Here is a 57,671-nt window from a genome sequence, read left to right as displayed (position 1 = left end):
GGGCACTGACCACTACACTGAAAAATGCTATCGCCACTCAGAAACTGGCGCATGCTTACCTGTTCTGCGGACCGCGCGGAGTGGGTAAAACGACTTGTGCACGTATCTTTGCCAAGACCATTAACTGTATGAACCTTACGGCAGATGGCGAAGCCTGTAATGAATGTGAGTCGTGTGTCGCCTTCAACGAGCAACGGTCGTACAATATTCACGAGCTGGATGCGGCGTCCAATAACTCGGTAGACGATATCCGTCAGTTGGTGGAGCAAGTACGCATTCCGCCCCAGATTGGCAAATATAAAGTATATATCATTGACGAGGTACACATGTTGTCAGCTTCGGCATTCAATGCTTTTCTGAAAACACTTGAAGAGCCTCCCCGCCACGCCATATTTATTCTTGCAACAACGGAGAAACATAAGATTCTTCCTACCATCTTGTCGCGTTGTCAGATTTACGACTTTAACCGTATCAGCGTAGATGATACTGTGAACCATTTGACTTACGTAGCGTCTAAAGAAGGAATCACGGCGGAGCCTGAAGCCTTGAACGTGATTGCGCTCAAAGCGGATGGGGGTATGCGTGACGCTCTCTCTATCTTTGATCAGGTGGTTAGTTTCACCGGAGGAAATATCACCTACAAGAGTGTGATTGAGAATCTCAATGTATTGGATTACGAGTATTACTTCCGTTTGACAGACTGTTTTCTTGAGAATAAAGTGAGCGATGCCTTGTTGCTTTTCAACGATGTGCTCAACAAGGGATTCGACGGAAGTCACTTTATTACCGGACTTTCATCTCATTTCCGCGACTTGCTGGTTAGTAAAGATGCCGCCACGCTTCAGTTGCTTGAGGTAGGTGCCGGTATTCGTCAACGCTATCAGGAACAAGCGCAGAAGTGTGCGTTACCTTTCTTGTACCGGGCCATGAAGCTTTGCAATGATTGTGACATGAATTATCGTGCTAGCAAAAACAAGCGTTTGCTGGTGGAACTGACTTTGATACAAGTTGCGCAGCTTACCGTCGAGGGGGATGATGGTAGTGGTGGGCGTGGCCCTAAACAAGCTATAAAACCCATTTTCACGCAACCCGCCGCTGCTCAGCAGCCTCAGGTAGCACCTATTGCTTCACCATCTCAGAGTATGAATGCTGCTACACCTGTTGCTCCGCAGGCTGTGTCTCAACAGGCTGGCAGTTCCCCAGCTGTCAATGTACGTCCGGGTGGAGCAGTTTCTCCATCGGGTGCTATGCCCGATGCGGTACGGATGGCTCAATTTAAAGAGGAAAAGAAGATTCCTGTCATGAAAAAGTCCAGTCTTGGACTTTCCATCAAGCATCCGCAAAAGGAGGAAGAACAGCGGGGAGCGGGTGTTGTCCATACTGCTCATATGTCGACGCAGCAGATCGAAGAAGATTTTATTTTTAACGAACGGGATCTGAATTATTATTGGCAGGAGTATGCCGGACGTATGCCGATCGAACAAAAGGCGATAGCCATGCGTATGCAGAATATGCGTTTGTCATTGCTCAACGACACGACTTTTGAGGTGGTGGTAGATAATGAAATCATTGCGAAAGATTTCACGGCTCTGATTCCCGGTATACAAGCTTACTTGCGTGGTTCGCTGAAGAATCGTAAGGTGACAATGACTGTCCGCGTCAGTGAAGCAACCGAAAATGTACGTGCTGTCAGTCGTGTGGAAAAGTTTCAGATGATGGCTCAAAAGAATAATGCATTGTTACAGTTGAAGGAAGAATTTGGGTTGGAACTCTACTAAAAAAGATACTGCGTTACCTATTTTCAAAAAAGAGGATCGGCCATGCAACGTTTTGTGTTGTTGTAACGTCTAATAGCTATAATCAAAAAACATAATCGATATGAAAGCAATTTGTAATAAAGGGATTTGTGTATTTCTTTTTTTGTCGTTACTGATGTCGGCAACTATGGTAAATGCACAGAGAGTGATCACAGCAAGTGGTAAGTATATAACAAAGAATATCAAAGTGACCCGGTTTGATCAGATTTATTTGAAAGGAAGTCCCACGATTGAATATACGCAGTCCCCGGGAGCATCCAAAGTACAAATTGCAGGATCGGATAATTTGGTCGATTTGGTGGAGTGCCGTGTAGAAGGAAGTACGTTGATAGTGAATATGAAGTCACGTACCAATATTTCTTATGGTAAAGAGGGACGACTGAAAATCTTGGTTTCCAGTCCGATGCTGAAGAGCGCTTCTTTGCAAGGTTCTGGCGATATCCATTTAGGAAGTCTGAAAGTGGAAGGGCTGGATGTATCATTGACCGGTTCAGGTGATATTGTTGCGGAAAATATAACTTGCAACAGTGATTTTTCTGCCCTGTTGAAAGGTTCGGGTGACATTGACGTGAAGGGGCAGCTTCGTGCTAAAAGTGTGAATCTGAATTTGCAAGGCTCCGGTGACTTGAAAGTAGCAGGTGTTACCGGAAGCGAAATCAGTGCGATGCTTCAGGGATCGGGTGACTTGAAAGTTGGAAGTACTAATATCACATCGACTGTAATGGCAAAGTTGAGTGGCTCGGGTGATATGGATGTATTGGATATTCGTGCCAATAGCGTATCCGGACAGTTGGATGGCTCAGGAGACATGACTTTGTCGGGTTCTGCTTGTAATGCCACGTTGGTTTTGAACAGGTCGGGAGAACTCAGTGCGCGAAAACTGGATGCTGAAAATGTAACGGCTCATGTCAATGGATCAGGGGAAATCTCCTGTACAGCCACGAAGACACTTGAAACCAATATCCAAGGTAGTGGAGAAATTTCTTATAAAGGAAATCCGAGTATACGGTCGACAGGTAAGAATCATCTGAACAGACTCTAAAAAGTATTACATTCTGCCGACAGGCAAGACGGATAAAGCGTCTCCTAACAATAAACATCCATTGTTAGGGGGCGCTTCGTCTATTATCCCCTGTAGTAATCTTGTTTTCTATACGAAGTGATGGAGCCGGCCGGATATGATTTCTGTTATGTAAAAAAGGTGATAACCGTCTTACACTTTGCCGATCGACTGCCGGAAGAGGTGATTGCTACGTTGTCTGGCAGAGTATCTGTATCTACGTTGATGATTGTTAAGTAAACACCTAAATGTAGGTATCCTATTTGTGAATAGATACACTATTATACCTAATTTTTGGTATTGCCTCTGCTGCGGATATCTTATACTTTTGCGAGCTAATAGAAAGTAAGATGATTCGTAAAATTGCATATACATTTTTTTCTTTTCTAATTTGCTGCAATGTATCTCTTGCGTGGGGACAGACATTTGCATTCCGAGGTACTGTATTGGATGAACAGACTCATAAGGCATTGGATTATGCCACCATTCAGTTGTTTGTGGAAAAGCAATTTGCTTATGGAGGAATAACAGATGCAAACGGACATTTTGAACTTCTTCATATCCATCCTGGGACCTATCGGATTATCATATCTTATTTAGGATATGATTCTACCGAGAAAGAAATTAAGGTTGTGGGAAATACTTCTGATATATTTTATTTAAAGCCCTCGAAAATGGCGCTGAACGAAGTGGTAGTGACTGCTTCCGAATCAAAGCGTGCGACCAGTGCTTCCATAGTTGACCGTACCGCCATGAAACATCTTCAACCCAGCAGTTTCAGTGATTTGATGGAATTGGTACCCGGAGGAAAATCGGCTGATCCTCAGATGGGACAGGCTAATCTGATCCGTATACGTGAAACGGGTAAGACGGAAGATATCTCTTCATTGGGAGTCGGATTCTATATTGATGGTATCTTTCAGAATACGGATGCGAATCTGCAATATATGCCGAGTAGCACTTCTGCCGTAAATGCAACGAGTACGATGTCAAAAGGGGTGGACATGCGTACTATCCCGACTGATAATATTGAAAAGGTGGAGATCATTCGTGGTATTCCTTCGGTAGCTTACGGTAACGTGGCAAACGGTGCGGTGATTATTCAGCGTAAAACCAGTGAAAGTCCGTTATCCGCACGTTTCAAAGCCGATAAGACCAGTAAGCTGTTTTCTGTAGGCAAAGGATTCCGGTTGGATGGGAACGGACGTTATGTTTTGAATACCGATTTGAGTTATCTGGATTCAAAGATAGATCCCCGCAATAGTGTGAAAAACTATACCCGTCTCACAGCTTCCGCACGCCTGGATGGAAAGTGGTTATGGAATGAACGCAATATTCACTGGAACCTCAGTACCGATTATACCGGTTCGTTTGATGATGCAAAGAGGGATAAAGATGCGACAGTAAAGGAAGATTCCTATAAATCAGACTTTAGCAGCTTCAAAATGGCGGGAAAATGGAATCTGAAATTTTCGAATCATTCGTGGATTCGTGAGATTCATGCGGCAACCTCTGTTAGTTGGCAGTGGGAGAAGATGCGTGAAACAAAATCCGTCTCTCTGAATCGTCCGGCTGCCATTGCCACTCAGACAGAGACCGGAGAATCTGACGGTATCTATCTGCCTTATAATTATGTGGCACAGATGGAGATTGACGGTAAACCTTTATATGTCACGGTTTCCGCACGTACACATTTGGCTTTTCCACTGGGTGGACTGCAAAATAGGATGAATTTGGGAGTGGAATGGAACTACCAGAAGAATTTGGGGAAAGGCCAGGTATTTGATGTGACACGACCTATCAGTGAAGGTTTAAGTACGCGTCCGCGCCGTTTTAAAGATATACCGGGACTGCAACCTTTTGCTTTCTATGCCGAAGAGGTGTTGAGTCTTCCCGTAAAAAGGCATAAATTGGCTTTTACAGCCGGTATCCGTTTGCAGTCTTTATTGGGGCTGGACCGCAAATATGAGATGCAGGGTAAGATCTATCCAGACCTTCGTCTGGATCTGCAATGGAGTTTGCCTACATCCAACGGATGGAATATTGCCTTTTCGGGAGGTCTGGGCTGGATCAGCCGTATGCCGACTACCGCACAGCTGTATCCGGACTTCAAGTATGTGGATTTGATTCAATTGAATTATTATCATAACCATCCGGATTATCGCCGCATCAATATGATGACGTATAAATGGGATAATACTAATTATCAGTTGGAACCGGCACGTAACATGAAATGGGAAGTGCGGGCGGATATTGGTTACAAAGGAAACCGTTTGTCGGCGACTTATTTCCGCGAACGGATGAATAATGCTTTTGATGACCTCACATACTATAAATCATTGGCATATAAGTTATATGATCCGGCAAGTATCGATGGTTCGGCTTTGACAGCCCCTCCCGAACTTTCTCAGTTGACTTATGCCAATGAATACAACCTGGATGTGTATTCCACGCAAGGAAATGGAATGAAGGTGCATAAAGAAGGAGTGGAGTTTCAGTTCGCTTCCAGACGAATTGAATCGCTTAAGACTCGTGTCACAGTGTATGGAGCTTGGATAAAGACAGTTTATAGTTCGGATTCTCCCAAATACAAGGCCTCTTCTATATTGCTGGACAACAAACAGTTGAAATATGTGGGATTGTACCAGGGGGAGAACGGGACAGAAAGTCAGGCATTCAATACGAATTTTATGTTTGATACTTATATACAGCGTTTGGGACTTACTTTCTCCACATCGGCACAATGTACTTGGTATACCAACAGACGGAACTTATGGAATGATGGCGTTCCGGTCAGCTATATCGACCAATCCGGTGAAACACATCTATTTCGTGAAGAAGATAAAAACAATATTCAGTTACAGCATCTGGTAGAGAAATATTCGGCTACCTATTTTGAGCGTACCACCGTACCTTTTTATATGGATATCAATCTGAAGGCGAGTAAGCGGATCGGTAAATATCTGAACCTGGCTTTTTATGTAAACCGGCTTTTAGGTATTTATCCTGATTATACCCTACGGGGTGTGTTGCAGCGGAGAACCTCCGAGTCGCCTTATTTCGGTATGGAGATGAACCTGACTTTTTAGTAAATGAACAATAAAACAAAATAGAAATGAAAATGAAAAAGAATCAATTGACAATGGCAATCCTTTTTGCGATCATGCTGGGATTTACCGCATGTAGTGATGATGACAAAGTAAATATATCCACTGTAAGCATTACCACTACTGTAGATACCACTATCGAGGGCCTGCAGCTGACCGGTGGAACCTATACTTTTGAAAATATAAATACATCGGTTAAGACAGACGTTGCCTATCCGCTCCAAAGCATTGAATTGGCAGATGGATTGTATAATGTGACTTTTATAGGTAAAGGTACTTATTCACAAAATGGAACTTCCGTGGAGGTCGATGTACAGGGAGTACAGCAGAATGTGACTGTTTCCGGAGGATCATGCAAGTTGGAACTAACAGTTCATGTACTCAATACAGGCGAGCCCGGTTTTGTGATTGCCGAGATATTTATTCCCGGAACCTATAATGAAGCTGGAAAACAATATAATGGCGATCAGTATGTACGTATCTATAACAACTCGGATAAAGTTTTGTATGCCGATGGATTGATCTTTATGGAATCACAATTCCAAACTACCCAAAAATACCAGTCGGTAGATCCGGATATTATGAATGAAGCCATTGCAGTAGGTTCTGTTGTAGCGGTGCCGGGCAGTGGAACGGATCATCCGGTACAACCGGGAGAATCTTTTATTCTGTGTGACAATGCGATCAATCATAAAGAGGCTAATCCGAATTCAATAGATTTAAGTAAGGCCAATTTTGAGTGGTACATAGAGTCAAAACAAGATGTGGATAATCCGGCTGTTCCCAATCTGGATATTTATTATTGTTATTCCAAAACTATTTGGGTGTTGAATAAACAGGGAAATCGTGCTTATGCTATCGGCAGATTGCCCCAAGGCATGACAAAAGAAAAGTATATTTCAGACTATGCATACAATTATACGTATATCATGCAAAACGGGACAGCCAGCAAACCCCAAAGCAAATATAAGTTCCCCAATGAATGGATAATTGATGCCGTAAACGTGGGGGCTTCCAATGAATGGCAGTGGAATGTTACTTCTACCGGATTGGATATGGGACATACTTATGTCGGTGTGAACAATACTATTGCAGAAAACATCGGAAAATGCGTAATGCGTAAAGTAGCCTATAAGGATGGTGAGCGTGAAGTATTGCAGGATACAAATAATTCTACTGTTGATTTTACACCTGCAGCCACTCCGAGCCTATTTAACAAATAATTGAATCCATCTTATTGATATATAAATCTTTATTATTCATGATGCGAATCCGAATTATCATTACGTTGCTGATTGCTTTATTTGTGGAGAGTCGGCAGGAAGCCTTCGGGCAGACTGTCGACACACTCTCCCTGTCCGATAAGGTAATCCGTACCGCTTCATTTGCGACCGGATTTCGTGGTGAGGTATGGAGGAATCCGGCACTTTATTATTACTATACTCCGTATACATGGACAAGGTTGGACGTAAATGGAGCTTATCATGATAAAGGAAAAGCATCTTTGAAACAGGAAGGTGATAAGGATACCCATATCGGGGTGGATGTTCACTCTTTCGTCATTCTTTCGGGACGTGATCGTGTATTCGGTTCAGCAGGATACAGGAGTGAGAAACAGGAGAATGTGCTATGGAACGAAAATATAGACTGGAAACTGATTGCTCCTTACGTGACCGGTGATTCTATTGGAGGTTTTTTGAAAGGAGAAACTTACTATTTCAATGGAGGTTACGCCAGTGAGTCGGGTTCTTGGACATGGGGAATCACTGGTGGTTATAGGGCTTCCCATAATTATCGGGATAAAGATCCGCGTCCGCGTAATACAGCTTCCGATCTTTCTTTTGCTTTGGGAGCAGGATATCGTTTGGGAGCGTATCGTTTGGGAGTTTCTACAGATTTCCGGCTTTATCAGCAGAAAAGTGAGATTTCGTTCCTTGCGGATAAAGGCTCTACTTCAGTATACCATATGTTGGGATTGGGTATGGATTATGTGCGTTTTGCCGGAAATCAGACCGGAACGAAGCATCAAGGTACCGAGTGGGGAGGAAGTATAGGTATCCTGCCGGTTGATACGGAGAAAGGCATATCTGCCACTGTTTCGGTCGATCGCATGTCGATGGACAAGAAATTAAGCAATGCCAATAATCTTACTTTATTGAATTTGGCAACAACGGATTTGAAAGGGAATGTGACTTGGATGCGGAAACTTCAGCAGTCGGAGCACCTTGCAGTAAAGCTGGATGCAGGCTATACAGTCCGTAAAGGGACGGAGAATCTGTACGGTGAGGCAGGCGGAAGTTCTTATGGTGCATTAATCAGTACATCTCCGGGAATGAAAGTCACGAATTGTCAGATTGCTGCCAGCGGTTTATGGGAGAGGCTTTTGACCGATAAGTCAGTATGGGGAGGAGCAATCATTCCAAGTATAATTTTTCATCGGTCGGAAACAGATTACAGTGCTATATCCCGGTTTGTTCATCTGTCGGCTCTGGAGAGCTCTTTATGTGCCCGTTTGCAGTATCAGAGGAGGCTGTTACGATTGACTGCGGAGGCCAATGGCGGGTATTATGCCAATTTATCGGCCGAACATTCTTTACCGGGGCTGAATCTTGCGAAGTCGGTCTCTCAAGCTTTGTTGGCGAATATCGACTATTTGTCCGATAGCTATGGCATGGTAGGTATTCGTTTACAAGGGGATTATCCTATTATGAAACAATATAATCTGTCTTTGTCGGTTCAATGGCAGGCCGCATATTATAAAAAAAGTGGAACGACCCGGTCTGTCGCTTGTTCACTAGGCATCTTTTTCTAACAAATAAAAACAATTAAGCATATGAAAATTAAATTTATGGTCGCTGCAACCTTAATAGCAGCTTTGGTAACTACTACTTCTTGTGGAAACAGTAACAAACAGAGTCAGTCCGAAAAAACGGAGCTGGCAGCTCCGGCGGCATTAAGTGTCGATAACCTGTTGGCACATGCCGATTCATTGGCTAACCGGGAGGTGACTATAGAAGGTATCTGCACGCATACCTGTAAGCATGGAGCTACAAAAATCTTCCTGATGGGCAGTGATGATACCAAAACGATTCGTGTGGAAGCCGGACCGCTGGGTTCATTTGACACTAAATGTATCAATGCCATTGTTACAGTGACCGGGACATTGAAAGAACAGCGGGTAGATGAAGCCTATTTGCAAAACTGGGAGTCTAAATTGAAAGCGCAGACCGAAAAATCTCATGGCGAAACAGCTGCCGGATGTGATTCGGAAAAGAAAGCGCGTGGCGAAACAGCTAATACTCCTGAAGCCCGTATTGCAGACTTTCGTGCAAAAATAGCGGAAAGAAAAGCTGCCACCGGAAAAGATTACCTATCATTCTATTATATGGAAGCAAGTTCTTATGAAATCGCGGAATAAAGGTACTGTATTTCGCAAATGGAGCCGGATCATCCACCGTGATTTATCTTTCTTCTTTGCGGGAATGATTTTGATTTATGCTATTTCGGGTATCGTGATGAACCATAGGGATAGCATAAATCCTCATTATACAGTGACACGAACGGAATATAAGATAACAGAGGACCTGTCGGATAAAAGTAAAGTCAATGAGAAAGTGATTTTGGCTTTGCTGGAACCTTTGAACGAAGCCGGAAATTTCACTAAATATTATTATCCAAAGCCGGATCGGATTAAAGTTTTTCTGAAAGGTGGTTCGAGCCTGGTGGTTAATACCCGGACAAAGGATGCTGTTTACGAAGGAGTGAAGCGTCGTCCGCTGATTTCTTCCATGGTACAGCTTCATTTCAATCCGGGTAAATGGTGGACTTGGTTTGCCGATGCCTTTGCTGTCAGTCTGATTGTTATCACCGTCAGCGGTATGGTGATGATAAAAGGTCCTAAGGGGTTATGGGGTAGAGGAGGGATCGAGTTGGTGGGCGGTATCCTGATTCCTATTCTTTTCCTGATGTGTTTCTAGTAACAAACAAAAAATGATTTATAAAGCATGAGTGCAATTATAGAATGTAAGAACCTGACCCATTATTACGGTCAGCGCAAGATTTATGAGAACTTGAGCTTTGAAGTGCCTCAAGGACGTATCTTGGGACTGTTGGGTAAGAATGGTACAGGGAAAACGACGACCATTAATATATTGAGCGGTTATCTTCAGCCGCATTCGGGCGAATGTCGCATCTTTGGTGAGAACATTCAGACCATGGATCCTGCTTTACGCAGGAACATCGGTTTGCTGTTGGAGGGGCATGTCCAATATCAGTTTATGAATATCACACAGATAGAAAAGTTTTATGCTTCTTTTTATCCGGGACAATGGAAGAAAGAAGCTTATTATGACTTGATGAACAAATTGAAGGTAGCTCCGGGACAACGTATTTCGAGAATGTCGAACGGACAGCGTTCGCAAGTGGCATTAGGGCTGATTCTGGCACAAAATCCGGAGTTGTTAATTCTGGATGACTTCTCTTTAGGACTTGATCCGGGTTATCGTCGTCTTTTTGTAGATTATTTACGTGATTATGCCCGTTCCGAGAACAAGACGGTTTTTCTGACTTCCCATATTATTCAGGATATGGAGCGGCTGATTGATGATTGTATTATTATGGATTATGGTTCTATCCTTATCCAGCAACCTATTGAAACGTTGATGAAAGGGTTGAGAAAATATACTTGCACTGTCCCCGAAGGTTATCAGCCTCAATTGCCGGTGACTTGCTATCATCCGGCTGTTATTCGTCAGACTTTGGAAACATATTCTTTTTTGCCCCCTTCGGATGTCGAGGGGCTATTGAAGGAAAATCAAGTTCCCTTTACTGGTTTGCAGCACGAAAATGTAGGTCTGGAAGATGCCTTTATCGGTCTCACCGGAAAGTATTAATAATGTAAATAAATAGAGAAGAAATATGATACAAGCCATATTTTATAAAGAGTGGATAAAAACGCGCTGGTATTTGTTGCTGGCAACCCTTTTTATGATAGGAATCACAGGATATTCCATGCTTCGTATTGGTCGTACCATTGCCATACAGGGAATCGATCATTTATGGGTGGTAATGGTCCAGAAGGATGCTATATTTATCGATCTGTTACAATTTGTTCCTTTACTGACCGGTATATTGCTGGCAGCCGTACAGTTTTTCCCTGAGATGCAACGCAAGTGTTTGAAACTTACCTTACATTTACCTTATTCACAGAAGAAGATGGTCATGGCTATGTTAGCCTTTGGAGTACTTGCGCTGTTTACATGTTTTGCTACGAGTTTTATTATCATGGGAGTTTATTTGCCGCAACACTTTACAAGTGAGCTGGTACAGCGTATCTTACTCTCGGCTGCTCCGTGGTTTTTGGCCGGATTTGCCGGGTATCTGCTTGTTTCATGGATTTGCCTGGAACCTACATGGAAGCGGAGGGTCTTGAATCTGATTATTGCCGCATTGATTTTTCGTGTCTATTTCCTGGCTCCGGGAGCAGAGGCTTATAACAGTTTCTTGCCCTGCCTGACACTTTATACGCTGCTTATCGCTTCTCTTTCATGGATTTCTGTGGTACGGTTCAAAGCCGGTAAGCAAGACTAACCGAATGTTTATTACCAAAAAAATTAAACGAACATGATTCGATTCAGCAAAATGTTTTTTTATGTTACTGTGGCTGTGCTGCTTGTATGGCAGTTGCCTTGGTGCTATGCTTTTCTCACATTGAAGCCTGCCAAGACTCCTTTTACTATGTATAGTTCCGTGCTTGGTGATTTTGTCATTACGCAACTGGATGAGAATAAGCAGCTTCACCGTTATGATACGAAAGGCAATACATATACACAACAACAGGTCGACAGTCTGTTACCTTCTCTTTACGTACGTCAGCTTACGGCAGACGAACGTTTTCCCGATACTATTTGCGGTAGGGCAGTTAGTCCGAAAGACATCCAGTTGACTAACTTTACTTTCAAGAGTGTGCCGTCAGCTATCAATGCTCCCCAAACAGGACTTTATTTCCTGATGGAGTCCATGTCCAAGCGGGTGGATTTGAAAATGCCCGAAGATGCTTTTCGCTTTACCGATAAAGGTATCGAATTTATTCGTATGGAGACGAATCGTATAGATGGGGCGAAGAGTAAATTGTTTACGGAGATGCTGGTTCAGAAAGGGTTTGCTTTTCCCGCAAGCTATGCTTCGGGCAATCCGACTACCCGTAAAGACTATGATGAGGGGTATCTGGTTTTGGATGCCAACCATAAACTGTTTCATCTGAAGTGTACCAAGGGACGTCCGTATGTGAAACTGATTCAGCTGCCTGAAGGCGTTTTGCCGGAATATGTATTTATTACTGAGTTCCGCAGTCGCCGGACTTTGGGGTATATGGTAGACAGCCAGCATCATTTTTATGTGATCAACAGTGATGGAAGTTTGGTTAAATCAGCTCTTCCCGGTTTCGATCCCACCAAAGACGAGTTGACTATCTTTGGAAATATGTTCGATTGGACTGTAAAGTTATCAACGGATAAAGATGACTATTATTATGCTTTGGATGCTACTGACTATTCACTAATTAAAGAATACGCTTATAAAGATATGCGCCGCTCTGTTCCGGGATTATCCTTTACATCCCCTGATGACAAGTTTGTTATGCCTCGTTTTTAATTGTGGTCTGACAAGGTGCATTTTGTTTTAATGGTTTACAGTTTTCTGTAGAGGCGGGATTTTGATCCTGCTTCTGCAGATTTTTTATAATCCTGTGTCTTTGGCAGACAGGTCTTTCACTTACGTTGATCCTTAATTGCCTTATATAAACAAAGAGAGGAAATTCAATAATGAATTTCCTCTCTTTGTTGGGTGGCAGATGGGACTCGAACCCACGACATTCAGAACCACAATCTGACGCTCTAACCAACTGAACTACAGCCACCATGTTAGCATCTCTCTCAAATGCGATGCAAAGGTAGCGATTCTTTTTGAATCTGCAAACATTCTGCGAACTTTTTTCTTCAAAAAATGTATTCATTAATTCCGCGGTTATGCTTGCGGAAGAGTTCCCGGGTGTCATTAATAAAGATTTTCAGGTGGTTACGTTCTTCTGCCGATAAAGAGTCTGTCGGAATGCTTGCCGGGTATAAAACGTAATTTTTCTTTTTGGAGAGTGTGGGGCGTGCAGTCCATATCAGACTATACCCGCAATTGCTGACAGATGTGCCTATACTGTTTTTCGTTAATTCGAGTTTAAAGAGCAGTCCCCCGTCTGTTTTGCGGGCAGACATGTTCGAAATAAAATTACCTAAAGAGTAAAGCACCACATTTTGCTGTCCGCTGAGCGTATCGGTTCGCAACTCCATGGGCTGTACCACGTGTGGATGGGAGCCGATCACATGGGTGACTCCCCGGCTAAGCAACCAGTCGGCAAGAGATGTTTGTTCCTTGTTGGGCAGCGATTGGTATTCGATGCCCCAGTGCATACATGCAATCAATGCATCCGGGTTCAATGCTTTGGCAGTTTCGATGTCCCGGGCCATGATATCCTTATCGATATAATTGACGATGTTGGGGGCAGATACCTTGATGCCGTTAGTGCCATATGTATAATTGAGCAGGACAATGCGGAAGCCATTCTGTTCCAGCAAGAGCGGATACCGCGAGGCACGGGCCGTACTATCGGTGTAGGTGCCGGCATACGGAATTTGTAGGGAATCCAACATCAGGATGGTTCTTTCCAACCCTTTTTTGCCTCGGTCGAGGCAATGATTGTTGGCTGTTATCAATACGTTGAAGCCGGCATCTTTGATTGCGGTCAGATATTCGTCGGGAGCACTGAAGGCCGGATACCCCCGATAGGGCTTTCCACCGAGGGTTACCTCCAGATTTCCGATGGCGATGTCTGCTTTGCCGATTTCTTCTTTTATCAGTTTAAAGTAGTCTGTATAGTCGTACCCGGTTGCTGTCCGGGCTGCGTCTATCTGTGCCTGATGCTGCATCAGGTCGCCTGCAAAGAGGAGGGTGATCTTCTGTGCGGGTATTGTGTCGGCCGATGAGGTAGGGACAGGTTGCTCTTGCGCGTTGCTACTGCAAGATACAGAACAAAAAAAGAGAAAAAGAAGAATCAGATGTTTCATAAATTACCGATATTAAAGTTCTTTCTGGAGAATACGTTCCACCTCTTCGGCTGTAGGGTTCACGGCAAGAATGATTCCTTGGGCGTTCACGAGGAAAGTTCCGCCGGCAGCGTTCGGTATCCGGTATTTTGACCAGATCTGTTGAACGTCATTCAGCTCGATAAGGTTCAGCCAGGGATAACCGTCTTTCCGTATGGCTTCTCTCATACGGATATCGCTGTTCTGCTCGCGTGCGACGCCGATGACGGTGAATCCACGGTCTTTATATTTTTCGTAGATGGGAATCAATTGCTTGGAGGTCGTACGGCACGGACCACACCAGGAAGCCCATAGGTCGATCAGAGCCACTTTTCCCCGTATCTGTTCGGACAACTGAACCATGTTACCATTCAGGTCGGGAGCGGAGAAGTCGATGAAACGGTTTCCCGTCTTGGGTTGGTTATTGTCGATAAACATTTGCATTTCCCGGGTATAAGGATGTTCGGGATAGCGGGAGGCATACACTTTTTGAAATGCTTCCAGATAGGGTGTGACGTCTTCATCTTTCCGTGCGTTCTCCACCTTCATTTTCAGGATAAATAGTCCCACCAGCGAAGGGTGTTGCGAGGCTTGTTCCGTTTCCCAAATTACTTTTTTCCGAAAGAGTTGTTCCCTTTCCTTTATAAGTGCTTTTGCTTCTTTTGTGAATGCTTCGCCACTTTCTTCCAGGCGGTCTCTTTCTCTGAAAAGCTTGTTTCTTTCTTCGGGATTGTCTTTCACCTGATCGAATTTTTTCCAGAGTGCTTGCATGGCTTCACTTTCAAAACGTCCGTATTTTTCGAGCGTATCTCTTCGTGCGTTGAGTTCATCGAAACTGAACTTATCCTTCCCTTCCGCTTCAAATAGCCGGAGGGCCGTCGTCAGTGAGTTGAGGGTCTCTATGCGATAGGGTGGGCGTGCGTCTATGGCAGATATGGTGAAAGATACCGTTCCATTTTCTGCAAAGAAAGTGACCGGATACCAGCAACCGTTTAACAGGTCGTCCCAGCAAATAAGCTCGTAAGCCTTTTCGTGGTCGGTATAGAAGTCGTACTCAAAGACACCGTTGCGCACCGGTATCGAAATCCACGGGGTACCGCGTGTATTCTTGTTGCTTTCTATAAGTATCAGGCGACTGGTTTGTGGTCGGTTTGCCATTTTGCCGGCCAGGTGGCAGTGTACTTTCTTTTTGGGGACAGATGCGTCAAGGCAAATTCCCTCGATCCGGAAGTCTTCTTCATTGTTGCTTTCTACAAAGTCTATCGTCCGGTCCTGCGGATCGATAGGGGCAAATTGCAGAGTAAACGTCACATTGCCCGAAGCCGGCATGTATACCTGCTTGTCCAGTTCGAAACCTTGCGATCGGATGACAGGGTATTTCTTCCCGCTTTGCACCCCGTGTAGAGAGAGCTCCGAAGCCAGCCGTATCCAATAGTTAGGGCGCGAGTAAGCATCCATATACAGAATGGTAGCTGTGTCATTACGGACGATCCGGCTGATTTCAAGTGCGTCGGTATTTCTTTTTTGATATGAGGGATAGTCGATAGAAGAATTTTGTGCGGCAGCCCATGGGGTACATGCGAAGAGAAAGACGCACAAGCCTGTGGTTTTAAATATCGTATTCATGATACTAAGGTATTGAAAAGCAAATTCTCCGTTTCCCCCTCTATGAAGAGGGAAACGGAGGAATGGGTTATTGATAGATCGCCTTCTTACCTGCCAGCAATGTATTTTTCATCAGTGACACGATGGTCATCGGGCCGACTCCTCCCGGAACGGGAGTGATGAACGAACACTTCGGGGATACTTCGTCAAACTTCACATCTCCTGTGAGCTTGAACCCGGACTTCTTGCTGGCATCGGGCACCCGGGTGGTACCTACGTCAATGACCACGGCACCTTCTTTCACCATTTCCGCCTTTACGAAATTGGGTTGTCCCAATGCAGCGATAATGATATCGGCTTCCCGGCACTCTTTCACCAGATCTTTTGAGCGGCTGTGACATACGGTCACCGTAGCGTCTCCCGGATAAGCCTTCTGCATCATCAGTGCAGCCATCGGTTTGCCAACAATATTGCTGCGTCCCAATACGACGCACTTTTTCCCGGATGTCTCTATCCGGTAGCGTTTCAGCAGTTCGAGGATTCCATTCGGAGTGGCCGATACATAGCAAGGCAGTCCGATAGACATGCGTCCTACATTGATCGGGTGAAATCCGTCCACATCTTTGCGGTAATCGATGGTCTCAATCACTTTTTGTTCGGAGATGTGTTTGGGCAACGGAAGTTGTACGATAAATCCGTCTACATCGTCATCTTCATTCAGTTCGCGTACTTTGGCAAGCAGCTCGTCCTCTGTCACATCACTTTCGTAACGGATCAGTGACGACTTGAATCCGCACACTTCGCAAGCTTTTACTTTGGCGGCTACATATGTCTCGCTGCCTCCGTCGTGTCCTACGAGGATGGCTGCCAGATGAGGGCGTTTGCCTCCATGAGCCACTATTTCTGCCACTTCGGCTGCAATCTCCTGCTTTACTTGTTCGGAGATGGCTTTTCCATCAATCAGTGTCATTTCTTATTCGTTTATTGAGTTATTTATTGTTTAGTACTTCGGCTACTTTATTTTTCATTCCTTCTCCTCTGAGGTCACGTGCGATGATGGTTCCGTCAGGTCCGAAGAGGAGGATGAAAGGGATACCTTTTACACCGTACAGATCCATGGGCGTCATACCGGTGTCGATAATTTGCGGCCAGTCGATATTGAGTTCCTTGATCGCTTTTTTGGTATTTTCCGGTTTGTCCCAGACTGCTACTCCCAGAACAGTCAGTCCTTTGTCTTTGTATGTGTTGTAGAGTTCGGCTATATGAGGCGATTCGGAACGGCAGGGGCCACACCAGCTTGCCCAGAAATCTACCAAAGTGTATTGACCTTTGCCCACAAAATCGGATAAAGAGCTTGCGGCGCCGTCTATGGTCTTACCGCTGAAGTCGGTAAACTTTTGTCCTACTGCCGTCGCTTTCATGCCTTGAAACTGCTTTTCGATGCGGTGATATACGCTCAGTGACTTCAACCAGGGGCCGGAAGCCGCAAATATGGTGTCCATCTCTTCGGGCAAAGCGCACATGGCAAGCTCTCTGATGGCAAACTCTCCGAGTGCATTGTCCGGGTTCTTCATAAACATGTCTTTGTATAGTCGGGTATAAGTCGGATGCCAGTAAGTATCGGCGTATTCTTTTTTAAGCCGGAGTTGTTCCGATTTGTCTTCTGTTTGCTGTTCGATGGCCGCATGTCTTTTTCTCAACTCTGTGACCAGCTCGGATGTCTTATCAGATATGTGGGTATACTCCTCATTCATTGGCGTTCCCTTCGGGTCATTGTGAGTCAGTACATTGACCTGGATGTTGCCCCCTTCGAGGATGAAGTTGGCATACTCTCTCCCCGCATCGATGCGGCAAAAACAGGGGATGTCCGCTTTTCCGGTGAATTTAAATTGCCCGTTGGTCACTTGCGTGCTATCCACTTTCATTCCGTCGTCATAACGGCTGATATAGAGTGTCTGTCCGTTCAGGGTAGAATCGTTTATCAAACCTTCTACCGTATAGGAGTGCCCATTGTGTTGTGCGTTGGCTATCCCGGCTATGGAAGCAAGCGCCAGAGTGAAGAGAATGTGTTTCATTGATTCAATGCTTTTATGGTATCAGGCAAAAGTAATATCATTTACCATCCCCTGTTTTTTGTCAAGAGTAGCTTTATAGATTATTAACAGGGTGGGGAGGAGTTCCGAAGGCAAAGAGGAACTTCTGGGAATAGAGCCGGGATCCGATGCGGGTAGAGCCGGGGTTTTACTGAAATGCAGTAAGCATCTGACTGCAATGCAGCCGGTATTCGGGAGTGGAGCAACCGTCTCCGGGACTTCAAGCGGCGGGTTATGGTTTCTTACTCCGGTAGGTACATAAAAAAAGGAGGAAACAGCGGCTTCCTCCTTCTATTGCATTCTAATTGAATTTATTGAATGATTACATAGACAAAGATACATCATCCCGAAGCCAAAGTCAAGCTTTCGGGAAGAAAAGTGCAGTCTTATTTCATCTTCGGCATCATCTTGCCCATCTTGCTGCTGGTCACCATCTTCATCATTTTGCGAGTCTGGTCAAACTGTTTCAGCAGACGGTTCACCTCCTGGATAGTCGTACCGCTACCTTTGGCGATACGTGTACGGCGCGAACCGTTCAGGATGCCCGGATTGCTGCGTTCCTCCGGAGTCATGGAGTAGATGATGGCTTCGATGCTTTTGAAAGCATTGTCGTCGATATCGATATCTTTGATGGCCTTGCCCACACCCGGAATCATTGAAGCGAGCTCTTTCAGATTACCCATTTTCTTAATCTGGGAGATCTGGCTGAGGAAGTCGTTGAAGTCGAATTGGTTCTTGGCAATCTTCTTTTGAAGGCGTTTAGCTTCTTCTTCGTCATATTGTTCCTGTGCGCGTTCCACCAACGAAACGATGTCACCCATACCCAGGATACGGTCGGCCATACGGGCAGGGTGGAACTGGTCGATGGCATCGAGTTTCTCGCCCGTACCTACAAACTTGATAGGTTTGTTCACTACCGAACGGATAGAGAGGGCCGCACCACCGCGGGTATCACCGTCGAGCTTGGTCAGCACCACGCCGTCAAAGTCGAGGCGTTCGTTGAACTCTTTGGCTGTGTTGACCGCATCTTGTCCGGTCATAGAGTCTACCACGAACAAAATTTCGTTGGGCTGGATGGCTTCTTTGATGGCAGCGATCTCATTCATCATCTGTTCGTCGACTGCCAGACGTCCGGCCGTATCGACAATTACCAGATCGTATCCCTTGGCACGTGCTTCTTTGATGGCATTCTGGGCGATGGAAACCGGATCTTTGCTGTCGATCTCCGAGTACATCGGTACGTCAATCTGTTCGGCCAATACGCGAAGCTGCTCGATAGCTGCCGGACGGTAAACGTCACATGCAACGAGCAACGGGCGTTTGTTCTTCTTGGTTTTCAGCATGCGGGCCAGCTTACCCGAGAAAGTGGTCTTACCCGAACCTTGCAAACCGGACATCAGGATGACTGCCGGCTGACCTTTGGTGTCGATTTCGACAGTTTCTCCACCCATCAGCTGGGTCAGTTCGTCATGAACAATCTTCACCATCAACTGGCTCGGTTTTACGGCTGTGAGCACGTTCTGTCCCAGTGCCTTTTCCTTCACCGTATCAGTGAATCCTTTGGCTACTTTATAGTTAACGTCGGCATCGAGCAGTGCCTTGCGCACGTCTTTCAGGGTTTCTGCTACGTTGATCTCGGTGATTTTGCCTTCACCTTTCAGAATCTTAAACGACCTTTCGAGTCTTTCGCTTAAATTGTCGAACATATCTTTGAATTATGAATTACTAATGATGTGTAAAGCCCGCCGCAAATTGTACGGATCGACACGGATTTTATATCTGACATAGAGAATATCTGTGCTAATCTGTGCAATCTGCGGTGAAATCAGCCGCAAATGTACAAAAATCTCTCGTACTTTATATCTTTTTGTTCTGCCATTTTGCTTTTTTGAAATAAATATAGCTTGTGGCGAGCAACAGTGTATAGTACAGAATCTCAATCGTAAAGCACCATTCGATGGGAGCTTTCACCCACATTCCGATGAAAATGATGTACGATCCGTAGATTGCAATCGTGATGGCTTCGAGCATCAGGGCTGCTTGAGTATTGCCTGTACCCGATATTCCGTTGAAGACGACGTTAGCAACAGAGGCAATCAGCATGGCCACGCAGATGACATATACCGATGATACCGATTCATTGATCAATGCCGTTTCGTTGGTGTATACCGAGAGCAATGCTTGTGGGAACAGGGCGGTTATGATGACCAGTCCCAGCATGATCAGGAAAGAGAAGCGCCCGATTTTGTTTATCAACGGCATCACGTAGTTGATGCCTCCCGCGCCGATGGCGTTGCTCACCAGGCTGTTGGTCGTGGTGGCCAGTGCATTTACCGGAATCAGCATAACGATGTAGATGCTTCTCACGATGTTGGCAATAGCGAGTTCGCGCTGTCCCAACCTCTCCACTGCCACAAAGAAAACAAACCAGGTGGCCATCGACAGGAAATACTGAAGCATGGTGAAGCACGATATACTGAGAATGCGCATCAACAAAACCGGGTCGAACGACCGCAAGCGGTTGAGGCCATACTTTTTCAGGTTGACGGTGATGTACGTATAAATCAGGAAAAAGAGCAGAGAAGCCGCTTCGGCGATTACGGAAGCAATGGCTGCTCCTTTGATGCCCATTTCCGGAAGCCCGAAGTGTCCGAATATCAGGGCATAGTCCAGTACCACATTGGTCAGCGCCATAACCACTGCATTGATGGTGAGCACCTTGGTGCGGGTGATTCCGATGTAGAGTGCCCGGAACATCACGTTGACAAATGAGAAGAAGAACCCGAAGATGCGCCAGTCGAGAAACTCCATCGTGGCATCATAAATGCTTTCGGAAGAGACCAGCAGGCGCATGATGTTTCCGCCGAACGCTTTGGTGAATCCGAAGAGCAGGAGAGCCATGACCAACAGGAACAAGACTCCCTGAATCATGACCGGACCTACATCGCCGTAACGTGCTTCACCGTTGCGGCGGGCAATGACGATCTGGGAACCGGTGCTGAATCCGAAGGCAATGGTGAAAATACAAATATAGAAAAGCCCACCCATGGCAGAAGCACCGAGGGCTATCTCACTGACACGTCCCAGAAAGGCAGTGTCGGTGACGTTGATGACATTTTGCGCAAGCAAGCTCAGGAGAATCGGGTAACTGACACTCCAGATCTGTTTGTTGGTATACATAAAGAAGGGTTTAAGTTTGCAGGTTGCAAAGATACAACTTTCTGTAGAAGTAGACGAGCGGATAGGGGAAGAAGTCAATTTCTTCCTGAGGGAAACGTGAAGAGGATGGTCGGCTTTCCGTCCGGATTTGTCTGTACTTTGTAGTTTCCTCCGAAATACTCAAATAGCAGGCGGTTGATTTCGTGACGGATGCATACCTCTTGCGAAGTAAATCTTTCGTCAGCCAGCGGAGAGTTGGTGATGCGGAAGTTGATGAAGTTCTTCTCCGTGTCGAGTGTCACCTTAAAGTCGATTTCCCGTTTTTCTTTGTACTTCTGCGGATATGTCAGTGCACTCAGCAACGCCTGTGTGAAACGGACGGTGTCTACCCGGATGTTCAGGTCTGTGTCAATTTCGTTTTCCAACCGGATGACGGTACACCCTTCACTATGCATGCGCGCCATATAGGTAGCTTCATTGCAGAGTTCCGCCAGTCCGTACTCCTGAATGTTGAACTTCATCATACCGGCTTCGAGCCGTGATAAATCAAGTACATCATTAACCAGGCGCATCAATTCTTCGGAGTTCTTCTGAATGATGGAAGAGTATTCTTTACGGAGCTCATCGGGCATGTTGGGTTCGGAGGCTATCAATTGTGAGAAACCCACTACACCGTTCAGCGGGATGCGGATGTGATAGCTTATGTTCGACAAAAAGCGATTTTTCATTTCGTTGGCTTCTTCCGCCATGCGGGTTGTTTCCCGTGTTTCTTTTTCCGATCGTTCCAAAGCCTTGCGTACGTGTGAAATGCGGAGCATGAAAGCAACCAGAATTATCAGGATAATGACCACCACTATTAAGGTGCCGAGTTGGATGTAGCTTTTCAGCCGTTCCTCTTCCAATGCCACTTTGTCGATGTTGTATTTGGCTTTTATCTGTTGCATCTGTTTGTCGAGAACGGTCGTTTCGATAGAGTCTTTAAGATGGAGCGTTTCGATGTACAGGGGAATGGCTTCCGCACTTCGTCCGGCTTCTGCCAGGAGGTCGGCTTTTGTCAATTTTTGGTGGATGTAATTGCTGTTGAAGTCCTCTTGCAGCAGCATGATGGTGGAGTCTATCTTGGCAAGTGCCCGGTCATACGCTTTGCAAGCCCGGAAGTATGCTGCATAGGCATCGTAATAGAGCACCCTGTAGAGAAAGAAGGTGTTGCCATTGAGAAATTTACCCGCTTTAACCAGATTTTTATGTGCTTGTTCCGGCTGGCCTGCATATAGATAATAATAGGTGTAATATACTTCGCAGAACAGGTAAACATCATAAAATGCCTCTTTGAGCATCGGGTTCGTGGAGGTATGGTGATGCAGTGTTTCTTTTAGCTTCGCAAGGTATTCGGAGAGTAATTGGTTGTTTTTCTGATCCTTGGTTATGGAAATCAGTTGACAGAGAATCGAGATTCGTACTACCGCATTATCTGTTTGTAAAGAGAGTTGATAGGCAGCTTCCAATGCTTTCATTCCTTCGTCCCATCTCTCTGTACTGATATAGACGTTGCCCAAGCATTGTTTTGCTCCGATCAGTCCGCGGGCGCAGTTCACTTTTTGGGCTCTTTCGTACATCAGGTTCGCTTCGTTGATGGCAAGTTCATACTGCTCTTCGTAGGTGCAGAGGTCTATCTGAAAGCGGAGCGCATCGAAATAGAGATCCCAGGTTTGCGATTTGCGGGCATAAGGCTCCATTGTGTCAAGCCATTTTTTTACGCTGTCCCGGTTGTTTTGGTTATAGTAGTACACTGTGTGCAGATAGGCGGCTATGGTGTTGTATCTGTCATTCTTCTGCAAGGTGGCTTCCTCGCGCAACAGACCCGAGAAGGTGATACACCTGGGAGTCAGTTGCTCTATTTGTGCCAGTCTCTTGAACATTTCCAGACGAGTCGAGTCATGCGGAAGTGACTGTGCCACCCGATACAGGCTGTCCGTTTCCGTTTGTGTATTTGCATGACACCATCCTAAGGCTCGGCAACATACTATGATGATAAGTATCAGTCGCTTCATCTTTCTGCCTCCTTTTCCTTTGCGGGCCGGACGGGGTGTGTAAACCGGAATCGCGCACCTTCGGTGTAGTCCGGGTCAATCCATATTCTCCCTCCGATTTGCTCGATGATAAGTTGACAGATCGAGAGTCCCAGACCTGTTCCCTGTGCACCTTCGTTCAGTTTCTCAAAACGATTGAATATCTGGTCCTGTTTTTCACGGAGGATACCACATCCGGTATCTGTCACAGTGAACAGAGCCATGGTTTCCGATTCTTTTTCTAATGTCAGGGTGATACTTCCTTCGGTAGTGAACTTGGTGGCATTGATCAGCAGGTTGATCAATACCTGTTGCAGGCGTGCCTCGTCTGTACGCAAAGTCAGTCTATCCAGTGAAGTGACAAAACTGACTCCGGCTTGTGTCTGCTTCACCTTCTCTACGGTGTTGATTACGTTACGGCATATATTGACGGCGTCACATTCTTTAAAATTGAAAGTCAGCTTGCCGGGATCGAGATTTGACAGGTCTATTACATCATTGATCAGCTTTAGCAGCAGTTCGGAGTTTTGCTGGATGATGTCATTGCATTGATACCGTGTGTCATTGTCGATGGATTCGTCGGTCAGGATGGATGAGAATCCGGAAAGTGCATTCAGTGGTGTTCGTATTTCGTGACTCATGTTCGACAGGAACAGACTTTTGGTACGTATCGAGTTCTCGGCATACTTACGGGCTATTTCCAATTCTTCTTTGGAGCGGAGAAGTCGGTTGGACTCCTGCCGGATGCGGACAATCAACAGCAAAACAAGCATCAATATAAAGATGGAAGCTATGATGATCCACAAGATGATTTGGTTTCGTTGAATTTGGTTCCGGATTTCCATCCGGTCTATCTGGTACATTCCCCGTAGGTCATTGATTTGCCGGGCATAGCTCAGAGCGTTCAAAGAGTCTTTTTGCCGGTTGGCCTTTTGATAGATACGATAGGCTTCTTCCGTTCGTCCCATTTGAGTCAGCAGTTGGGCACACTCAAGCTGCAAACCGATGTGTTTGTTGGGGGCAGGTGCTTTAGGGACCTTTGTCAGGCATTCGTATTGTTGCAGGGCCAGTTCATACTTCCCGACAGCTTGATAGTACTGGGCCAATATATAGTTGTAGATACTACGCAGGTAGAGATAATTCAGTTGTTCGTGGATTTTCCTGGCTTTGTCCAGTTCGGCTTTTCCCTTTTCGGGATCACCGGACTCGATGTTATAGTAGGCATTGCACGCACATATGAAAAAGTGGAATGTAGGATTAGGGTTATCGGCATACAGGTTTTCAAACTTTTGCAGATAGATGCGTACCTCGTCCATGTGCGAGGTCTGAATCAGGGTCAGGATGAATTTCGGAAGAATCTCTTGTTCGAGGATTTCGCTACCCGGTATTTTGTCAAGCAACTCCAGAGCTTCTTTATAAGATTCGATGGCGGGTTCCTGCATATTGGCATTCAAGTAGGCATCCCCAATGGCACGGCTGGAAAGAGCTATACCGATGGGGGAATTCAATTCTTTGGCTTCCTTATACATCCGGCGGGCATGGTCGATGGCCATATTCATGTCTCCTCGTGAGGCATAAGCTGTCACAATCAGTTGTTTCAACTGAAATAGAGTTTTATATTCTTTCTGCTTTTTCAGGAGAGGAGCCAATTCGTTGCCCCATTGGATAATACTGTCGTTGGGAGCTTCTTTACTATAGTTGAGGCTGTTGTCGATCAGGTCCAGCAGCGCTGACACGTGCCTTGTTGCTTTGTTATCGGCAGCATATGTAGTGACAGAGTATAAGGTTACTGCTATTACTATAAGCGCTATATTGAAAGACTTTCCCACAGTAAATGTTGTTTTCCCGATGTTTGTTTTATGCTTGTTTATGATGCATGTAGTGCAAAGCTAAATAAAAAGAGTGAGATTCAAACAGAATCTCACTCTTTTTACTATATTTTGTTCACAAAAGGAACTCTTTAGCTGTTCATGCTCATCAGGAACTCGTCGTTGTCTTTGGTTTTTTCCAATCTGTCTTTTACGAAATCCATTGCTTCGATAGGATTCATATCCGACAGATACTTGCGTAGAATCCACATGCGGTCCAGTGTCTGTTTGTCGAGCAGCAAGTCGTCGCGGCGGGTGCTCGATGCCACAATGTTGACAGCAGGGAAGATACGTTTGTTACTTAGGTTGCGGTCGAGCTGCAACTCCATGTTACCTGTACCCTTGAACTCTTCAAAGATTACTTCGTCCATCTTCGAACCGGTGTCGATCAGGGCAGTAGCGATAATGGTGAGCGAACCTCCGTTCTCTATGTTACGGGCTGCTCCGAAGAAACGTTTCGGTTTGTGTAGTGCATTGGCATCCACACCACCCGAGAGTACCTTTCCTGATGCCGGAGATACAGTATTGTATGCGCGCGCCAGACGGGTGATAGAGTCGAGGAAGATCACTACATCGTGTCCGCACTCTACCAATCTTTTAGCTTTTTCGAGTACGATGCCGGCAATTTTCACATGGCGTTCGGCAGGTTCGTCGAATGTAGAAGCAATCACTTCCGCATTGACACTGCGGGCCATGTCGGTTACTTCTTCCGGACGTTCGTCAATCAACAACATGATCATATATACTTCCGGATGGTTGGCAGCGATGGCATTGGCGATTTCTTTCATCAGGATGGTTTTACCGGTCTTGGGCTGAGCCACGATCAAGGCACGCTGTCCTTTACCGATTGGTGAAAAGAGGTCGACTACACGTGCCGACATCGAGTCGGAGTAGCCTCCCTTGCAAAGCTTGAACTTTTCGTCCGGGAACAGCGGAGTGAGATGGTCGAACGGTACACGGTCACGTACGAAAGCGGCATCACGTCCGTTGATTTTAGAAACCTTTACCAGCGGGAAGTATTTTTCGCCTTCTTTGGGCGGACGGATTACACCTTCTACTACGTCACCGGTCTTCAGACCGAATAGTTTGATCTGGGATTGCGAAACGTAGATATCGTCCGGTGAAGAGAGGTAGTTATAATCTGACGAACGGAGGAATCCGTAACCATCCTGCATGATTTCCAATACACCGGTTCCGGTGAGGATATCATCAAATTCATAAGGTTTCTCACGTTCAATCACGCGGCGTTCCTGAACGGGTGCGGCTTCGGCGGCATTTTGTTGCGGCATGGGACGCTGTTGTACAGGCTGACGCTGGTTATTGTTGCGTTGGTTATTATTATTGTTGTTGTAATTGTTGTTGTTATTGTTGTCTCGTGGGCGAATCACACGCGGGCGTTGGGGTTGTGCCACAGGTTCGGGGGCTGTTGCTGCTTCGGCTTTGGTCGATTCAAATTTGCCGAACAGTTCGGTTGGCAATTCTACTTTTTCCGAAGGCAGGTCTTCGATGGGGATAAAATCATCGTCTGCATCTATATCCGAGAGGATCGAGCTTTCTTCGTCTACAACGGCCGGTTTGGGTTTGAGAATCGGTTTGCTGATGGGACGTTTTTCTGTTTCCGGTTGGGCAGCGGGCTTTTCTTCTTGTGCCGATGGTACTGTTTCCGGTTTTTCGGTAGTTTCTTCTGCGGGTTTAGCTTCTGTTTCTACCTGATTTTTACGGGGACGTCCCGGTTTCTTTTTCGGAGTGGCATAAGGTGTCACTTTGACAGATTCGGCCGGAGTGGCGTTTGTTTCGGCATTTGCCTCTTTAGCTGTTTCTGGGGTCGGTTCTGTTGTTTTAGGTTGTGGCTGTGTTTTGGCTGCAGGTGTTTTGGCATCTGTTTTGGTTACTTCTCCATTCTTGGTAGAAGAGAAAACCTTGTCGGCGTTTTCCTTCTTTACTGTCACCCGAGAGCGTTTTTTCTTATCTTCTTTGCGTTCCTCTTTCAGTTTGTCGGCAGCTACCTTTTTAGTAGCTCCGGCTATGGCTTGTTCGTCGAGGATTTTGTAGACAAGTTCTTCTTTCTTAAGTGAGTCTGTTTTTTTGATACCCAATTCCTGGGCAATAGCTTGTAGTTCCGACAAATTCTTGTCGTTCAATTGAATGATGTTATACATACAGTATAGTGAGTTATTTAAATATTTTAATTTTATTCGTTGAAATACGTACGGCTGAAGCTGCGACGCAGAGGTCGGAAACTTAACAAACGCAATAATCTTTAAATGATGAATTAGGGATGTTTGGCTGAATCGGAAATCCGAATTTGTCTCCCGTTGGAGGGGTTCGGAATGTTTCAACGCCGCAAAGATAATAAATAATTTTGGTTTTTGTCTTCGTTTACTCTTTTTTTCTTCATAAAAGTGTACCTTTGTTGCATAAAAAGTAACTATTATGACAGCAAACGAAGTCCATTTGATTTATTTCTCGCCTACCCACACCTCTAAACAAGTTGGAGAGGCAATTGTTCGTGGAACCGGAATAACAAATGTGATAAACACGAATTTAACACAACAGGCAACTCAGGATTTAGTGATTGCCGAATCTGCATTAGCTATTATTGTCGTGCCGGTATATGGAGGTCGTGTAGCCCCTTTGGCCATGGATCGTCTGGCAAGTGTGCGCGGAAGTAATACTCCGGCGGTTATCGTGGTGGTATACGGTAACCGTGCTTACGAAAAATCGTTGATGGAACTTGATTATTGGGCTATTCAACAGGGGTTTAAAGTGATTGCCGGTGCTACTTTCATAGGAGAACACTCTTATAGTACAGAAAAATATCCCGTAGCTGCCGGACGTCCTGACGAACGTGACCTTGCTGTGGCAGCCGATTTTGGAAAGCAGATTTCAGATAAAATAGCATCTGCTACCGAACCGGAAAAATTATATGCGGTCGATGTCCGTAAAATCCGGCGTCCGCGTCAGCCTTTTTTTCCATTGTTTCGCTTTTTGCGGAAAGTGATTGCCTTGCGTAAAAGTGGAGTTCCCCTTCCCCGTACTCCTTGGGTGGAAGATGAATCTTTGTGTACTCACTGCGGTGCGTGTGCGAAAATGTGTCCTGTAAGCGCCATAGCCAAAGGTGACGAGTTGAATACGGATGCCGAACGCTGCATTAAATGTTGTGCCTGTGTAAAGGGATGCCCACAGAAAGCCAGAGTATATGATACCCCGTTTGCCGTACTACTGTCGCAATGTTTTGTTAAGCAGAAAGATCCCTGTACGTTGGTTTAATGAAAAAAGGTTAGTGGCATAGCATTGTGCAAGATTTTACTTGTTATTGGAGTTTGTTTCAATTAACATTGTTAACGTCATTTCCTTATAATTTGATTCTTGTGTGCAAATAACAAGTCTTTTGTATTTTAATAACTTGTTATTTGTATCCCAAGAATTATTTTTTATGAAGAGATTTTTCTACTTACATAAATTTAATTAGCCAGTTGTGAAAAGTATAACTAAAAATGATTTTAGTGTACGGTAAATTGGTCAGGATTGGGGGATCTGTCAGTGTCATTTGATAAATGGAGATTCTGTTTCCTGAACTATTGTACTCAATTATTGTTTTAAATAAACGTTTAAGATACAGTTACCTTAATATAATTATGCTGACATTTACCGATAACTTTGAGAATGATAAAGAGTTGATACTTCGTGATCATCTGGCACTTGAAAGAACCAAGCTGGCTAATGAAAGAACTTTGTTTGCATATATCCGTATGGCACTTTACCTTTTGACTGTGGGGATAGGGATATTTCAAATTGAAAGCATTTCACGTTTGGATGGGCTGGCGTGGGGATGTATTATAGCCGGAATCTTCTTGTTTTTCTTGGGCTTTGTCCGTTTCGAACAAATGAGAAAGCATCTGAAACAGTATACGAAAACATGTCGTGATACTGAGAATGAATCGTCACGGAAGAAGTGATTTTTTATTCTAGATTATTCGATAGGCTTGTCTTCGTGTATTTCAATGGTTTTGGTGGCTACTGCATATTCGTCGGGGAAAATTTTACCTCCCATTTCGTTTGCCCATGCTTTGGTAAACTCTGCACCGGTATATATGATGATGGAAGAATAATAAATCCAAGTGACGAAAACCACCATGAACGCAGCAGCCCCATAGACGGTTCCCACATTGGCTATTCCTATATAAAAGGAAATTCCCCATTGACCTATCAGTAGCAGTATGGTGGTTACAACAGCTCCGATGCAAACGTCTTTGCTTTTGATTTTGGCATCGGGTAATATTTTAAATATGAGTGTAAAGATGATGGTAGTGACACTCATATTTATGATGATTCCTACCACTTTTACCAACGAATCGGCTACTTCCGGATACTTAAAGATGAATTTTTGACTGAGTTCTCCGATTATATTGGTAATGGTGAATGTAATCAGGAGAATGAAGGCAAATACAAGTATTATTGAGAAAGAAAGTATCCGGTTTTTAATAAATTTAAGCCAGCTCTTTTTAGGGACGGCTTTTATTCCCCAAATTGAATTTAATGAACTTTGTATTTCTGCAAAAATAGTGGTGGCACCCAAAATAGAGATACCTAAGCTGACAAAGGCGGCCGACCTGGAGGAGTCTGTATTTTCTGCATTTTCTATAATAGAACGAAGGGCCTCGGTAACTTCAGGGCCCACAATCGGTTGTAGTTGGACATAAAGTTGATTGGCCAAATCCATATGGAAAAAGACACCGACAGTGACTAGAAGGGAAAGAAAAGGAATAATTGAAAACAAAGTCGCATAGGCTAATGAAGCGCTCAACCTCATAACGCTGTCGTCTATGAATCCCCAAACTGTATCTTTTATTATTTTGAAAAGCAGGGATAAACTAAGTCTTTTCTTTCTTTCGGAATGGATTTCCATTTTAATTCTTTTTTATCCAAACAGCAATATTACGGGTATTAACAGAAAATTCTCCACTTCCTTTTTCGTCTAATGTGATTTCTTGCTGAATATTTCCGGTTATTTCATGCCATATTTCACCTTTATGTTCTTCGCCCAAATCCATCTTTTTACTGCCGGCTTCATCATTAGACATTAAAAAGACTAAACCGGAACCGACATGTTCTTCATCTCCCGTACGAATAAAGCCAATGGCGGAAGGATGATCGAAATACTCAATCTGATCGCCATAAGCATATTTTCTTCTGGCATCCAGAAGAATATTAATGATTTGGGTATGAGGTGAGTTTTCTCCTTTGACACCATAATAATCTCCGTAGAACAAACAAGGATAACCGTCTTTTATTAATAATATCAGACCATAGGCCAATGGTTTGAACCAGTCTTCTATTTGTGATTCCAAGGAACTGCCCGATTGCGAATCGTGATTGTCGACAAAAGTGACTGCCAGATCACAGTGGTGCCCGACTAATGTGTTTTTTAGGATATTCTGCAGATCATAATTCTTGCCTTCTTGTGATGCTTGGAATAAATTATAATGTAATGGAACATCAAATAGGTTGACTTTGTGACCCACGGATTTTATGTATGCATCGAGTGTGTTCAAATCACCATTCCAATATTCGCCAACAGCGTAGAATTTGTCTCCTCTTTCGCTTCTTACCGCATCCAGGAATTGTGCAATGAACTTGTCTTTCATGTGTTTGATGGCATCCAGACGCATTCCGTCGAGGTTCAGCTCTTTGGAAACCCATTTTCCCCAACGATTCAATTCGGTGACTACTTCAGGATGATCCAGGTCTATATCATTGCATAATAAGAAATCGTAGTTGCCATTTTCATTGTCAACCCCTTCGCTCCACGCTTTGCCTTCACCCTGTATCTGGAAGATGCCACTCCGCTTTTTGGCATCGTCAAAACCGGTTCCTGAAAAATGATACCAATGCCATTTGAAGTCTGAATATTTATCCTTACGTCCATGGAAGCTGTATCCGGTCCAGCCCTGTATTTCGAACGGTTTTCCTAATGCTTGGGTTCTATCATTGGGATCGACTTCTACAACTATGAACTTTTCAGTGAAATCACCTCCTGCCTTATGATTCAGTACTACATCCAGATAAACGGAAATATGATTTTTATGTAATTCATCGATCATTTCTTTCAGTTCTTCTTTCGTACCATATTTCGTTCTTACGGTTTCTTTTTGATCGAACTCGCCGAGATCATACAAATCGTAGGTTGCATAACCTTCGTCTTGTTGTTCGTCGGCTTTGTAAGCGGGGGGAATCCATACTGCTGTCACACCAATCTCATGTAAATGTGACGCATCTTCTTTTAATTGTTTCCATAAATTTCCGTCATTTGGCAGATTCCATTCAAAATACTGCATCATTACACCATTTTCCATTATCCAATGCATTTAGTTATCGGAAAATAACAAAGAAGTGTATGATAAGGTTTCTTGTGTTTACCCAAAAGCACTGAAAGAAAGGATATCGGCGTTTGTGATTAGACTAACATGCGTTATTTGTCTTGCCATCATATCCCCATTTAACGTAAACAGCTCCCCAGGCAAATCCGGCTCCGAAAGCGGTGAAAATCAAATTATCACCTTTTTTGAGTTTATTTTCGAAATCCCAAATGCATAATGGAAGCGTACCTGCACTGGTATTGCCGTAGTGTTCAATATTGATCATAACCTTTTCTAATGGTACATCCAGACGTTGGGCAACAGCACTGATGATACGTTGATTGGCCTGGTGGGGAACGACCCAGTCTATTTCATCTTTTGTCAGTTGGTTTCTTTCGATGATCGACTCACATGCATCTGACATATTGGCTACAGCATATTTAAATACTGTACGTCCTTCTTGGTGAAGGTAATGCATGTGGTTGTCAACTGTAAAATAAGAAGGTGAACAAACTGAACCACCGGCTTTCATGTGTAAAAAAGGAAGTCCTTTGCCGTCTGTTCTTAAAACGGAATCGATAACTCCTAAATGATCTGTTGTGGGTTCCAACAAGAAAGCTGCTGCACCATCAGCGAAAATAGGACAGGTGGCACGATCGGTGTAGTCTATCACAGACGACATTTTATCGGCACCAACAATAATGACTTTTTTGTATTTTCCCGAACGGATAAAGTTAGCCCCGGTTTCTAATGCATATAAGAAACCGCTGCAGACCGCTTGCATGTCGAAGGCAAATGCATTTTTCAACCCCACTCTTTCGCATAAAATGGAAGCCGTTGAAGGAAGCCGATAATCGGGAGTGGTGGTAGCTACAATTACCAGGTCAATATCATCCGGATTACTTTGAGTACGTTGCATCAGTTGTTTGACAGCTTTTCGTGCCATGTATGAGGTGCCGAGTCCTTCTTCATTCAGGATGCGTCTTTCTTTGATTCCGATACGTCCCATGATCCATTCATCGGTGGTATCTACAATTCTGGATATCTCATCATTAGTCAGGATATAATCGGGCACATATCCTCCAACTCCTGTAATTACTGCATTGATTTGTTTCATTAACTTTGTCTAAATAAGTAAGTTCTTAAGCGGGGGAAGTATAAAATGACTCCGAAAACTTACAACTTCTCGGATTGCATCTAAAATACCGGGCGCAAATATACAGAAAAGAAAGATTTATTCAATATCTTGTAATCTAAATGCGTTGAATTTCTTAGTGAGATTAGGATAAGTTATAATACAGAAATAGAATTAGGGAAATGATTAAATGAAGGAAGATAGGTTGCTTTGCAAGAAAAGAAAGAAATAATCAGGTCTGATTTTCTTAGTAAGAGTGAGGTCTTAATCTGATTTGTGTATCTGTTGGTTCAAGCGTTTTTGCTACTTCTTTACTTCTTTGGGTAACCATACTTTAGTCTGTTTCTGTATTTCTCGTTAATGCTTAGTAAATGGCCTATGTTATTCCGAAAGTATTTAATTTTTACGTTTTTGTTTATAAAAAGAAACTCCTGTAATTGTCAAAATTACAGGAGTTTATATCATTTGATCAAGAAACGGTGGTTACTTTGCCAATGCCTGAGCTACATCTACCGCACAAGCCACAGTACAGCCTACCATCGGGTTGTTACCAATTCCCAGGAATCCCATCATTTCTACGTGAGCAGGAACGGATGAAGAACCGGCGAACTGAGCGTCTGAGTGCATACGACCCATTGTATCAGTCATACCGTATGAAGCAGGACCGGCAGCCATGTTATCCGGGTGAAGAGTACGACCTGTACCACCACCTGAAGCTACTGAGAAGTATGGCTTACCTGCCAGTACACGTTCTTTCTTGTAAGTACCTGCAACCGGGTGTTGGAAACGCGTCGGGTTAGTAGAGTTACCTGTGATAGATACATCTACACCTTCTTTCCACATGATAGCTACGCCTTCACGTACATCATCTGCACCATAGCATTTTACTTTTGCACGAGGACCGTCAGAGTAAGCAATTTCACGTACTACTTTCAGTTCACCTGTGAAATAGTCAAACTGTGTTTGAACATAAGTAAAGCCGTTGATACGAGAGATGATCTGAGCAGCATCTTTTCCAAGACCGTTCAAGATACAACGCAGAGGTTCTTTACGTACTTTGTCTGCTTTTGCAGCGATTTTGATAGCACCTTCGGCAGCAGCGAAAGATTCGTGACCTGCCAAGAAAGCGAAACATTTGGTTTCTTCACGTAACAACATAGCAGCCAGATTTCCATGACCGATACCAACCTTACGGTCGTCAGCTACAGAACCCGGGATACAGAATGCCTGCAGACCTATACCGATAGCTTCGGCAGCATCAGCAGCGTTTTTGCAACCTTTCTTGATAGCGATAGCAGCACCTACTACGTAAGCCCACTTAGCATTTTCAAAACAGATCGGTTGAGTTTCTTCACACGTTTTATAAGGATCAACTCCAGCAGCTTCGCAGATAGCGTTAGCTTCTTCGATGTCTTTGATACCGTTAGCGTTCAAGGCTTCGATGATACCTTTGATACGGCGGTCCTGACTTTCAAATTTTACTTCTCTAATCATAATTTCTTTTCCTCCTTATATTATTCGTGACGTGGATCAATGTGTTTAACAGCTCCCTGTTCTGCAGTGAAGCGTCCGTAAGTACCGGTAACTTTCTTCAATGCTTCATTCGCATCAGTACCCTTCTTGATTTCATCCATGAATTTGCCCATGTGAACGAATTCGTATCCGCAGATTTCATCGTTTTTGTCAAGAGCAATTGTCTTGATGTAACCTTCTGCCATTTCAAGGTAACGAGGACCTTTAGCCAAAGTACCGTACAATGTACCTACCTGGCTACGCAGACCTTTACCTAAGTCTTCAAGACCTGCACCGATGATCAGACCACCTTCTGAGAAAGCTGACTGAGTACGTCCGTAAACGATCTGTAAGAAGAGTTCGCGCATAGCAGTGTTGATGGCGTCACAAACTAAGTCTGTGTTCAATGCTTCGAGGATAGTTTTTCCCGGGAGGATTTCAGCAGCCATAGCAGCTGAGTGAGTCATACCTGAACAGCCGATAGTTTCAACCAGAGCTTCCTGGATGATACCTTCTTTTACGTTCAGAGTCAGCTTACATGCACCCTGCTGAGGAGCACACCAACCCACACCGTGTGTCAGACCTGAAATATCAACAATTTCTTTTGATTTTACCCATTTTCCTTCTTCGGGTATGGGAGCCGGTCCGTGGTTAGGACCCTTCTTTACAACACACATGTGTTCCACTTCGTGTGAATAAGTCATAATTAGCTCTTTTTTAAGTGATATAATTAAAAATACGTAGTCACGATTCTCAAATCGCTCACAAAGGTAGTCGTTTTATTTGTTTTTGCAAATCGGGTTTTATTACTTTTTTATGAAAAGAGAAAAATAGAATTTGTGGTTTTGTTAGATTGTAATGTGGAGATGACATTTTAGATAATCTTTGTTTTGTTGAACTATTACTCTGATTCTTTGTTTCTTCTGAGAAAAATTGATCGGTTATGAATTTGAATGAGGTAGATATACATTATTTAATTGCAGCCATTAGTGTGATAACTTCGGCATTGGTGTTTTACACAATAGGAGTGTGGGGAGAGCGATTGCAGAAGAGGTTGAAATTTTGGCATCTGGTATTTTTTTTGTTGGGACTGCTGGCTGATTCTGTGGGAACGGCTTTAATGGAGAATATTGCGCGACTCACACACTTGCATGATGAAATACATACTGTGACCGGCATTATCGCTATCCTGTTGATGTTTATTCACGCTATGTGGGCTATCTGGACGTATGTGAAAGGGAGTGAAAGAGCCAAGGAACATTTCAACCGTTTCAGTATTGTGGTGTGGTGCATTTGGTTGATACCTTACTGCATAGGCGTATATCTTGGTATGTCATTGCATCATTGATTATCAATTATAAGGATTGAGAATTGAATCCCATCTGTTTCTTTGTATTGTGTAGATTGCTTTGAATAAGATGCTATACTTGTCAAATCTTTAATTATCTACCTTTAGAAGGTATTAGTGAAATTCTCGGAGAACAAATTGATGAACCTGTTATTCTTTTGTAAATTAGAAGGTTACTATGACTTGCTGTTTGTCGGTAAAAGGCTTGTTTTAACACACTGTTAAAACAAATGTTTTGATGATAGAGAAGAAGGCTTTTAAATGTAAAACACTTGTTCTTTGTATTCAAGCACAGAATGCATAGAAGATGGCATTAACAACGTTAATTGATAACGCTTGTTGCAATACCGAACTACAATGAACTGACATGCGATCCGGCAGAGAAGGTGATCAAATTATTCGTTATAGGATTATTATTGAAGAAAATTAAACGGGTTTCTAAAAAACTTATCAAAAAGCCTTTCTGAACCATATATTTCCGTATTTTTGTTTCCTGATATTTATAAATATAGAATTCACCTTATTATATATAGTGGAAATGATAGAAGTTACGGATGCCTCTTTGCAAAAAGCTGCGGGTGAGGGAATGGATGAATTTATCCAGGTGTTTACAGACAAGTATAAAGAAGTGATTGGCGGGGAACTTACTGCCGAAACAATGCCACTGTTGACAGGGGAGCAGCACTCTTTGCTGGCCTATCAGATTTTTCGGGATGAAGTCATGTTCGGTGGCTTTTGTCAATTGATTCAGAATGGGTATGGAGGTTATATCTTTGATAATCCTTTTGCAAAGGTAATGCGCCTGTGGGGAGCCGAGGATTTCTCGAAGTTGGTTTATAAAGCTAAGAAGATATACGATGCTCATCGCCACGATCTGGAGAAAGAGCGTACAGAGGATGAATTTATGGCTATGTACGAGCAATACGAGGCCTTTGATGATCTTGAAGAAGAATATCTGGATATTGAGGAGGAGGTTACAGCACTGGTAGCAAGCTATGTAGACGATCATTTAGAGTTGTTTGCAAAAATAGTTAAGTAATAGATGCAGTATTTTTTAAGTCTCTGCATTTACTTATTGTGAATTAGAATTTATATCTTTGCAAACTCTAAAAAATAGATTTATGAAACAATTGAAATTAATGGTGTTGACCTTAACCCTGTTGATGGGTACTATGTTTACTTCATGTATGGATTCTGGAGAAAGCGGTCCTCAGCAGTGGGCCGGTGTGGTGAAAGTGAATGATAGAATGGGTTATGTTACATTCACAGATGCTGCCGGTACGGAACTGATCCCTACTAACACGATTCCTGTAACTTTGAATGCAAGAATGGCTTACATTTATTGCCAGGTTGATGAAGGTCAGGACCTCTCAACAAATCCTAAGTCAATTAAAATTACACTTTTAGCAGATCCTACAGGAATTGATGCTACAGCAATAACCACTCCGAAAGTAGGTGAATCAGGTGATGTGACTACTAATGCACCTGTTGGTTCGTTGAGTTTTGTATCAGGATATTCAACTGTGGCCCCATTTCAGTTTAGTGAAAATACGATTGTATTACCGGTACTTTATCGTGTGAAAAATGTGACTACTACAGAAGATATTAAAAATGAGCTCGCTAAACATACTTTTACTCTTGTCTGCTATACAGATGATATTAAATCTGGTGATACCATTTTGAAACTTTATTTACGCTATAAAGTTGAGGATGAACCTGCTGCTATTGCTGAGCGTGCAACACGTACTTCCAGCTTTAAGGCTTATGAAATCAGCCAAATCTTAAGAGAATATACTCTGAAGAGTGGACAAACTAAACCTGCTAAAATAACTATAGTAGCACAGCAAAATGAGTACAACAATAAGTTGGAAGATACTTCTACTATAGAGAAGGTATATGAAATAGAATATAAAACTGCGGAATAATTTGAATTACAAAGCATTATTTCAAATAGCAATGTCATTGATTTCCTCTCCGGCCAAGGCCTGGGAGGAAATTCGTTTAGAGGATAGACGGGCAGTTCTTACTGTTTTTGTCTATCCTATGATTGGTTTATGTGGTTTATCCGTATTCATTGGTGCTTTGTGGACTAATGGTTGGGGAGGACCACAAAGTTTCCAGTTGGCCATGACGCAGTGTTGTGCGGTGGCGGTAGCTTTGTTCGGAGGTTATTTTCTGGCGGCTTATGCTATCAATCAGATGGGGATAAAAATGTTTGGTATGACCAATGATATCCCTTTGGCACAGCAGTTTGCAGGTTATGCGTTAGTTGTCACTTTTTTGTTACATATAGTAACCGGATTGCTTCCTGATTTCAGTATTATCGGTTGGCTGCTCCAATTTTATATCGTTTATGTGGTATGGGAAGGAGCAAGGGTTGTGATGCTGGTAGAAGAAAAGAATCGGTTGCGTTACACCATTTTCTCGTCGATTTTGTTAATACTATGTCCGGCGGTAATACAAGTTGTGTTCAACAAGCTAACAGCTATATTAAATTAAGAAAATAAAATGAAACTGGCTCCTATAAATATAAAGAATAAACGTGCTACTTTCGACTATGAGTTGATCGATACTTATACAGCAGGTATTGTGTTGACCGGGACGGAGATTAAGTCCATCCGTCTGGGTAAGGCAAGCTTGGTAGATACGTTTTGCTATTTTGCGAAAGGCGAGTTGTGGGTGAAGAATATGCACATTGCCGAATATTTTTATGGCTCGTATAATAATCATGCGGCCCGACGTGACCGTAAGTTGCTATTGAGCAAAAAGGAGCTGAATAAATTGGAAAGAGGGACGAAAGACGCCGGATTCACCATTGTCCCTGTGCGTTTGTTTATTAATGAAAGAGGTTTGGCCAAAGTGGTTGTAGCTTTGGCTAAAGGTAAAAAGCAATATGATAAACGGGAGGCTTTGAAAGAAAAAGACGACCGTCGTGATATGGACAGGATGTTTAAACGATGATAGGTTTGTACCTTTAGCAATGAAAAAAACTATTCAACAGCTGGTACTCGAACGTATCCTTATATTGGATGGCGCTATGGGTACAATGATTCAGCAATATAATCTTAGAGAAGAAGATTTTCGTAATGAGCGCTTTGCGCATATTCCCGGTCAACTGAAGGGGAATAATGATTTACTTTGTCTCACACGCCCTGATGTGATTCGGGATATACACCGTAAGTATCTAGAAGCCGGTGCAGATATCATTGAGACGAATACTTTTAGTTCTACTACTATTTCTATGGCCGATTATCATGTACAAGAGTATGTGCGTGAAATGAATCAAGCGGCTGTAAAGCTGGCACGTGAAGTGGCCGATGAATATACGGCACTAAATCCCGATAAACCCCGTTTCGTAGCCGGTTCGGTAGGTCCTACCAATAAAACATGTTCTATGTCGCCGGATGTGAATAATCCGGCTTATCGTGCTGTGACTTATGATGAAATGGCTGATGCTTATCAGCAACAGATGGAAGCTATGCTTGAAAGTGGGGTAGATGCTTTATTGATAGAAACTATCTTTGATACGCTGAATGCCAAAGCTGCTATTTTGGCGGCAGAACGTGCCATGAAGGCTACAGGAGTAAAAGTGCCTGTTATGTTATCTGTGACGGTTTCCGACACCGGAGGACGTACTCTTTCCGGACAGACGTTGGAAGCTTTCCTGGCTTCAGTGCAACACGCTGATATCTTCTCTGTCGGGTTAAACTGTTCGTTTGGTGCCAGGCAACTGAAACCTTTCTTAGAGCAATTGGCCGCTCGGGCTCCTTATTATATTAGTGCTTATCCGAATGCTGGTCTACCTAATAGTTTGGGAAAATATGACCAGACTCCGGCAGATATGGCCCATGAAGTAAAAGAGTATGTTCATGAAGGATTGATCAATATCATAGGCGGGTGCTGTGGTACTACCGATGCCTATATTGCAGAATATCCTGCATTGATTGCCGGAGCAAAACCGCATATTCCGGTTTGTAAACCGGATTGTATGTGGCTTTCGGGATTAGAACTGTTGGAAGTGAAACCTGAAATAAATTTCGTTAACGTGGGGGAACGTTGCAATGTAGCCGGTTCGCGCAAATTTCTTCGTTTGATTAATGAAAAGAAATATGACGAGGCATTATCCATTGCCCGTAAACAGGTAGAAGACGGAGCACTGATTATCGATGTAAATATGGACGATGGTCTTCTGGATGCAAAGGAGGAGATGACAACTTTCCTCAATCTGGTGGCTTCGGAACCGGAAATTGCTCGTGTTCCTGTAATGATTGATTCTTCGAAATGGGAAGTTATCGAAGCCGGATTGAAATGTCTTCAAGGAAAATCAATTGTGAATTCCATCTCGTTGAAAGAGGGAGAGGAGAAATTCCTTGAACATGCTCGTACGGTTCGCCAATATGGTGCGGCTGTGGTAGTGATGGCTTTTGATGAGAAAGGGCAAGCTGATACAGCCACCCGTAAAATAGAAGTTTGCGAACGGGCCTATCATTTGCTTGTAGATAAGATAGGATTCAATCCGCATGATATCATTTTCGACCCGAATGTATTGGCTGTGGCAACAGGGATCGAGGAACATAATAACTATGCGGTAGATTTTATAGAGGCGACGGCTTGGATTAAAAAGAATCTTCCGGGCGCCCATATCAGTGGGGGAGTAAGTAATCTTTCGTTCTCATTCCGTGGAAACAACTATATTCGTGAAGCGATGCATGCCGTATTTCTTTACCATGCCATTCAGAAAGGGATGGATATGGGGATTGTGAATCCGGGTACTTCTGTATTGTATACAGATATTCCGGCGGATGTACTCGAGAGGATTGAAGATGTAGTATTAAACCGGAGAAGTGATGCCGCAGAACGATTGATAGAATTGGCTGACCGGTTAAAGGAGGCTTCTGCGGGTAATACTTCGGCCGGGCAACCGGTAAAACATGATGCCTGGAGGGACGGTACGGTAGAAGAACGCTTGCAATATGCTTTGGTAAAAGGAATCGGGGATTTTCTGGAAGAAGATCTTGCTGAGGCTTTGCCTAAATATGATAAAGCGGTGGATGTGATTGAAGGACCGTTGATGAATGGAATGAATCATGTGGGCGAATTGTTTGGCGCAGGTAAGATGTTTCTTCCACAAGTGGTGAAAACAGCCCGTACGATGAAGAAAGCCGTTGCAATCTTACAACCTATTATAGAATCGGAAAAGGTGGAAGGTACTGCTTCGGCAGGAAAAGTTTTGCTGGCCACTGTGAAAGGGGATGTGCATGACATTGGCAAAAATATAGTCTCGGTTGTGATGGCATGTAATGGTTACGATATTATTGATTTGGGAGTGATGGTACCGGCTGAATCGATTGTCCAAAAAGCCATTGAGGAGAAAGTGGATATGATCGGACTTAGTGGGTTGATTACTCCTTCACTGGAAGAGATGGTACATGTGGCTATGGAATTAGAAAAAGCCGGATTGGATATTCCATTGTTGATAGGAGGAGCGACTACCTCTAAACTACATACAGCATTGAAGATTGCTCCGGTTTATCACGCTCCGGTTGTTCACTTGAAGGATGCTTCGCAGAATGCGGGCGTTGCTGCTCGGCTGATGAGTCCGAAATCGAAAGAAGAGTTGGCAAAAGAATTATCCGGTGAATATGAAGCCCTTCGTGATAAGAGTGGCATGATGAAGCGTGAAACCGTTTCATTGAAAGAAGCTCAGGAAAACAGATTGAAACTTTTTTGATATAAAAAGAAATTATGGTAATAAAGAAAGCAGTTTATGTATGGGTGATCGGGATACTGGGAATGATTTCATTCGCAGCTTGTTCATCTGCTTCTCAAGGAGAAGTCCCTTCGACATCCAATGCTGCGTTGGATAATATTTTTGCACGTAAAAGTGTGCGGGCTTATTTAGACAAGGAAGTAGAAAAAGAAAAAATAGATTGGATGCTACGTGCCGGAATGGCTGCACCGTCCGGAAAAGATATTCGTCCGTGGGAGTTTGTATTGGTCACCGACCGGGTTGCTCTTGATTCGATGGCCGCTGCTTTACCTTATGCAAAGATGCTGACTCAAGCTCGCTATGCCATTGTTGTATGTGGAGATGTAGCTCAATCTTCCTATTGGTATCTGGATTGTTCGGCTGCTGCACAGAATATATTATTGGCTGCCGAAGCACAGGGGCTGGGTGCGGTATGGACAGCTGCTTATCCTTATGAAGACCGTATCAGGGTTGTTCGTAAATATACGGAGCTTCCGGGGAATATAGTGCCCCTGTGTGTGATTCCGTTTGGTTATCCGGCAACTACCCAAGAGCCTAAACAGAAATTTGATGAGAAAAAAATTCATTACGATAAGTTTTAAACCGTTTATTGGCTTTTCTGAAAGCTGCTTCTGATAAAACGAGGCAGCTTTTTTATTTTTATTCCTTTCCTTCTGATAATTTCTGCATTTTGTTTCTCTATTTCAATAAATTCCTTACATTTGCACCAATATTAATCGAAATCTGATACACGAATGTTTGGAATTAGCGACTCACTTATCATTTTGCCATACTTGCTTTCGGTAGTATGTGTGCTCTTTGCTGCTTGGTTTGGCTTCAAATACTGGAATAAAGACGACGAAAAAGATAAAACACGATGAATACATTTACACTTGGACTGATTGTGATAGCCTATCTGCTGTCACTGGCCTATCTTGGTTTTTTAGGTTATAAGAAAACATCCTCCGCCAGTGATTACCTGGTAGGAGGTCGACAGATGAATCCGTTTGTCATGGCACTCTCTTACGGTGCCACTTTTATATCAGCTTCTGCTATTGTCGGCTTTGGTGGGGTAGCAGCAGCTTTTGGTATGGGTATTCAGTGGCTTTGCTTTTTGAATATGTTTATAGGTGTAGTGATTGCCTTTATTTTTTTCGGACTCCGGACGCGGCGAATGGGTGCTAAATTGAATGTAAGTACATTTCCTCAATTGTTAGGCAGGCATTATCGTTCACGGGGAATACAAGTCTTTGTTGCCGCAGTGATTTTCCTCGGAATGCCTTTGTATGCCGCAGTGGTTATGAAAGGTGGTGCTGTCTTTATCGAACAGATTTTCCAGATTGATTTTAATATTTCACTTTTAATATTTACGTTGGTAATAGCTGCCTATGTGATCGCAGGAGGTATGAAAGGAGTAATGTATACAGATGCTTTACAGGCAGTTATTATGTTTGGCTGTATGCTGTTTCTGCTTTTTTCGTTGTATCGGGTACTGGATATGGGCTTTACTGAAGCCAATCAGGCTCTGACGGACATAGCTCCCTTAGTTCCTGAAAAATTTAAGGCGTTGGGACATCAAGGGTGGACGGCTATGCCTGTTACCGGTTCACCTCAATGGTATACATTAGTCACTTCTCTTATCTTGGGAGTTGGAATCGGTTGTCTTGCGCAGCCTCAGTTGGTTGTGCGTTTTATGACGGTTGAAAGTAGCAAACAACTAAACCGTGGGGTTTTTATCGGGTGTTTTTTTCTGATTATTACCGTAGGTGCTATTTATCATGCAGGTGCATTGAGCAATCTTTTCTTTCTTAAGACCGAAGGTGTTGTAGCTACGGAAGCAGTCAAAGATATGGATAAAATCATCCCATACTTTATAAATAAGGCAATGCCGGATTGGTTTGCCGCTCTTTTTATGCTCTGTATCCTTTCTGCCAGCATGTCTACACTGAGTTCACAGTTTCATACGATGGGAGCTTCGGTTGGTTCCGATATTTATGGTACTTACAAGCCTCGTTCACGTGGTAAATTGACTAATGTGATCCGTTTGGGAGTTTTATTTTCAATTTTAGTGAGTTATATTATCTGCTATATGTTGCCCAACGATATTATAGCCCGTGGAACTTCTATTTTTATGGGTATTTGTGCTGCAGCTTTCCTGCCGGCCTATTTTTGTGCTTTATATTGGAGACGTGCTACCCGTCAGGGAGTGATGGCAAGCCTTTGGATAGGGACTATAGGTAGTTTGTTTGCGCTGGCCTTTCTGCACCAGAAAGAGGCTGCGGCAATGGGGGTATGCAGGTGGCTTTTCGGTAAGGATGTGTTGATCGAAGCCTATCCTTTTCCGATGATAGATCCGATATTGTTTGCATTGCCATTATCGGTAGCAGCCGTTATTATTGTGAGTTTATTAACAGAGAAAGGGAAAAAATAAAATATACTATATGCTGTCAAGGGCTTGCAATTCTTATAATTGCGAGCTTTTGCCCTATTTCAACTTTTTATTTTCTTCTTATACGATTCATATCTTGAGTTAATGTCTCTGACGAAATTGTAGGTCTCTATTCCACGGAAATATCCGTTTTTGCATACCGGATCAGTGAAATATTCTTCATTGCTTTTTAGTAGGATGTAATTTTCCACATTGTCTGTCCATACGGTTTTATTCTTACCGTATTTATCTGCCAGTGCAATTGCGTCAAAAATATGTCCCAGCCCGGCATTATATGAAGCGAGTATAAACTTAATCCGTTCCTGTTTATCCGGCACCATGCTTAGGCTGCGATCTGTCGCTGCAATGTATTTCACCGCAGCTTTGATACTTTCTTCCGGGTTTTGCTCTTTGCCCGGTGGAACCCCCATTGCACGGGCGGTGGCAGGCATTAATTGCATCAGTCCCTTTGCTCCGGCCCATGATACGGCAGTTGTATCGAAGTTCGATTCGGTATAGGCCAAGGATGCCAACAGACGCCAGTCCCAACCTATCTCTTGCGCATATTTCTTGAATAAGTTGTCATAATGAGAGATTTTACCCTCTTTTAAGGATAAAATGGGAGAATGAGGCATTGCTTTACTGATCTCAAAATATCGTTTCATACTTGCGGTATATGCCGGCGAAGTCATATTCTGTTTATGCCATTCGTCTGCTGCTGCTGCCAGTTGCGGACAATCTTTACGTACGGCCCAGGAAGCGCGTTGGTCAAAACTGATAGACAGACTAGTGTTCAGGTTAGGATAATAAGTTGCATTCAACTTAGCGACATCATTATCAGCCACTGTATAAGGAATTTTACCTTGTGCAACTTGGGTTATCAAATCCTCGGCAGTAATGCTGTCATTGGTTACTTGATGAATCAGAATGCCTCCTCCCAGCTCTTTATTCAAGTTAACCAATCGTTCGTAATATTTGCCCGGTTTCACATATATATTTTTTCCGACCAACTCAGTTACATCTTTTAGCGGTTTTGTTTTCCCATTGGTTCGTTGGACAATTACCTGGTGGGTGATTACTTCTTCGCCACAATAGATCAGGCTGTCTTTTAATTCTTTAGTAATCGGAATATTGTATGCGATAATATCTCCTTCGCCATTTAGTAACTTTCGGATGAGTTCCGGTACGTTTTTGGCTACTTCTATTCGCAATTTCACTCCTAAACTTTTGGCAAATTGTTCACTGAGTTCGTATTGGAAACCCATGTCTTGCCCACGATAGATGAAATAAGAAGTAGAACTATAAAGAGTCAGAACAACGAGTTCTCCGCTATCTTTGATTTGTTCCAGATCGTGTGCAGAGGACTCCTCTGTAGCTACTGCTTGTTTGTTGCGGCAAGACAATACACAGAAAAGAAGAAAAAGCAGGGAGTAAATTATCAGATGCCGTTTCATGGCCTACCGATGTGTTTTTTTATGTACATGGTCAATATATCGATGGCTACTTGATTGCTCCCTCCTTCGGGAACAATCAAATCTGCGTAGCGTTTACATGGTTCGATGAACTGTAAATGCATAGGTTTCAGCACGCGCGTATATCGCTCCATTACAGCCTCTGCAGTGCGGCCCCTTTCCACTACGTCACGTTGGATCACACGGATCAACCGTTCGTCCGGATCGGCATCTACAAATATTTTCAGATCCATCATATTGCGCAGCTTTTTGTCACATAAAGCCAGGATACCTTCGATTATGACCACTTCACGTGGTTCAATATGGATCGTTTCGGGTTGGCGGGTACAAGTCAAATAAGAATAGGTGGGTTGTTCGATACACTTGCCTTCTTTAAGGAGGGCAACATGTTTAGACAAAAGGCTCCATTCAAAAGCATCGGGATGGTCAAAATTGATATTCTGGCGTTCTTCAACCGGTACGTGGCTACTGTCTTTATAGTATGAATCCTGAGGTAGCAATACTACTTCACCAGCTGGTAGACTCTCAATGATTTTCCGTACGACGGTGGTCTTTCCCGAGCCTGTTCCGCCTGCTATTCCTATTATTAACATCCTTTTATAGTGTATATTTGAAACAAATAGAGTAATTTTGCAACTGTAAAAAACAGCTTTGGCTGACAAATATAAAAACAAATAATTAAAATAACAACGTAATGGTAAAACACATTGTATTATTTAAGTTAAGAGACGACGTTCCTGTAGAAGAGAAACTTGTTGTGATGAATAGTTTTAAGGAGGCTATTGAAGCATTACCTGCTAAAATCTCTGTGATCCGCAAAATTGAAGTCGGATTGAATATGAATCCGGGAGAAACCTGGAATATTGCGTTGTATAGTGAATTTGATAATCTGGATGATGTGAAGTTCTATGCTACCCATCCCGAGCATGTGGCTGCCGGTAAGATTTTGGCAGAGACAAAAGAAAGTCGGGCTTGTGTAGATTATGAATTTTAGTTATAAATAAATAATAGCTTTTTAAGATTAGCCAAAACCTCAAACCGGGAAAATCCGATAGCTGTTATATTTCTAGAAACATCATAAACAATTTTAAAGAATGAAGAAATTATCCTTTTTTCTGCTTTTGTTGCTGGTCGTATTTACGGCGCAGGCACAGATACAAGAGCCTGTGAAGTTTAAAACGGAGCTGAAAACCCTGTCGGGAGCCGAAGCGGAAATCGTTTTTACAGGTACGATCGATGCCGGTTGGCATGTATATTCTACCGATTTAGGTGATGGTGGTCCTATCTCCGCTACTTTTAATGTAGAGAAGATGTCAGGTGCCGAAGTTGTTGGTAAATTAACCCCTCGGGGAAAAGAAGTTTCGGACTTTGACAAACTGTTCGAAATGAAAGTACGCTATTTTGAAAAAACGGCTCAATTTATACAGAAGATAAAGTTTACCGGCAGTGACTATTCAATAGAAGGGTATCTGGAATATGGTGCATGCAACGATGAAAATTGTCTGCCTCCTACACAAGTTCCCTTTAAATTTTCGGGTAAAGCCGCTGCTACTGCCGAAGTCTCGGCAAAAGAAACCCCTGCAACTCCGGTAAAAGAGCCAGTCGCCACTGTTACAGACAGTATTGTAGAACCGACAGCTACAACTGTTACCACTGCGATAGGCAGTGTTGACTTATGGAAGCCTGTAATTAATGATTTGAAGAAATTCGGTGAGGCAAACTCTCAGGAAGATATGTCATGGATCTATATTTTTATTACAGGATTTTTAGGAGGTTTGCTGGCCTTGTTCACTCCTTGTGTATGGCCTATCATTCCGATGACTGTAAGTTTCTTCCTGAAGCGAAGCAAGGACAAAAAGAAAGGTATCCGGGATGCATGGACTTATGGGGCATCCATCGTGGTAATCTATGTAGCGCTTGGCCTTGCCATTACCTTGATATTTGGTGCCAGTGCTTTGAATGCCCTTTCCACTAATGCTGTTTTCAATATCTTGTTCTGTCTGATGTTGATCGTATTTGCTGCTTCTTTCTTCGGAGCTTTCGAACTGACACTTCCCGCAAAATGGAGTACGGCAGTGGATAGCAAGGCGGAAGCTACAAGCGGATTACTGAGTATTTTTTTGATGGCGTTTACATTATCGCTTGTATCTTTTTCTTGTACAGGTCCTATTATCGGATTTTTGTTGGTACAGGTTTCTACTACAGGTAGTGTAGTCGCTCCCGCGATTGGTATGTTGGGCTTTGCTATTGCATTGGCTCTGCCATTTACTTTATTCGCTTTATTTCCGTCTTGGCTGAAGTCAATGCCTAAGTCTGGCGGTTGGATGAATGTGATTAAAGTGACATTGGGTTTCCTGGAATTAGCTTTTGCTTTAAAATTCCTGTCTGTTGCCGATTTGGCTTATGGATGGAGAATTCTGGATCGTGAGACTTTCCTTGCTTTGTGGATTGTTATTTTTGCTCTGCTTGGTTTCTATCTGTTGGGTAAGATTAAATTTCCTCATGATGACGATGATACGAAAGTAAGTGTATCTCGTTTCTTCATGGCACTGGTTTCATTAGCTTTTGCTGTTTATATGGTTCCGGGCTTATGGGGAGCACCCTTGAAAGCGGTTAGTGCTTTTGCACCGCCTATGAAAACCCAGGATTTTAATCTTTATACCAATGAGGTACATGCCAAGTTCGATGATTATGATTTAGGTATGGAATATGCCCGTCAGCATAACAAGCCGGTAATGCTCGATTTTACAGGATATGGTTGTGTGAACTGTCGTAAAATGGAGCTTGCCGTGTGGACCGATCCGAAGGTTAGCAGCATCATCAATAATGACTACGTACTGATTACTCTTTACGTTGACAATAAGACTCCGCTTACTGAACCGGTGAAGATCATGGAAAATGGTACAGAACGCACTTTGCGTACGGTAGGTGATAAATGGAGTTATCTGCAGCGTGTGAAGTTTGGTGCCAATGCCCAGCCTTTCTATGTTCTGATAGACAATGAGGGTAATCCGCTGAACAAGTCGTATGCTTATGATGAGGATATATCCAAGTATATCAATTTCCTGCAAACAGGACTTGAAAATTATCGGAAAGAGAAATAGATAATACAGTGTTCTCAATAAATAAAGGGCTGTCTTCACTATTGGAGGCAGCCTTTTATTCTTTTGCGAAATGAATACTCATTTTTATCGCATTGGTACTTCCATTAGCAATAAGGTCGCTTCTTGGGTTATTTCCACTTTAAAGCTCTTTGTATCCCAAAGACCGATGCCGTCACGTCGTGACAATCGGTTGCCTGCAACTTCCACATCTCCTTCGATGATAAAAAGATAAACTCCGTTACCTTCCTGATGCAACTTGTATTCGAAACTCTTTCCTGCGTCAAATGTTCCCATAGAAAACCATGCATCTTGCTTAATGGAAGCGGGTACTTTACCGTCCGGTGAAATAATTAGAGCAAGTTCGTTTCTTTTCAGTAAAGGACGAATATCGTAGTTGTTATATTCCGGCTCTGTATTTTCAATTCTCGGGAATACCCATATTTGCAAAAATTCCAATTGCTCTTTGTCACTTCCATTATATTCACTGTGGAAGATACCTTTCCCCGTACTCATAACCTGGATATCGCCGGGTGTGATTGTCCGGGTGTTTTTTACGCTGTCGCCATGTCTCAGATACCCCTTCAGGGGGATAGAAATGACTTCCATATTCTGGTGAGGGTGTGTATCGAATCCCATTTCAGGGTCAACGCTATCATCATTCAGTACCCTCAATACGCCGAAATGCATTCTTGACGGGTTATAATAGTTTGCAAAACTAAATGTATGGTGGGTTTTCAGCCAACCATGATTGAAATAACCCCTTGAAGAGGCTTTGTCTACTACTGTTTTCATACTTTTCCTTTCTTAATAGAACATCTGTATAACAAACGAATTATAGATAAAGTTCTGGTGGTGAGATGGGTGCATTTTGCGAAAAGATTTATATCTTTGAGCATTCTAAAACGAAAAAGGTATGAAAAAAATTATTAACCCGTGGAAGGGGATGGAAGGATATAATTGCTTTGGTTGTGCCCCTAACAATGAAGCCGGTGTGAAAATGGAATTTTATGAGGATAACGATGAAGTGATTAGCATCTGGCGTCCCCGTCCCGAATACCAGGGATGGATTGATACGCTACATGGAGGTATCCAGGCCGTACTTTTGGATGAAATCTGTGCATGGGTTATTCTCCGGAAGTTACAGACTACGGGGGTGACATCAAAAATGGAGACACGTTATCGTAAGTCGATCAGTACTAATGATTCACATGTAGTGCTCAAAGCGCATATTAAAGAAGTGAAGCGTAACATTGTGATAATTGAGGCACGTCTTTATAATAAAGATGAGGAATTGTGTACAGAAGCTCTCTGCACTTACTTTACTTTTCCGAAGGAGAAAGCCAGAGAAGAGATGCATTTTTTGTCATGCGAAGTAGAAGATGAAGAGATTCTTCCTTTAATTTGAAAGAAAAATAGAAGAATTTCTGATAATTGTTTGGTGATTCAGAACTAATACTTTATTTTTGTCGCATAAACAATAAAGATATGAACATTACTATTACACATCGTCATCATCATTACTCAATCGAATAACTCGGTGGGCAAGATGGTATTGTGTATATATATGATAGAATACGAGGCTTACCGATAAGGTGAGCCTTTTTTATTTTCTATATATCGAATTATAAATTGTAAATTAAGATATTGTAATTATGTTAAGAATCGCAGTACAAGCCAAAGGGCGTCTTTTTGAAGAAACGATGGCCCTTCTTGAAGAATCAGACATCAAACTGAGCACAACCAAACGTACTTTACTCGTACAATCGTCCAACTTTCCGGTTGAGGTACTTTTTCTCCGTGACGATGATATTCCCCAATCTGTAGCTACAGGAGTTGCCGACCTGGGTATAGTAGGAGAAAACGAATTTGTAGAGAGGCAGGAAGATGCCGAAATCATTAAGCGTCTCGGGTTTAGCAAATGCCGTTTGTCTTTGGCTATGCCCAAAGACATTGAATATCCCGGTTTGAGTTGGTTTAACGGAAAGAAGATAGCTACTTCCTATCCCGGAATTTTAGATGCTTTTATGAAAAGTAACGGGGTGAAGGCTGAAGTGCATGTCATTACCGGTTCTGTAGAAGTTGCTCCCGGCATCGGATTGGCGGATGCTATTTTCGATATTGTCAGTTCCGGTTCTACTCTGGTCAGCAATCGTCTGAAAGAAGTGGAGGTCGTAATGAGATCAGAAGCTTTGCTGATAGGCAACAAGAATATGAGTAAGGAGAAAAAAGAGATATTGGACGAATTGCTTTTCCGCATGGATGCTGTGAAAACTGCTGAAGATAAAAAGTACGTACTGATGAATGCTCCTAAAGATAAACTGGAAGATATTATTGCTGTGCTACCGGGTATGAAGAGTCCTACTGTGATGCCGTTGGCACAAGATGGTTGGTGCTCTGTACATACAGTGCTCGATGAGAAACGGTTTTGGGAGATCATAGGTAAGCTGAAAGCGCTGGGAGCGGAAGGTATTTTGGTGTTGCCTATTGAGAAGATGATTATATAGGAAAATCTGTTGGTTGAACTCTTAAATTAAAAATTATGAAACTGATTAAATATCCGGACCGGTCGCAATGGAATGAGATCTTGAAGCGTCCTGTGCTTGAGACAGAAAATCTTTTCGATACTGTACGCAATATTATTAACCGTGTGAGAGCCGGAGGGGACCGGGTGGTCATGGAATATGAGGCTGTGTTTGATAAAGCTGAACTCACCTCATTGGCTGTTACTTCTGCGGAAATAGAAGAAGCTGAAAAGGAGGTACCCATCGAACTGAAGGCAGCTATTTATCTGGCTAAACGTAATATTGAGACATTTCATTCTGCACAGCGTTTTGAGGGGAAAAAGGTGGACACGATGGAAGGTGTTACTTGCTGGCAAAAAGCTGTTGCTATTGAAAAGGTCGGATTGTATATCCCTGGAGGGACAGCCCCTCTATTCTCCACTGTGCTTATGTTGGCTATACCTGCTAAGATTGCCGGATGTAAAGAGATTGTACTTTGTACACCGCCTGATAAGAATGGAAAGGTACATCCTGCTATCCTGTTTGCCGCTCGTCTGGCTGGAGTCAGCAAAATCTTCAAGGCAGGCGGAGTACAGGCCATTGCCGCTATGGCTTACGGGACAGAGAGTATTCCTAAAGTTTATAAGATCTTTGGTCCCGGCAATCAGTATGTCACCGCTGCCAAGCAACTTGTCAGCCTGCGGGATGTCGCCATTGATATGCCTGCGGGCCCGTCGGAGGTAGAGGTTCTGGCTGACGAATCTGCCAACCCGGTGTTTGTGGCTGCCGATCTTCTTTCTCAGGCGGAACATGGAGTGGATAGCCAGGCGATGCTGGTTACGACTTCTGAGAAGCTACAAACGGAAGTCGTTTACGAGGTCGAACGCCAATTAGGCTATCTAACCCGTCGCGATATTGCCGAAAAATCTTTGGCCAGCAGTAAGTTGATATTGGTGAAGGATATGGAGGAAGCTTTGGAACTTACCAATGCTTACGCTCCTGAGCACCTGATTATTGAGACGAAGGACTATATGGAAGTAGCCGGACAGATAGTAAATGCCGGTTCGGTATTTTTGGGTGCCTTCTCTCCCGAAAGCGCAGGTGATTATGCTTCGGGAACTAACCATACTTTACCTACCAACGGCTATGCCAAAGCCTATAGTGGAGTGAGCTTGGACAGTTTCATCCGTAAGATCACTTTTCAAGAGATACTTCCCAGTGGAATGTCGGCTATTGGCCCGGCTATCGAGGTGATGGCTGCCAATGAACACCTGGATGCACATAAAAATGCGGTAACTGTTAGATTGGAGGAGATAAGAAAATGAAAACATTGCAAGAATTAACCCGTCCGAATATCTGGAGACTAAAACCCTATTCTTCGGCCCGTGATGAATATAGTGGGGCGGCAGCATCTGTTTTTCTGGATGCTAACGAAAACCCGTATAACCTGCCGCACAATCGCTATCCGGATCCGATGCAACGGGATCTGAAGTTGGAATTGTCCAAGATAAAAAAAGTAGCTCCTGCCCATATCTTTCTGGGAAATGGCAGTGATGAGGCTATTGATTTGGTGTTTCGTGCTTTCTGTGAGCCGGGCAGAGACAATGTGGTTGCTATCGATCCTACGTACGGCATGTATCAGGTTTGTGCCGATGTCAATGATGTGGAATACCGCAAAGTGCTGCTTCACGATGATTTTCAGTTTTCTGCCGATGAGTTGTTGGCAGTTGCGGATGAACGGACTAAGATGATTTTCCTTTGTTCACCCAATAATCCGACGGGAAATGATCTGCTTCGGTCTGAGATAATAAAGGTGATCAATGATTTCGAAGGATTGGTCATTCTGGACGAGGCTTATAATGATTTTTCCGATGAACCCTCATTTTTGTCAGAGTTGGGTAAGTATCCGAATCTGATTATCTTACAGACTTTCTCAAAAGCGTTTGGTTGTGCAGCTATTCGTTTGGGGATGGCTTTTGCCTCCGAGGGGATTATCGGTGTTTTGAATAAAATCAAGTATCCGTATAATGTGAATCAGCTGACTCAGCAACAAGCTATAGAAATGCTCCACAAATACTACGAGATAGAACGCTGGGTAAAAACATTGAAGGAGGAGAGGGGGTATCTGGAAGAAGCTTTCGTAGAGTTGCCTTGGGTATTACAGGTATTTCCATCGAATGCCAACTTCTTTCTGGCACGTGTGACCGATGCTGTGAAAATTTATAATTATCTGGTGGGAGAGGGTATTATTGTACGTAATCGAAATTCCATATCATTGTGTGGCAACTGCCTTCGTGTGACTGTAGGTACACGGGCTGAGAATGCCAAACTGATTGGAGCACTGAAAAAATATCAATAGGAAAAATGAAAAAGAAAGTACTTTTTATTGACCGTGATGGCACGCTTGTCATTGAGCCGCCTGTCGACTATCAGCTCGATTCACTGGAGAAGCTTGAATTCTATCCTAAAGTTTTCCGCAATTTGGGCTTTATTCGCAGTAAACTTGATTTTGAGTTTGTCATGGTGACCAATCAGGATGGTTTGGGCACCTCTTCTTTCCCGGAAGAAACTTTTTGGCCGGCGCACAATCTGATGTTGAAAACTCTGGCCGGAGAAGGTATTACGTTCGATGATATCCTGATAGATCGTAGTATGCCCGAAGATTGTGCTTCTACGAGGAAGCCGCGTACAGGAATGTTGACTAAGTATATTTCCAATCCGGAATATGATCTGGAGGGCAGCTTTGTCATTGGAGATCGTCCGACAGATGTAGAATTGGCCAAAAATATAGGTTGCCGTGCCATTTACCTTCAGGAATCCATTGATTTGCTGAAAGAAAAGGGACTGGAAACTTATTGTGCTCTTGCCACTACTGATTGGGATCGGGTGGCTGAGTTCCTTTTTGCAGGAGAGCGGAGAGCAGAAATACGCAGGACAACGAAAGAAACCGATATCCTAGTAGCTCTCAATCTGGATGGTAAGGGTACTTGTGACATTTCTACCGGGTTAGGTTTCTTTGACCATATGCTTGAGCAGATTGGTAAACATTCCGGTATGGATTTAACGATCCGGGTGAAGGGGGACCTCGAGGTAGACGAACATCATACCATCGAAGATACGGCTATCGCATTGGGTGAGTGTATCTATCAGGCGCTGGGTAGTAAAAGAGGAATTGAACGTTACGGTTATGCTTTGCCCATGGATGATTGCCTTTGCAGGGTATGCCTGGATTTCGGAGGACGTCCGTGGTTGGTATGGGATGCCGAGTTTAAGCGTGAAAAGATAGGAGAAATGCCTACCGAGATGTTTTTACACTTTTTTAAGTCTCTGAGTGATGCAGCCAAGATGAACCTCAATATTAAGGCTGAGGGGCAGAATGAGCATCACAAGATAGAGGGAATATTCAAAGCGCTGGCCCGTGCGTTGAAGATGGCGTTGAAGAGGGATATCTATCATTTCGAATTGCCGTCCAGTAAAGGAGTTTTGTAACGATTCACTTTTTACCAAATAGATTTATCCCTCCAACTATAATTCGATAAGTGTTTATTATAGGTTGGAGGGATAATCTGTAAATCACCTAAAAAGTTTTTATAGCCGTTTCTTTTTGAATACTCATAAAAGTGATTTCTATTTCTCTTTTACAAAAGAGCCGGGATATGTACATACATTCAGTTTTGCCATATTTCCTTTTTCCCGAAGCCAAGTATCGAATTCACGTTTACCTTCTTTCAATACGATGATACGACTGCCTGGTGTTTTATCTCCGTAAGTATTTTTTCCGCCCGAAGCTCGTCCATATCCTAAAGCGATGTTATAGAGAGTAGCGATGTAATCGTTTACGTGGTCGTGTCCGGCAAAAACACCCATAACATCACCGCATTCCAGCATATTGGCAAACATACCGCTGTTTATATTGGGACTGCATTCTTTTTCGTTACGGTCTCCGTAACGTTTGGTTTCGAACGATTCCCATGCTTGGGTGTACTCCGGTAGCGGAATATGGAGGAAGGTCAATGCAGGTAATGGTTGTCCCTCATTCCGTTCTGTGTACTTCCGGCTTTCGCGGGAGTACCAGTCTATTTGAGATCGTCCGATCCAGTCATATCCTTTTACTGTTTTTATCTTCGAATAAGCATTTGTGTCCAGGCAATAAAGCAATGCGGCTGTTTTATTTCCGTCTTTCGAACTGTAAATAGGGAGAATATGGTTACCTTCTCCTTTTATTCCTTCTGCCACTTGTTTCATCATACAATACGGTTGTTCCCGGATGATACGAATGATTTCATCACGCTTTACGGCATATTCGTCATCATGATTTCCCAATACGGCTGTCCAGGGGATCCGGCGGGCCGACAGTTCGGCAGATATGGCTTCCCAAGCTTGCCGGACTTCATTCATAGTAGTATTGTCTCCTGTAAATATCACGAGGTCAGGCTTTTCAGAATCAAGTACTTCTTTGATCATATCTCCCACTATTCGGTCTTTCTCCTGATCATGTCCCAAGTGCATATCGGTAAATTGTGCTATCTTAAATTCACCATTGGAATTAAAGCTGATTTTATCGGGAGCTTGTTGCGCTTGGATAAAGAAGCCGGATAGCAATAATACGCTGCTTAAAATAATCTTTTTCATTATAAATATGGGTTAAGAGTATATATTTTATTCTATGATTTTTTTTGCCACCAGGTAGCTTGGTTTATTTTGTCATTTCCTGCACCGAATTGGCGTGTAATAGCCGTTTCTACGTTAGTACCGTTGTTATCATATTCTCCTTGCGGATACATCCAGCGTTTGGGGATTTCTGTTCCGGCTGGGCGACGGAAGTCCGGGTAGCCGGTACGTAGTTGTTCGTAAAAGGAATCCCAGTTGCCTTGGTAGAATGTAACCAGGTATTTCTGCATGATAATGCGTTCTATCTGCTCTTCAGTACCCGATGCTTGGGTGAAGTCAACCAATGGTTCTTTCAGATATTGGGCCACTGCGTTCTCGTTCAGATAGCCGGCATAATCTTTTGCATGGGTTTCGTAGAAAGAGAATGAGGCGCGGATACCTTTCTCGTAATACGTTTGTGCATTGCCACTGATCCATCCCCGTACAACAGCTTCAGCAAGAATTTGTTGTAGTTCGGCATATCCCATCAGCATGGTGGGCTCTACAATCGGATCTGTACGGAAACGGTCGTTGATGGGCGATATGGTACCCTCACTAACTTTGATAATAGCATCGCTATAAGGGGCGGCAGGGTCTCCTCCTTCGTAAGAGCTGAAGTCGTCGATAGGTTTTCCTTCAGTCTTTCCTTTGTTGGTCTGTGCGCTGAAGATGAACAGGCGTGGGTCCCGACGTTCGCGCATACGTTGGATAAATGTATCATCCATATAATAGCCGGACCATTGGGCATTGAATTGAGGATATCGGTTGCCCTGCTGATCCAGGTAAACCAACTGTCCATTGTCTGCCAGGCTATTCATCAACGGGCTGTTTGTCGCAATGTTTTTAAACTCAGAAGCGATATTTATATTCCCGACTGTTGTATGATTGGAGAGGGTCATCAGCACTTTCAGACGAAAAGAGTTGATCAGTTTCCTCCACTGGGTGCTATTTCCGTTATAGATGATGTCTCCGTCAATGACAGATGCGTCATTTGCCAGTATTTCGTCTGCTTCTCTCAATTCTTGGAGGATTCCTGCAAAAACATCCTCTTGTGCATCATATTCGGGAGTGTATATTTCTTCTTTTTCTCCTTTCAAGGCCTGACTGTAGGGGATGTCTCCGAAACGGAGAGTCAGTTCATAGAAGTAGTAGGCGCGGAAGAACTTAGTGAGTGCCGTATACACCGGAGCATTTACACGTTCTGCCTCTTCACCCATCTTTTGTACATTGCGGAGATTGTCATAGTAGCCAAAACTTCCGCGGGTCCATTTGTAATATTGATCTGCACTCTCTCCGTCGGCTTGAATTACTTTTTTGGTAGCATACATTCCGTCAGTCCCTCTTTTAAAAGCATTCATGCAGATTTGGGTAAGCAGGAGTTTGGGGTGGGTCTGGGTGGCATTGTCCGGATCAATGTTCATCTCTTCCAGATTTCCACAGGAAACGCACATCCACACAGATACGATGAGTAATATTATCTTTTTCATTTTATAATTTCTTATTAGTTTCTTATTCGTTTAGAATTTTATGTTGACGCCCATGCCGATATAGCGTGCGGTTGGATCGTTGGCACCTCCGTCGTTGCTGTCTCCGGTGTAGTCCGGATCGACAAAGGGGACTTTTTTCCAGACAGCTAGGTTGTTGCCAAACACTGTAGCTGTAAGTCCTTTCACGGGGCTTTGTTTCGAAAGTAGTTTGGTGAAGTTGTAAGTCAGTGCCACTCGGCGGAGCTTAATGTAGCTACGGTCGAATACATTGGCAAATTTGGCATTTTCTTTCGAAGATACATAAGCTTGATAAGGATAGTTCTGGCACCATTGTTGCCAATCGACCGCTGTCGTGTTACGTTTGTAGGTGCGTGTGTCAGAGATTACATTACCGTCGATGTCACGTTTCAGCTCTCCTCCGGTTACGACTACCCCATTGGGTACATATATCGGGTGTCCGACGGCATATTGTGCATCCCTGTACTCCACTGATTCCGGATGCTTTCCTCCCCACCATAACTTTTCGCTCAATACAGAATAGATTACTCCTTTATAAGCGCCGTCCAGATCGACAGACAGTGTGAAGTCTTTGTAGCGGAAAGTATTTTGCATACCCATTCGGAAGTTCGGATCCAGATGTCCCAGATATTGTTTATATGCGTCTTTAGTAGGCATACCGTTTTCATCCAGAATCAATTCTCCATCAGCACTTTTCTGCCATTGTGAACCGTAAAATGCATCGGCACGGTCGCCCACTTTCAGGTCACCGAACTTTTTCTGTCCGCCATATATTTCCGTCAATTTTTTTACACTCTTACTCCAGTTCAAGGAGAAATCCCATTGAAAATCTTTATTTTTGATAGCCTGTACATTGGCCATGATTTCCCATCCGTTGGTGGTATATTGGTTACCGTTCACTTTACGGCTGGTGAAACCTGATGCATTCGAAATATTCAGGTCGATAATCTGGTTTTCATCGATCGTATGATAATAAGTCAGGTCGAAAGATAACCGGT

General features: G+C 43.5%; 48 protein-coding genes and 1 tRNA gene (2 of these 49 cut by a window edge). 28 read left to right on the top strand and 21 right to left on the bottom strand.

Features of this window, described 5'->3' with window-relative positions:
* The 10 genes from BF9343_RS14720 to BF9343_RS14675 form a co-directional block, all read left to right on the top strand.
* A protein-coding gene (locus tag BF9343_RS14720) for a DNA polymerase III subunit gamma/tau (protein ID WP_010993252.1) crosses the window boundary here: on the top strand, positions 1-1,778 show its 3' portion. The gene continues 67 nt to the left of window position 1, outside the view; 1,778 of the gene's 1,845 nt are visible here — the last part of the coding sequence; its start codon lies beyond the left edge, outside the window; it ends in the stop codon at positions 1,776-1,778.
* Positions 1,779-1,878: 100 nt separating this feature from the next.
* Positions 1,879-2,859, top strand: a complete 981-nt coding sequence (locus tag BF9343_RS14715; RefSeq protein WP_010993251.1) for a GIN domain-containing protein — start codon at positions 1,879-1,881, stop codon at positions 2,857-2,859.
* Between the two features lie 368 nt (positions 2,860-3,227).
* Positions 3,228-5,966, top strand: coding sequence for a carboxypeptidase-like regulatory domain-containing protein (locus BF9343_RS14710; protein WP_010993250.1), 2,739 nt, complete (start codon positions 3,228-3,230; stop codon positions 5,964-5,966).
* A 26-nt stretch (positions 5,967-5,992) separates the two neighbouring features.
* Positions 5,993-7,207: a DUF4876 domain-containing protein gene (locus BF9343_RS14705; protein WP_010993249.1), complete on the top strand. Its 1,215-nt coding sequence runs from the start codon at positions 5,993-5,995 to the stop codon at positions 7,205-7,207.
* A 38-nt stretch (positions 7,208-7,245) separates the two neighbouring features.
* Entirely contained in the window at positions 7,246-8,796 is a 1,551-nt protein-coding gene (locus BF9343_RS14700) for a DUF6850 family outer membrane beta-barrel protein (protein WP_041926244.1), read from the top strand.
* Between the two features lie 21 nt (positions 8,797-8,817).
* A complete protein-coding gene (locus BF9343_RS14695) occupies positions 8,818-9,402 on the top strand; it encodes a hypothetical protein (protein WP_005789211.1) in 585 nt (194 codons plus the stop codon).
* Complete coding sequence (locus BF9343_RS14690; protein ID WP_005789209.1) at positions 9,386-9,961, top strand: PepSY-associated TM helix domain-containing protein; 576 nt, start codon at positions 9,386-9,388, stop codon at positions 9,959-9,961. The genes BF9343_RS14695 and BF9343_RS14690 overlap by 17 nt, the downstream gene beginning before the upstream one ends.
* 27 nt (positions 9,962-9,988) lie before the next feature.
* Positions 9,989-10,876, top strand: a complete 888-nt coding sequence (locus tag BF9343_RS14685) for an ABC transporter ATP-binding protein (RefSeq protein WP_005789207.1) — start codon at positions 9,989-9,991, stop codon at positions 10,874-10,876.
* 25 nt (positions 10,877-10,901) lie between these two features.
* A complete protein-coding gene (locus BF9343_RS14680; protein WP_005789206.1) occupies positions 10,902-11,573 on the top strand; it encodes a hypothetical protein in 672 nt (223 codons plus the stop codon).
* Between the two features lie 33 nt (positions 11,574-11,606).
* On the top strand, positions 11,607-12,635 hold the full coding sequence (locus tag BF9343_RS14675) for a DUF4857 domain-containing protein (protein ID WP_005798820.1): 1,029 nt from the start codon (positions 11,607-11,609) through the stop codon (positions 12,633-12,635).
* 191 nt (positions 12,636-12,826) lie between these two features.
* Here BF9343_RS14675 and BF9343_RS14670 read toward each other — a convergent pair.
* The 10 genes from BF9343_RS14670 to rho all read right to left on the bottom strand — a co-directional run bounded on the left by BF9343_RS14670 (position 12,827) and on the right by rho (position 27,069).
* Positions 12,827-12,900, bottom strand: a tRNA-His gene (locus BF9343_RS14670).
* 79 nt (positions 12,901-12,979) lie between these two features.
* Positions 12,980-14,098, bottom strand: a complete 1,119-nt coding sequence (locus tag BF9343_RS14665; protein ID WP_005789202.1) for a CapA family protein — start codon at positions 14,096-14,098, stop codon at positions 12,980-12,982.
* Between the two features lie 12 nt (positions 14,099-14,110).
* The gene (locus BF9343_RS14660) at positions 14,111-15,742 is read right to left on the bottom strand and encodes a redoxin domain-containing protein (protein WP_010993247.1); all 1,632 of its coding nucleotides are present in this window, start codon (positions 15,740-15,742) and stop codon (positions 14,111-14,113) included.
* 67 nt (positions 15,743-15,809) lie between these two features.
* Positions 15,810-16,691: a bifunctional methylenetetrahydrofolate dehydrogenase/methenyltetrahydrofolate cyclohydrolase FolD gene (gene folD / locus BF9343_RS14655; protein ID WP_005780414.1), complete on the bottom strand. Its 882-nt coding sequence runs from the start codon at positions 16,689-16,691 to the stop codon at positions 15,810-15,812.
* Between the two features lie 19 nt (positions 16,692-16,710).
* The gene (locus tag BF9343_RS14650; RefSeq protein WP_005789197.1) at positions 16,711-17,796 is read right to left on the bottom strand and encodes a TlpA disulfide reductase family protein; all 1,086 of its coding nucleotides are present in this window, start codon (positions 17,794-17,796) and stop codon (positions 16,711-16,713) included.
* Positions 17,797-18,200: 404 nt separating this feature from the next.
* Positions 18,201-19,520 carry a signal recognition particle protein gene (gene ffh / locus BF9343_RS14640; RefSeq protein ID WP_005789195.1) on the bottom strand — a complete coding sequence of 440 codons (1,320 nt, stop codon included), beginning with the start codon at positions 19,518-19,520 and terminating at the stop codon, positions 18,201-18,203.
* A 151-nt stretch (positions 19,521-19,671) separates the two neighbouring features.
* Complete coding sequence (locus BF9343_RS14635) at positions 19,672-20,994, bottom strand: MATE family efflux transporter (RefSeq protein ID WP_010993246.1); 1,323 nt, start codon at positions 20,992-20,994, stop codon at positions 19,672-19,674.
* Between the two features lie 74 nt (positions 20,995-21,068).
* Positions 21,069-23,024, bottom strand: coding sequence for a sensor histidine kinase (locus BF9343_RS14630; RefSeq protein ID WP_010993245.1), 1,956 nt, complete (start codon positions 23,022-23,024; stop codon positions 21,069-21,071).
* The gene (locus BF9343_RS14625) at positions 23,021-24,871 is read right to left on the bottom strand and encodes an ATP-binding protein (protein WP_010993244.1); all 1,851 of its coding nucleotides are present in this window, start codon (positions 24,869-24,871) and stop codon (positions 23,021-23,023) included. Before BF9343_RS14625 ends, BF9343_RS14630 begins: the two co-directional genes overlap by 4 nt.
* Before the next feature lie 131 nt (positions 24,872-25,002).
* Positions 25,003-27,069 (bottom strand): transcription termination factor Rho, encoded by a 2,067-nt coding sequence (gene rho, locus BF9343_RS14620; RefSeq protein ID WP_010993243.1) that lies wholly within the window; start codon positions 27,067-27,069, stop codon positions 25,003-25,005.
* A 274-nt stretch (positions 27,070-27,343) separates the two neighbouring features.
* On the opposite strand from rho, the gene BF9343_RS14615 reads away from it, so the two are divergent.
* Together BF9343_RS14615 and BF9343_RS14610 are read left to right on the top strand one after the other, a co-directional pair.
* Entirely contained in the window at positions 27,344-28,180 is an 837-nt protein-coding gene (locus BF9343_RS14615) for a 4Fe-4S binding protein (protein WP_005789184.1), read from the top strand.
* Positions 28,181-28,548: 368 nt separating this feature from the next.
* Positions 28,549-28,869, top strand: coding sequence for a DUF202 domain-containing protein (locus BF9343_RS14610; RefSeq protein ID WP_005789182.1), 321 nt, complete (start codon positions 28,549-28,551; stop codon positions 28,867-28,869).
* Positions 28,870-28,883: 14 nt separating this feature from the next.
* Here BF9343_RS14610 and BF9343_RS14605 read toward each other — a convergent pair whose 3' ends face one another.
* The 5 genes from BF9343_RS14605 to BF9343_RS14585 form a co-directional block, all read right to left on the bottom strand.
* Positions 28,884-29,819, bottom strand: coding sequence for a YihY/virulence factor BrkB family protein (locus tag BF9343_RS14605; protein WP_010993242.1), 936 nt, complete (start codon positions 29,817-29,819; stop codon positions 28,884-28,886).
* A 1-nt stretch (position 29,820) separates the two neighbouring features.
* Positions 29,821-31,266, bottom strand: coding sequence for an alpha-amylase (locus BF9343_RS14600; RefSeq protein WP_010993241.1), 1,446 nt, complete (start codon positions 31,264-31,266; stop codon positions 29,821-29,823).
* A gap of 106 nt (positions 31,267-31,372) precedes the next feature.
* Positions 31,373-32,386, bottom strand: coding sequence for a ketoacyl-ACP synthase III (locus tag BF9343_RS14595; protein WP_005789175.1), 1,014 nt, complete (start codon positions 32,384-32,386; stop codon positions 31,373-31,375).
* A gap of 501 nt (positions 32,387-32,887) precedes the next feature.
* Positions 32,888-33,898, bottom strand: coding sequence for a GGGtGRT protein (locus tag BF9343_RS14590; RefSeq protein ID WP_005780364.1), 1,011 nt, complete (start codon positions 33,896-33,898; stop codon positions 32,888-32,890).
* A 20-nt stretch (positions 33,899-33,918) separates the two neighbouring features.
* A complete protein-coding gene (locus BF9343_RS14585) occupies positions 33,919-34,620 on the bottom strand; it encodes an iron-sulfur cluster assembly scaffold protein (protein ID WP_005780363.1) in 702 nt (233 codons plus the stop codon).
* 239 nt (positions 34,621-34,859) lie between these two features.
* Here BF9343_RS14585 and BF9343_RS14580 point away from each other — a divergent pair, with 239 nt between their 5' ends.
* The 9 genes from BF9343_RS14580 (at position 34,860) to BF9343_RS14545 (ending at position 43,444) form a co-directional block, all read left to right on the top strand.
* Positions 34,860-35,264, top strand: coding sequence for an HsmA family protein (locus BF9343_RS14580; protein ID WP_005789172.1), 405 nt, complete (start codon positions 34,860-34,862; stop codon positions 35,262-35,264).
* Positions 35,265-35,802: 538 nt separating this feature from the next.
* On the top strand, positions 35,803-36,303 hold the full coding sequence (locus BF9343_RS14575) for a DMP19 family protein (protein WP_005789167.1): 501 nt from the start codon (positions 35,803-35,805) through the stop codon (positions 36,301-36,303).
* 82 nt (positions 36,304-36,385) lie between these two features.
* Positions 36,386-37,189, top strand: a complete 804-nt coding sequence (locus BF9343_RS14570) for a hypothetical protein (protein WP_010993240.1) — start codon at positions 36,386-36,388, stop codon at positions 37,187-37,189.
* A gap of 31 nt (positions 37,190-37,220) precedes the next feature.
* Positions 37,221-37,763 carry a Yip1 family protein gene (locus tag BF9343_RS14565; protein WP_008769654.1) on the top strand — a complete coding sequence of 181 codons (543 nt, stop codon included), beginning with the start codon at positions 37,221-37,223 and terminating at the stop codon, positions 37,761-37,763.
* Positions 37,764-37,772: 9 nt separating this feature from the next.
* Positions 37,773-38,225 (top strand): SsrA-binding protein, encoded by a 453-nt coding sequence (gene smpB / locus BF9343_RS14560; protein ID WP_005780358.1) that lies wholly within the window; start codon positions 37,773-37,775, stop codon positions 38,223-38,225.
* 19 nt (positions 38,226-38,244) lie between these two features.
* The gene (metH, locus tag BF9343_RS14555) at positions 38,245-40,995 is read left to right on the top strand and encodes a methionine synthase (RefSeq protein ID WP_010993239.1); all 2,751 of its coding nucleotides are present in this window, start codon (positions 38,245-38,247) and stop codon (positions 40,993-40,995) included.
* Positions 40,996-41,009: 14 nt separating this feature from the next.
* Entirely contained in the window at positions 41,010-41,615 is a 606-nt protein-coding gene (locus BF9343_RS14550) for a nitroreductase family protein (RefSeq protein WP_010993238.1), read from the top strand.
* A gap of 153 nt (positions 41,616-41,768) precedes the next feature.
* Complete coding sequence (locus BF9343_RS24270; protein WP_005789154.1) at positions 41,769-41,894, top strand: symporter small accessory protein; 126 nt, start codon at positions 41,769-41,771, stop codon at positions 41,892-41,894.
* Positions 41,891-43,444, top strand: coding sequence for a sodium:solute symporter family protein (locus BF9343_RS14545; protein ID WP_005789151.1), 1,554 nt, complete (start codon positions 41,891-41,893; stop codon positions 43,442-43,444). The genes BF9343_RS24270 and BF9343_RS14545 overlap by 4 nt, the downstream gene beginning before the upstream one ends.
* Positions 43,445-43,503: 59 nt before the next feature.
* Here the strand turns inward: BF9343_RS14545 and BF9343_RS14540 are convergent, their stop codons facing one another.
* Together BF9343_RS14540 and udk are read right to left on the bottom strand one after the other, a co-directional pair.
* A complete protein-coding gene (locus tag BF9343_RS14540; protein ID WP_005802904.1) occupies positions 43,504-44,895 on the bottom strand; it encodes an MltF family protein in 1,392 nt (463 codons plus the stop codon).
* Positions 44,892-45,506: a uridine kinase gene (gene udk, locus BF9343_RS14535; protein WP_005789145.1), complete on the bottom strand. Its 615-nt coding sequence runs from the start codon at positions 45,504-45,506 to the stop codon at positions 44,892-44,894. The genes BF9343_RS14540 and udk overlap by 4 nt, the downstream gene beginning before the upstream one ends.
* A 101-nt stretch (positions 45,507-45,607) precedes the next feature.
* Here udk and BF9343_RS14530 point away from each other — a divergent pair, with 101 nt between their 5' ends.
* Positions 45,608-45,907, top strand: coding sequence for a Dabb family protein (locus BF9343_RS14530; protein ID WP_005789142.1), 300 nt, complete (start codon positions 45,608-45,610; stop codon positions 45,905-45,907).
* A gap of 100 nt (positions 45,908-46,007) precedes the next feature.
* The gene (locus BF9343_RS14525; RefSeq protein ID WP_009292806.1) at positions 46,008-48,017 is read left to right on the top strand and encodes a protein-disulfide reductase DsbD family protein; all 2,010 of its coding nucleotides are present in this window, start codon (positions 46,008-46,010) and stop codon (positions 48,015-48,017) included.
* Between the two features lie 84 nt (positions 48,018-48,101).
* Here the strand turns inward: BF9343_RS14525 and BF9343_RS14520 are convergent, their stop codons facing one another.
* The gene (locus BF9343_RS14520) at positions 48,102-48,809 is read right to left on the bottom strand and encodes a pirin family protein (protein WP_005789136.1); all 708 of its coding nucleotides are present in this window, start codon (positions 48,807-48,809) and stop codon (positions 48,102-48,104) included.
* 121 nt (positions 48,810-48,930) lie between these two features.
* On the opposite strand from BF9343_RS14520, the gene BF9343_RS14515 reads away from it, so the two are divergent.
* From BF9343_RS14515 to hisB, 5 genes are all read left to right on the top strand, one after another.
* Positions 48,931-49,422 (top strand): PaaI family thioesterase, encoded by a 492-nt coding sequence (locus BF9343_RS14515; RefSeq protein WP_005798782.1) that lies wholly within the window; start codon positions 48,931-48,933, stop codon positions 49,420-49,422.
* A 247-nt stretch (positions 49,423-49,669) separates the two neighbouring features.
* Positions 49,670-50,521, top strand: a complete 852-nt coding sequence (gene hisG, locus BF9343_RS14510) for an ATP phosphoribosyltransferase (RefSeq protein ID WP_005789131.1) — start codon at positions 49,670-49,672, stop codon at positions 50,519-50,521.
* 35 nt (positions 50,522-50,556) lie between these two features.
* Complete coding sequence (gene hisD, locus BF9343_RS14505; RefSeq protein WP_010993237.1) at positions 50,557-51,843, top strand: histidinol dehydrogenase; 1,287 nt, start codon at positions 50,557-50,559, stop codon at positions 51,841-51,843.
* Entirely contained in the window at positions 51,840-52,877 is a 1,038-nt protein-coding gene (hisC, locus tag BF9343_RS14500; RefSeq protein WP_010993236.1) for a histidinol-phosphate transaminase, read from the top strand. Before hisD ends, hisC begins: the two co-directional genes overlap by 4 nt.
* 5 nt (positions 52,878-52,882) lie before the next feature.
* Positions 52,883-54,007, top strand: a complete 1,125-nt coding sequence (hisB, locus tag BF9343_RS14495; RefSeq protein ID WP_005789124.1) for a bifunctional histidinol-phosphatase/imidazoleglycerol-phosphate dehydratase HisB — start codon at positions 52,883-52,885, stop codon at positions 54,005-54,007.
* A 138-nt stretch (positions 54,008-54,145) separates the two neighbouring features.
* Here hisB and BF9343_RS14490 read toward each other — a convergent pair whose 3' ends face one another.
* The 3 genes in view from BF9343_RS14490 to BF9343_RS14480 are tightly spaced (at most 32 nt apart) and all read right to left on the bottom strand, a layout consistent with a single transcriptional unit that may run on beyond the window.
* Complete coding sequence (locus BF9343_RS14490) at positions 54,146-55,150, bottom strand: metallophosphoesterase family protein (RefSeq protein ID WP_005789123.1); 1,005 nt, start codon at positions 55,148-55,150, stop codon at positions 54,146-54,148.
* A 32-nt stretch (positions 55,151-55,182) separates the two neighbouring features.
* Entirely contained in the window at positions 55,183-56,655 is a 1,473-nt protein-coding gene (locus BF9343_RS14485) for a SusD/RagB family nutrient-binding outer membrane lipoprotein (protein WP_005789122.1), read from the bottom strand.
* A 30-nt stretch (positions 56,656-56,685) separates the two neighbouring features.
* Positions 56,686-57,671, bottom strand: the end of a protein-coding gene (locus BF9343_RS14480; protein ID WP_010993235.1) for a SusC/RagA family TonB-linked outer membrane protein. Its footprint extends 2,170 nt past the window's final position; the window shows 986 of its 3,156 coding nt (coding positions 2,171-3,156); the start codon falls outside the window, past its right edge; the stop codon is at positions 56,686-56,688.

This window comes from Bacteroides fragilis NCTC 9343 (assembly GCF_000025985.1).
GTDB lineage: Bacteria > Bacteroidota > Bacteroidia > Bacteroidales > Bacteroidaceae > Bacteroides > Bacteroides fragilis.
This window is presented reverse-complemented; position numbering and strand designations above follow the sequence as displayed.

Excerpts from the sequence above, each read along its gene's own strand:
- smpB (WP_005780358.1), top strand. The coding sequence starts at position 37,773 with ATGAAACTGGCTCCTATAAATATAAAGAATAAACGTGCTACTTTCGAC.
- BF9343_RS14650 (WP_005789197.1), bottom strand. The coding sequence starts at position 17,796 with ATGAAACACATTCTCTTCACTCTGGCGCTTGCTTCCATAGCCGGGATA.
- BF9343_RS14690 (WP_005789209.1), top strand. The coding sequence starts at position 9,386 with ATGAAATCGCGGAATAAAGGTACTGTATTTCGCAAATGGAGCCGGATC.
- BF9343_RS14540 (WP_005802904.1), bottom strand. The coding sequence starts at position 44,895 with ATGAAACGGCATCTGATAATTTACTCCCTGCTTTTTCTTCTTTTCTGT.
- folD (WP_005780414.1), bottom strand. The coding sequence starts at position 16,691 with ATGACACTGATTGATGGAAAAGCCATCTCCGAACAAGTAAAGCAGGAG.
- BF9343_RS14515 (WP_005798782.1), top strand. The coding sequence starts at position 48,931 with ATGAAAAAAATTATTAACCCGTGGAAGGGGATGGAAGGATATAATTGC.
- BF9343_RS24270 (WP_005789154.1), top strand. The coding sequence starts at position 41,769 with ATGTTTGGAATTAGCGACTCACTTATCATTTTGCCATACTTGCTTTCG.
- BF9343_RS14680 (WP_005789206.1), top strand. The coding sequence starts at position 10,902 with ATGATACAAGCCATATTTTATAAAGAGTGGATAAAAACGCGCTGGTAT.
- BF9343_RS14695 (WP_005789211.1), top strand. The coding sequence starts at position 8,818 with ATGAAAATTAAATTTATGGTCGCTGCAACCTTAATAGCAGCTTTGGTA.
- rho (WP_010993243.1), bottom strand. The coding sequence starts at position 27,069 with ATGTATAACATCATTCAATTGAACGACAAGAATTTGTCGGAACTACAA.
- BF9343_RS14600 (WP_010993241.1), bottom strand. The coding sequence starts at position 31,266 with ATGGAAAATGGTGTAATGATGCAGTATTTTGAATGGAATCTGCCAAAT.
- BF9343_RS14705 (WP_010993249.1), top strand. The coding sequence starts at position 5,993 with ATGAAAATGAAAAAGAATCAATTGACAATGGCAATCCTTTTTGCGATC.
- BF9343_RS14590 (WP_005780364.1), bottom strand. The coding sequence starts at position 33,898 with ATGATTAGAGAAGTAAAATTTGAAAGTCAGGACCGCCGTATCAAAGGT.
- BF9343_RS14675 (WP_005798820.1), top strand. The coding sequence starts at position 11,607 with ATGATTCGATTCAGCAAAATGTTTTTTTATGTTACTGTGGCTGTGCTG.
- BF9343_RS14520 (WP_005789136.1), bottom strand. The coding sequence starts at position 48,809 with ATGAAAACAGTAGTAGACAAAGCCTCTTCAAGGGGTTATTTCAATCAT.
- BF9343_RS14595 (WP_005789175.1), bottom strand. The coding sequence starts at position 32,386 with ATGAAACAAATCAATGCAGTAATTACAGGAGTTGGAGGATATGTGCCC.
- BF9343_RS14580 (WP_005789172.1), top strand. The coding sequence starts at position 34,860 with ATGAATTTGAATGAGGTAGATATACATTATTTAATTGCAGCCATTAGT.
- hisD (WP_010993237.1), top strand. The coding sequence starts at position 50,557 with ATGAAACTGATTAAATATCCGGACCGGTCGCAATGGAATGAGATCTTG.
- BF9343_RS14525 (WP_009292806.1), top strand. The coding sequence starts at position 46,008 with ATGAAGAAATTATCCTTTTTTCTGCTTTTGTTGCTGGTCGTATTTACG.
- metH (WP_010993239.1), top strand. The coding sequence starts at position 38,245 with ATGAAAAAAACTATTCAACAGCTGGTACTCGAACGTATCCTTATATTG.
- BF9343_RS14490 (WP_005789123.1), bottom strand. The coding sequence starts at position 55,150 with ATGAAAAAGATTATTTTAAGCAGCGTATTATTGCTATCCGGCTTCTTT.
- BF9343_RS14615 (WP_005789184.1), top strand. The coding sequence starts at position 27,344 with ATGACAGCAAACGAAGTCCATTTGATTTATTTCTCGCCTACCCACACC.
- BF9343_RS14570 (WP_010993240.1), top strand. The coding sequence starts at position 36,386 with ATGAAACAATTGAAATTAATGGTGTTGACCTTAACCCTGTTGATGGGT.
- BF9343_RS14530 (WP_005789142.1), top strand. The coding sequence starts at position 45,608 with ATGGTAAAACACATTGTATTATTTAAGTTAAGAGACGACGTTCCTGTA.
- hisG (WP_005789131.1), top strand. The coding sequence starts at position 49,670 with ATGTTAAGAATCGCAGTACAAGCCAAAGGGCGTCTTTTTGAAGAAACG.
- BF9343_RS14605 (WP_010993242.1), bottom strand. The coding sequence starts at position 29,819 with ATGGAAATCCATTCCGAAAGAAAGAAAAGACTTAGTTTATCCCTGCTT.
- BF9343_RS14485 (WP_005789122.1), bottom strand. The coding sequence starts at position 56,655 with ATGAAAAAGATAATATTACTCATCGTATCTGTGTGGATGTGCGTTTCC.
- BF9343_RS14685 (WP_005789207.1), top strand. The coding sequence starts at position 9,989 with ATGAGTGCAATTATAGAATGTAAGAACCTGACCCATTATTACGGTCAG.
- BF9343_RS14550 (WP_010993238.1), top strand. The coding sequence starts at position 41,010 with ATGGTAATAAAGAAAGCAGTTTATGTATGGGTGATCGGGATACTGGGA.
- hisC (WP_010993236.1), top strand. The coding sequence starts at position 51,840 with ATGAAAACATTGCAAGAATTAACCCGTCCGAATATCTGGAGACTAAAA.
- udk (WP_005789145.1), bottom strand. The coding sequence starts at position 45,506 with ATGTTAATAATAGGAATAGCAGGCGGAACAGGCTCGGGAAAGACCACC.
- BF9343_RS14610 (WP_005789182.1), top strand. The coding sequence starts at position 28,549 with ATGCTGACATTTACCGATAACTTTGAGAATGATAAAGAGTTGATACTT.
- BF9343_RS14635 (WP_010993246.1), bottom strand. The coding sequence starts at position 20,994 with ATGTATACCAACAAACAGATCTGGAGTGTCAGTTACCCGATTCTCCTG.
- BF9343_RS14585 (WP_005780363.1), bottom strand. The coding sequence starts at position 34,620 with ATGACTTATTCACACGAAGTGGAACACATGTGTGTTGTAAAGAAGGGT.
- BF9343_RS14565 (WP_008769654.1), top strand. The coding sequence starts at position 37,221 with ATGTCATTGATTTCCTCTCCGGCCAAGGCCTGGGAGGAAATTCGTTTA.
- BF9343_RS14700 (WP_041926244.1), top strand. The coding sequence starts at position 7,246 with ATGATGCGAATCCGAATTATCATTACGTTGCTGATTGCTTTATTTGTG.
- BF9343_RS14665 (WP_005789202.1), bottom strand. The coding sequence starts at position 14,098 with ATGAAACATCTGATTCTTCTTTTTCTCTTTTTTTGTTCTGTATCTTGC.
- BF9343_RS14630 (WP_010993245.1), bottom strand. The coding sequence starts at position 23,024 with ATGAAGCGACTGATACTTATCATCATAGTATGTTGCCGAGCCTTAGGA.
- BF9343_RS14710 (WP_010993250.1), top strand. The coding sequence starts at position 3,228 with ATGATTCGTAAAATTGCATATACATTTTTTTCTTTTCTAATTTGCTGC.
- hisB (WP_005789124.1), top strand. The coding sequence starts at position 52,883 with ATGAAAAAGAAAGTACTTTTTATTGACCGTGATGGCACGCTTGTCATT.
- BF9343_RS14660 (WP_010993247.1), bottom strand. The coding sequence starts at position 15,742 with ATGAATACGATATTTAAAACCACAGGCTTGTGCGTCTTTCTCTTCGCA.
- BF9343_RS14575 (WP_005789167.1), top strand. The coding sequence starts at position 35,803 with ATGATAGAAGTTACGGATGCCTCTTTGCAAAAAGCTGCGGGTGAGGGA.
- BF9343_RS14545 (WP_005789151.1), top strand. The coding sequence starts at position 41,891 with ATGAATACATTTACACTTGGACTGATTGTGATAGCCTATCTGCTGTCA.
- ffh (WP_005789195.1), bottom strand. The coding sequence starts at position 19,520 with ATGTTCGACAATTTAAGCGAAAGACTCGAAAGGTCGTTTAAGATTCTG.
- BF9343_RS14715 (WP_010993251.1), top strand. The coding sequence starts at position 1,879 with ATGAAAGCAATTTGTAATAAAGGGATTTGTGTATTTCTTTTTTTGTCG.